Source organism: Gemmatimonadales bacterium (assembly GCA_036279355.1).
In the GTDB taxonomy this organism is placed as follows: domain Bacteria; phylum Gemmatimonadota; class Gemmatimonadetes; order Gemmatimonadales; family GWC2-71-9; genus DASQPE01.
Genome location: DASUJH010000051.1, coordinates 1 through 57,671, shown reverse-complemented (window position 1 = coordinate 57,671; position 57,671 = coordinate 1). Strand labels below are relative to the sequence as shown.

General features: G+C 70.1%; 53 protein-coding genes, 1 tRNA gene and 1 riboswitch (1 of these 55 running past the window's edge). Of the genes, 3 read left to right on the top strand and 51 right to left on the bottom strand.

The window, feature by feature from the left end; all coding sequences use genetic code 11:
- The 3 genes from VFW66_12795 to VFW66_12785 all read right to left on the bottom strand — a co-directional run.
- On the bottom strand, positions 1 to 507 hold the 5' end (the start) of the coding sequence (locus tag VFW66_12795) for an FAD-dependent oxidoreductase (protein ID HEX5387577.1). Its footprint begins 702 nt before the window's first position; 507 of the gene's 1,209 nt are visible here — the first part of the coding sequence; it begins with the start codon at positions 505 to 507; its stop codon lies off the left edge, out of view.
- 68 nt (positions 508 to 575) lie between these two features.
- Positions 576 to 1,571, bottom strand: coding sequence for a cysteine synthase A (gene cysK, locus VFW66_12790; GenBank protein ID HEX5387576.1), 996 nt, complete (start codon positions 1,569 to 1,571; stop codon positions 576 to 578).
- Positions 1,572 to 1,645: 74 nt separating this feature from the next.
- A complete protein-coding gene (locus VFW66_12785) occupies positions 1,646 to 2,113 on the bottom strand; it encodes a hypothetical protein (protein HEX5387575.1) in 468 nt (155 codons plus the stop codon).
- A 128-nt stretch (positions 2,114 to 2,241) separates the two neighbouring features.
- On the opposite strand from VFW66_12785, the gene VFW66_12780 reads away from it, so the two are divergent.
- Positions 2,242 to 2,703, top strand: coding sequence for a hypothetical protein (locus tag VFW66_12780; GenBank protein ID HEX5387574.1), 462 nt, complete (start codon positions 2,242 to 2,244; stop codon positions 2,701 to 2,703).
- A gap of 96 nt (positions 2,704 to 2,799) precedes the next feature.
- Here the strand turns inward: VFW66_12780 and VFW66_12775 are convergent, their stop codons facing one another.
- The 9 genes from VFW66_12775 to recO all read right to left on the bottom strand — a co-directional run bounded on the left by VFW66_12775 (position 2,800) and on the right by recO (position 16,663).
- Positions 2,800 to 4,107, bottom strand: coding sequence for a SusD/RagB family nutrient-binding outer membrane lipoprotein (locus VFW66_12775; protein HEX5387573.1), 1,308 nt, complete (start codon positions 4,105 to 4,107; stop codon positions 2,800 to 2,802).
- A 102-nt stretch (positions 4,108 to 4,209) separates the two neighbouring features.
- Positions 4,210 to 7,512, bottom strand: coding sequence for a SusC/RagA family TonB-linked outer membrane protein (locus tag VFW66_12770; GenBank protein ID HEX5387572.1), 3,303 nt, complete (start codon positions 7,510 to 7,512; stop codon positions 4,210 to 4,212).
- 602 nt (positions 7,513 to 8,114) lie between these two features.
- Positions 8,115 to 8,201: transfer RNA gene (locus VFW66_12765), tRNA-Ser, on the bottom strand.
- A gap of 52 nt (positions 8,202 to 8,253) precedes the next feature.
- Positions 8,254 to 10,215: a sulfatase-like hydrolase/transferase gene (locus tag VFW66_12760; protein ID HEX5387571.1), complete on the bottom strand. Its 1,962-nt coding sequence runs from the start codon at positions 10,213 to 10,215 to the stop codon at positions 8,254 to 8,256.
- Complete coding sequence (gene tadA, locus VFW66_12755) at positions 10,202 to 10,669, bottom strand: tRNA adenosine(34) deaminase TadA (GenBank protein ID HEX5387570.1); 468 nt, start codon at positions 10,667 to 10,669, stop codon at positions 10,202 to 10,204. Before tadA ends, VFW66_12760 begins: the two co-directional genes overlap by 14 nt.
- Entirely contained in the window at positions 10,662 to 13,286 is a 2,625-nt protein-coding gene (gene clpB, locus VFW66_12750; GenBank protein ID HEX5387569.1) for an ATP-dependent chaperone ClpB, read from the bottom strand. Before clpB ends, tadA begins: the two co-directional genes overlap by 8 nt.
- Before the next feature lie 144 nt (positions 13,287 to 13,430).
- Positions 13,431 to 13,892: a hypothetical protein gene (locus tag VFW66_12745; protein HEX5387568.1), complete on the bottom strand. Its 462-nt coding sequence runs from the start codon at positions 13,890 to 13,892 to the stop codon at positions 13,431 to 13,433.
- A gap of 120 nt (positions 13,893 to 14,012) precedes the next feature.
- Positions 14,013 to 15,878: a selenocysteine-specific translation elongation factor gene (gene selB / locus VFW66_12740; protein HEX5387567.1), complete on the bottom strand. Its 1,866-nt coding sequence runs from the start codon at positions 15,876 to 15,878 to the stop codon at positions 14,013 to 14,015.
- Between the two features lie 23 nt (positions 15,879 to 15,901).
- Positions 15,902 to 16,663, bottom strand: a complete 762-nt coding sequence (gene recO / locus VFW66_12735; GenBank protein ID HEX5387566.1) for a DNA repair protein RecO — start codon at positions 16,661 to 16,663, stop codon at positions 15,902 to 15,904.
- 138 nt (positions 16,664 to 16,801) lie between these two features.
- Positions 16,802 to 16,932: riboswitch (cobalamin riboswitch) on the top strand.
- A gap of 41 nt (positions 16,933 to 16,973) precedes the next feature.
- Here recO and VFW66_12730 point away from each other — a divergent pair.
- Positions 16,974 to 19,001, top strand: a complete 2,028-nt coding sequence (locus tag VFW66_12730; protein ID HEX5387565.1) for a TonB-dependent receptor — start codon at positions 16,974 to 16,976, stop codon at positions 18,999 to 19,001.
- Positions 19,002 to 19,029: 28 nt separating this feature from the next.
- On the opposite strand, the gene VFW66_12725 is transcribed toward VFW66_12730, so the two are convergent.
- The 35 genes from VFW66_12725 to alr form a co-directional block, all read right to left on the bottom strand.
- Entirely contained in the window at positions 19,030 to 19,842 is an 813-nt protein-coding gene (locus VFW66_12725) for an ABC transporter ATP-binding protein (protein HEX5387564.1), read from the bottom strand.
- The gene (locus VFW66_12720) at positions 19,839 to 20,810 is read right to left on the bottom strand and encodes an iron ABC transporter permease (GenBank protein ID HEX5387563.1); all 972 of its coding nucleotides are present in this window, start codon (positions 20,808 to 20,810) and stop codon (positions 19,839 to 19,841) included. The genes VFW66_12725 and VFW66_12720 overlap by 4 nt, the downstream gene beginning before the upstream one ends.
- On the bottom strand, positions 20,807 to 21,634 hold the full coding sequence (locus tag VFW66_12715; protein ID HEX5387562.1) for a helical backbone metal receptor: 828 nt from the start codon (positions 21,632 to 21,634) through the stop codon (positions 20,807 to 20,809). The genes VFW66_12720 and VFW66_12715 overlap by 4 nt, the downstream gene beginning before the upstream one ends.
- A 169-nt stretch (positions 21,635 to 21,803) precedes the next feature.
- Positions 21,804 to 22,829: a hypothetical protein gene (locus VFW66_12710; GenBank protein HEX5387561.1), complete on the bottom strand. Its 1,026-nt coding sequence runs from the start codon at positions 22,827 to 22,829 to the stop codon at positions 21,804 to 21,806.
- A 202-nt stretch (positions 22,830 to 23,031) separates the two neighbouring features.
- A complete protein-coding gene (locus VFW66_12705) occupies positions 23,032 to 23,523 on the bottom strand; it encodes a bifunctional nuclease family protein (protein HEX5387560.1) in 492 nt (163 codons plus the stop codon).
- A gap of 42 nt (positions 23,524 to 23,565) precedes the next feature.
- Positions 23,566 to 24,789, bottom strand: coding sequence for a methionine adenosyltransferase (gene metK / locus VFW66_12700; GenBank protein ID HEX5387559.1), 1,224 nt, complete (start codon positions 24,787 to 24,789; stop codon positions 23,566 to 23,568).
- A gap of 43 nt (positions 24,790 to 24,832) precedes the next feature.
- Entirely contained in the window at positions 24,833 to 26,656 is a 1,824-nt protein-coding gene (gene ptsP / locus VFW66_12695; GenBank protein ID HEX5387558.1) for a phosphoenolpyruvate--protein phosphotransferase, read from the bottom strand.
- Positions 26,653 to 26,931 (bottom strand): HPr family phosphocarrier protein, encoded by a 279-nt coding sequence (locus VFW66_12690; GenBank protein ID HEX5387557.1) that lies wholly within the window; start codon positions 26,929 to 26,931, stop codon positions 26,653 to 26,655. The genes ptsP and VFW66_12690 overlap by 4 nt, the downstream gene beginning before the upstream one ends.
- The gene (locus VFW66_12685) at positions 26,928 to 27,662 is read right to left on the bottom strand and encodes a PTS system mannose/fructose/sorbose family transporter subunit IID (protein HEX5387556.1); all 735 of its coding nucleotides are present in this window, start codon (positions 27,660 to 27,662) and stop codon (positions 26,928 to 26,930) included. The genes VFW66_12690 and VFW66_12685 overlap by 4 nt, the downstream gene beginning before the upstream one ends.
- Positions 27,659 to 28,339 carry a PTS sugar transporter subunit IIC gene (locus tag VFW66_12680; GenBank protein HEX5387555.1) on the bottom strand — a complete coding sequence of 227 codons (681 nt, stop codon included), beginning with the start codon at positions 28,337 to 28,339 and terminating at the stop codon, positions 27,659 to 27,661. Before VFW66_12680 ends, VFW66_12685 begins: the two co-directional genes overlap by 4 nt.
- 24 nt (positions 28,340 to 28,363) lie before the next feature.
- Positions 28,364 to 28,840, bottom strand: a complete 477-nt coding sequence (locus tag VFW66_12675) for a PTS sugar transporter subunit IIB (protein ID HEX5387554.1) — start codon at positions 28,838 to 28,840, stop codon at positions 28,364 to 28,366.
- Entirely contained in the window at positions 28,840 to 29,232 is a 393-nt protein-coding gene (locus VFW66_12670) for a hypothetical protein (GenBank protein HEX5387553.1), read from the bottom strand. Before VFW66_12670 ends, VFW66_12675 begins: the two co-directional genes overlap by 1 nt.
- Before the next feature lie 13 nt (positions 29,233 to 29,245).
- Positions 29,246 to 30,208 (bottom strand): HPr(Ser) kinase/phosphatase, encoded by a 963-nt coding sequence (gene hprK, locus VFW66_12665; protein HEX5387552.1) that lies wholly within the window; start codon positions 30,206 to 30,208, stop codon positions 29,246 to 29,248.
- A complete protein-coding gene (locus tag VFW66_12660; protein ID HEX5387551.1) occupies positions 30,208 to 30,522 on the bottom strand; it encodes an HPF/RaiA family ribosome-associated protein in 315 nt (104 codons plus the stop codon). Before VFW66_12660 ends, hprK begins: the two co-directional genes overlap by 1 nt.
- Before the next feature lie 2 nt (positions 30,523 to 30,524).
- On the bottom strand, positions 30,525 to 31,655 hold the full coding sequence (locus tag VFW66_12655) for a glycosyltransferase family 4 protein (GenBank protein ID HEX5387550.1): 1,131 nt from the start codon (positions 31,653 to 31,655) through the stop codon (positions 30,525 to 30,527).
- A complete protein-coding gene (gene nusB, locus VFW66_12650; protein HEX5387549.1) occupies positions 31,652 to 32,065 on the bottom strand; it encodes a transcription antitermination factor NusB in 414 nt (137 codons plus the stop codon). Before nusB ends, VFW66_12655 begins: the two co-directional genes overlap by 4 nt.
- Positions 32,052 to 32,531, bottom strand: a complete 480-nt coding sequence (ribH, locus tag VFW66_12645) for a 6,7-dimethyl-8-ribityllumazine synthase (GenBank protein ID HEX5387548.1) — start codon at positions 32,529 to 32,531, stop codon at positions 32,052 to 32,054. The genes nusB and ribH overlap by 14 nt, the downstream gene beginning before the upstream one ends.
- Before the next feature lie 7 nt (positions 32,532 to 32,538).
- Positions 32,539 to 33,744: a bifunctional 3,4-dihydroxy-2-butanone-4-phosphate synthase/GTP cyclohydrolase II gene (locus VFW66_12640; GenBank protein HEX5387547.1), complete on the bottom strand. Its 1,206-nt coding sequence runs from the start codon at positions 33,742 to 33,744 to the stop codon at positions 32,539 to 32,541.
- Positions 33,745 to 33,749: 5 nt separating this feature from the next.
- On the bottom strand, positions 33,750 to 34,340 hold the full coding sequence (locus VFW66_12635) for a riboflavin synthase (GenBank protein HEX5387546.1): 591 nt from the start codon (positions 34,338 to 34,340) through the stop codon (positions 33,750 to 33,752).
- Positions 34,325 to 35,473, bottom strand: a complete 1,149-nt coding sequence (ribD, locus tag VFW66_12630; protein HEX5387545.1) for a bifunctional diaminohydroxyphosphoribosylaminopyrimidine deaminase/5-amino-6-(5-phosphoribosylamino)uracil reductase RibD — start codon at positions 35,471 to 35,473, stop codon at positions 34,325 to 34,327. The genes VFW66_12635 and ribD overlap by 16 nt, the downstream gene beginning before the upstream one ends.
- 3 nt (positions 35,474 to 35,476) lie before the next feature.
- On the bottom strand, positions 35,477 to 36,439 hold the full coding sequence (locus tag VFW66_12625; GenBank protein HEX5387544.1) for a hypothetical protein: 963 nt from the start codon (positions 36,437 to 36,439) through the stop codon (positions 35,477 to 35,479).
- A 14-nt stretch (positions 36,440 to 36,453) separates the two neighbouring features.
- Positions 36,454 to 37,506, bottom strand: coding sequence for a phosphoribosylformylglycinamidine cyclo-ligase (gene purM, locus VFW66_12620; GenBank protein ID HEX5387543.1), 1,053 nt, complete (start codon positions 37,504 to 37,506; stop codon positions 36,454 to 36,456).
- Positions 37,503 to 38,420 (bottom strand): PfkB family carbohydrate kinase, encoded by a 918-nt coding sequence (locus VFW66_12615; protein ID HEX5387542.1) that lies wholly within the window; start codon positions 38,418 to 38,420, stop codon positions 37,503 to 37,505. Before VFW66_12615 ends, purM begins: the two co-directional genes overlap by 4 nt.
- 4 nt (positions 38,421 to 38,424) lie before the next feature.
- Positions 38,425 to 40,068 carry an arginine--tRNA ligase gene (argS, locus tag VFW66_12610; protein HEX5387541.1) on the bottom strand — a complete coding sequence of 548 codons (1,644 nt, stop codon included), beginning with the start codon at positions 40,066 to 40,068 and terminating at the stop codon, positions 38,425 to 38,427.
- Positions 40,065 to 40,418, bottom strand: coding sequence for an FmdB family zinc ribbon protein (locus VFW66_12605; GenBank protein ID HEX5387540.1), 354 nt, complete (start codon positions 40,416 to 40,418; stop codon positions 40,065 to 40,067). Before VFW66_12605 ends, argS begins: the two co-directional genes overlap by 4 nt.
- An 81-nt stretch (positions 40,419 to 40,499) precedes the next feature.
- Positions 40,500 to 42,506 carry an APC family permease gene (locus tag VFW66_12600; GenBank protein HEX5387539.1) on the bottom strand — a complete coding sequence of 669 codons (2,007 nt, stop codon included), beginning with the start codon at positions 42,504 to 42,506 and terminating at the stop codon, positions 40,500 to 40,502.
- Between the two features lie 49 nt (positions 42,507 to 42,555).
- Positions 42,556 to 44,106 (bottom strand): methylmalonyl-CoA mutase family protein, encoded by a 1,551-nt coding sequence (locus VFW66_12595; protein ID HEX5387538.1) that lies wholly within the window; start codon positions 44,104 to 44,106, stop codon positions 42,556 to 42,558.
- A gap of 24 nt (positions 44,107 to 44,130) precedes the next feature.
- Entirely contained in the window at positions 44,131 to 45,210 is a 1,080-nt protein-coding gene (gene fbp, locus VFW66_12590) for a class 1 fructose-bisphosphatase (protein ID HEX5387537.1), read from the bottom strand.
- Between the two features lie 4 nt (positions 45,211 to 45,214).
- Positions 45,215 to 47,371 (bottom strand): DNA internalization-related competence protein ComEC/Rec2, encoded by a 2,157-nt coding sequence (locus VFW66_12585; GenBank protein HEX5387536.1) that lies wholly within the window; start codon positions 47,369 to 47,371, stop codon positions 45,215 to 45,217.
- A gap of 196 nt (positions 47,372 to 47,567) precedes the next feature.
- Positions 47,568 to 47,861, bottom strand: a complete 294-nt coding sequence (locus VFW66_12580; protein ID HEX5387535.1) for a late competence development ComFB family protein — start codon at positions 47,859 to 47,861, stop codon at positions 47,568 to 47,570.
- Positions 47,858 to 49,171 (bottom strand): tRNA (N6-isopentenyl adenosine(37)-C2)-methylthiotransferase MiaB, encoded by a 1,314-nt coding sequence (gene miaB, locus VFW66_12575; GenBank protein HEX5387534.1) that lies wholly within the window; start codon positions 49,169 to 49,171, stop codon positions 47,858 to 47,860. The genes VFW66_12580 and miaB overlap by 4 nt, the downstream gene beginning before the upstream one ends.
- A gap of 51 nt (positions 49,172 to 49,222) precedes the next feature.
- Positions 49,223 to 50,377 carry a hypothetical protein gene (locus VFW66_12570; GenBank protein HEX5387533.1) on the bottom strand — a complete coding sequence of 385 codons (1,155 nt, stop codon included), beginning with the start codon at positions 50,375 to 50,377 and terminating at the stop codon, positions 49,223 to 49,225.
- Positions 50,378 to 51,580: a hypothetical protein gene (locus VFW66_12565; GenBank protein ID HEX5387532.1), complete on the bottom strand. Its 1,203-nt coding sequence runs from the start codon at positions 51,578 to 51,580 to the stop codon at positions 50,378 to 50,380.
- The gene (locus tag VFW66_12560; protein HEX5387531.1) at positions 51,581 to 52,750 is read right to left on the bottom strand and encodes a phosphopentomutase; all 1,170 of its coding nucleotides are present in this window, start codon (positions 52,748 to 52,750) and stop codon (positions 51,581 to 51,583) included.
- Entirely contained in the window at positions 52,747 to 53,835 is a 1,089-nt protein-coding gene (alr, locus tag VFW66_12555) for an alanine racemase (protein ID HEX5387530.1), read from the bottom strand. Before alr ends, VFW66_12560 begins: the two co-directional genes overlap by 4 nt.
- Before the next feature lie 32 nt (positions 53,836 to 53,867).
- On the opposite strand from alr, the gene mazG reads away from it, so the two are divergent.
- Entirely contained in the window at positions 53,868 to 54,653 is a 786-nt protein-coding gene (gene mazG / locus VFW66_12550; protein ID HEX5387529.1) for a nucleoside triphosphate pyrophosphohydrolase, read from the top strand.
- A 27-nt stretch (positions 54,654 to 54,680) separates the two neighbouring features.
- On the opposite strand, the gene VFW66_12545 is transcribed toward mazG, so the two are convergent.
- The 4 genes from VFW66_12545 to VFW66_12530 all read right to left on the bottom strand — a co-directional run.
- Complete coding sequence (locus tag VFW66_12545; protein ID HEX5387528.1) at positions 54,681 to 55,808, bottom strand: HD domain-containing phosphohydrolase; 1,128 nt, start codon at positions 55,806 to 55,808, stop codon at positions 54,681 to 54,683.
- Positions 55,808 to 56,014 carry a hypothetical protein gene (locus VFW66_12540; protein ID HEX5387527.1) on the bottom strand — a complete coding sequence of 69 codons (207 nt, stop codon included), beginning with the start codon at positions 56,012 to 56,014 and terminating at the stop codon, positions 55,808 to 55,810. Before VFW66_12540 ends, VFW66_12545 begins: the two co-directional genes overlap by 1 nt.
- A 347-nt stretch (positions 56,015 to 56,361) precedes the next feature.
- A complete protein-coding gene (locus VFW66_12535) occupies positions 56,362 to 57,159 on the bottom strand; it encodes a helix-turn-helix domain-containing protein (protein ID HEX5387526.1) in 798 nt (265 codons plus the stop codon).
- A 274-nt stretch (positions 57,160 to 57,433) separates the two neighbouring features.
- Positions 57,434 to 57,671 (bottom strand): hypothetical protein (locus tag VFW66_12530; GenBank protein ID HEX5387525.1); only part of this gene is annotated, 238 nt, incomplete at its 5' end.

Below are 57,671 nucleotides of genomic sequence, written 5' to 3'. Positions count from 1 at the left end.
GCGCCGGTACTCGCCGCCCTCGGCCACAAATCCCTCGCAGACGGCGGCGCACGCATCGCGCGCCAGCAGATATCCCGCTTCGTGCTCGAAGAACGCGCTCCGAAGCCCGTGGGTGGATATGGCGGGATAGGACGCCCGAAGCTGCTCGAGCGGGATCTTGGCGATGCGAAAATCGGGATCGTCGATGAGCGGGAGAGCATTACGGGCGTAGGCGTCTCCGTCGGGGCAATTCTCCCCGAACAGCCAGAGCGCACCGGTGCGCTGGTAGAGCCGGTGCCGCCAGCGCTCCTCGTGCTGCCACCAGAGCTCGAAAGCCCGAATGGTGAGCTCGACGTAACGGCGCTGGCCGCCGTAGATGAGCCGGATGACGCGGGTTTCACCGCCCGAGCTTGCCCGCGAGTTGCCCGGGCCCCACGCGTCGAGCAACGTCACCCGCGCGCCATTTCGACGCAGGTGCAGCGCCGTCCATCCGCCGAACGCGCCGGCGCCGATTACGACGACGTGCACGGGGTCAGGCGCTTTGCGTCACGCGCATCGCGTCATGCGCGGTGCGTCCGGGGCATGCGTGCCTGGCCTCAGGCCATCGCCGGCTGCATGCCGAGCGCTGCGTCAATTTCGGCGTCGCCCCGGTCGGGCAGATCGGCATAGACGGGATTCGAGAGATAGCGCTCGCCGAAATCGCAGCCGATTGAGACGATCAGCTTGCCCGCGTTGGCCGCCTGCCGTGCCAGCTCGAGCGCCGCCCAAGTGATCGAGCCCGTCGAGATGCCGGCAAAGATCGCCTCTTCGCGGGCCAGGCGGCGCGTGGTGGCGATGGCATCTCCGTTCGTCACCTGAATTACGTCGTCGTAAATCCCGGTGTCGAGAATGTTGGGAATGAATCCGGCGCCGAGCCCCTGCTGCTTGTGCGGCCCCGCCGCACCGCCGGAGAGGACCGGGCTCTCGGCCGGCTCGACCGCCACGATACGGATGCTCGGCTTTTTCTCGCGCAGGTAGCGACCGGCACCAGTAATCGTACCTCCGGTGCCGACGCCCGACACGAAAATGTCGACCGCGCCAGCAGTGTCGGCCCAGATCTCGGGGCCGGTGGTGCGGTAGTGGATGGCGGGATTGGCGGGGTTATCGAACTGGCGCGGCATCCAGCCCTTGTCGCCCAGGCGTGCGAGGATCTCCTCGGCCCGTGCGATGGCGCCCTTCATCCCCTTGGCGCCCTCGGTGAGCACGACCTTCGCGCCCAGAGCGCGGAGCATGTTGCGCCGCTCGGCAGTCATCGTGTCCGGCATGGTGAAGATGGAGCTATAGCCGAGTGCAGCGGCCACGTAGGCGAGCCCGATTCCGGTGTTGCCGCTTGTGGGCTCGACAATGATCATCCCCGGTCGGAGGCGTCCCGCGTCGATGGCGTCCTGGATCATCGCCATGCCGATGCGGTCCTTGACCGAGTTGAACGGATTGAAGCCCTCGTGCTTTACGGCGACGCGGGCCGGGAGGCCGGCGGCCAATCGGTTGAGATAGATCAGCGGCGTGTTGCCGACGGTCTCGGTAACGTTCCTATAGATGGTGCCGTGGGGCATGGGGGCCTCGCAGGTGGGATGTCCGTCGGTGACATCCCACCTTACGAGCGCCCGGAAGGCGAGTCAAGCGCCGGTCACTTTCCCGAAACGGGCCCCGGTGGCCGTTGGCTGAACCCGCCGGCATCGCTCGAGCCAAGGATCGCGACCGCGCCAACTGCTCCGCCCGCCAGGAGTCCGCCGACCAGAGCGGATTGGCCAAGCGCAAAGCTGCGCTTGGAGACGGATGTTACCGCCGCGCGGGGCAGCGCCACGGTGTCACTCGGCACTTCGATGGTGAACCCGTCCTGCGTGCGCGCGGCGGTGACGGCCAGGAGCAAGGTATCCGACCGGATGTCGAGCACCTTGCCGTCGACTTGGGCGACGTTGGGTCCGAAATGGGTTCTAACCTGGCTGGTGCCTGCAGACGAGAGGTCGGCGCGGATGTCCTGTCCAGCAACCGGGGCCGGCCCCGTGACCGCCTCGTAGCGATAGCAGCCGGCCGCAGCCGTGATACCGGCGGCGATGGCAATGGCGCGAGCCGCGCCACGACAGATTAAGACCACGTGCTCCTCCCGCTCGTAAGTAGGTACTGAGGCGTGCAGCCGGCGCGCGCCAAGCTCTGGACGCCGGTGACGTGCCAGCCCATGTTGAATGCACGGCTGAACGATACGACCCATTCGAGGGGTCCTCAATGCTCCTGTCCACCCAGCCCGGCCGGCGCGGCGACGAGCGCCGCCCGCGGCGGCTCCGGGCCGCCGCTCTGCGCGCCGCACTGATCCGCACCGCCCTGCCGCTGGCGCTGGTCATGGGGTTGGCAGCGTGCGGCGGCCACAACTCGCCGGAAACCGTTCCCAACGTTGACCCGGACACGCCGATCGCGCTCATCGTGCAGAACAGCCACTGGCTCGACGTGGTGGTGTACGTGGTGCACGACGGGGAATCTACCCGTGTGGGCGACGTGACGGCGGCCTCCACCGGCAACTTCGTCCTTCCGCGCTGGATGATTGGCCAGGGCCGGGCCATCCGCCTCGTGGCCGATCCCGTCGGCTCCGGCGCCGGTACGGTGACCGACGTGCTGACGGTCCTCCCCGGCGAGTCGGTCGAATGGCATCTGGAGAGCCAGTTGTCGCGATCCTCCGTCAGCGTTTACTGACCGCCAAACCTCCGCAAGCGAGAACGGCCCGCCCGAAGGCGGACCGTCTCGCTTCTGCTACCTGCGTTTACCGGTTCCCGCATCCCACCCCGAGGATCAGGGCGGGCACGTCTGCGGACCCGGGTCGTTCGCGTTGCGGAACCCGTTGGCGAGCTGCGTGCCAACGTCCGGGATGTTGGGGTTGCTGCTCTCCTCGGTCAGTCCGTAGAAGAGCCGGCGCGGGATGAGGCCGCCGAACTTGGGCTCATTGAACGTCGGCGTCAGGTCGGGGCACCCCGTGCGCTTATAGTCGTTCCAGATCTCGTAGTTCTGGAACAGCGAAACCCACTTCTCTTCGATGATATTGCGCAGCGTGACCGCCCCAAGCACCGGCTCGCCATGCGCCGTCCTGATGTTGTTGACGAGCGTGGCCGCGAGCGCGGGATTGCCGCCCGGCCGAAGCAGCTCGGCTTCCGCCAGGATCAACGCGTTTTCCTCTCCGGTGACCCACGGCTGCGCAAAATTCGGAGCGGTCCGCGGGCTGCCATCGATCTGCGCGGCCAGCGGGGTCGGCGTCGGCGCGGCGAAGTACTGCGTCCGCCGAGTGTCGTTGTTCGCGTTCATGAAGTTGATCAGCGTGTTACTCGCGATCAGATCCGAGCCGAACCCGCTGACGCTGAAGAACTGGTTCCAGCCGTTGGACGTGGTCGGATCCGCCCCACCCACGACGGCGTTGAAGTCCTGCGAGCCATCCACGGCCACACCCTTCGCCGCTTCGACAGCGATCTGGGTATAGAACGCGTTGCCTGCCTTGGCCCCGCCATTCACCGCAACCTGGTGAAGGAGAATGCGGGCCTTGAGCGTATGGGCCAGGGCAACCCAGGCGGCAGCCTGCGCCTGGGCCGAGGGGAGACCACCGTAGGAAAAGTCGACCACACTCGGTCCGCCAGCCCCGTCAGCCGGAATCTCGGCAATCGCAGCATCGAGCAATGTCTCGAGCGCCGCATAGACGTCCAGCTGCTTGTCCAGCTTGGGGGTCTTGGCGGCTGACACTGCCTCGGAGTAGGGAATATCTCCCCACTTGTCGGCGGCCTCGCTGATGATCAGCGCCTCCCAGATCTTGGCGACTCCGTTATAGAACGGATCCACCTTGTCGGTTTTGGCCTGGATCGTTCGGAGATCGATCAAGCCACCTCCCTGGTACACCGCAAAGAACGCGGCATCGAACGTTCCGTCGTCCATCTGGTAGTCGGTGCCCTGCTGCTCCAGGAAGCGCCCGTTGATGCCGAGGCACTGTTGCATCCAGATGCAGACGGTGTAGGCCATCGTCCCTTCGAACGTCGAGTACTGCGACGCCTGGAATGCCGCGAATAGCTGATTGGCCGTCGCCTGATCCTGCGACGGGTTGTTCGGGTCCGTCGACACCGACGGCCCGCTCAGAAAGTCGCTGCACCCGGTGACCGCAATCCCACAGAGGGCGGCGGTCAGGAGATGCTTCGAAAGTCGGAACATCTGATTCCTCCGCCCTTAGCGAGAAAGCGTGACGGTGAAGTTGAACGACCGGCTCTGGGGCGTGTTGAAGTAGTCGAGCCCGCGGCGCACCTGCTGCGCCTGCCCCAGGTTGGTCTCCGGATCGAGGCCCCGGTACTTGGTGCTGGTCAGCAGGTTCCGGCCCGCGACCCGGAGGTCGATGCTGCTCAGGCCGAGGCTCCTGCGCACCCAGGGCTGATTGAGCGACAACTGCAAGGCCACTTCGCGGAGGCGGATGAAGCCGCCATCCTCGATGAAGTCGCCATCGTCGCCGGCGAACGTGGTGCCCGTGTTGCGGTACCAACCCTCGCCGATGGAGACCGGGGTTCCGGCACCGGGCCCGACCGTCGGGCCGATGAACCAGAAGTCCTGGCCGAACGTGTGCACGTTGCCGGTGCAGGTGGTGGGATCGTTCCGGTCGGTGCACGAAGCCCGCTGCTCGGTGTCCTTGTGCGTGCCGTAGCTGTACAAGGCGCCGCGGGTGCCGTCCCAGACGTCGCCGCCGTTGCGGACGTCGACCAGGGCGGACAGGGTGAGATTCTTCACCCGGAACGAGGTCCGGCCGGAGCCGGTCCAGTCGGCGTTCGGGTTGCCGATGATCGTCGGGCTCGGATCCAGGATCGGGAAGCCGTCGGCGCCGATGTAGAGCGCGCCCTTGGGCTGGCCCTGGCACGCCGCATCAAAGTCGGGCAGCACGCCGGACGAAGAGACACCGCAACGGATGAGGCCCGAGCCACGGAGTGAGCCGTATGGCAGACCCACACTAAGGCCCTGGCTCACGAGGAACGCGCCGGGCAGCTCCAGGAAGTCGGGCGGATTCTCGCCCAGACCCAGCACGTCGTTCCGGTTGCGGGCGAACTGGAAGCCCAGGTCCCAGGCAAAGTCGCGCTTGGTGACCGGCCGGATGTTGAGGTTCACCTCGATGCCGCGGTTGCGGATGCGGCCGGCATTGGCGTTCTGGAACTGGAAGCCGGTCGAAGGCGGCAACGGGAAGGGCAGAATGACATTGGCGGTCTTGGCCTGATAGAACGTGAAGCTCAGGTCGGACTTGTCGCCGAAGAGCCCCACGTCGAACCCGGTCTCGAACTCCTTGCTGCGCTCGGGCACCAACTGGTCGGCGCCCTTGGTGCTCTGGGTGTACACGCCGCCGATGCCGTTCTCGGTCGGATTCAAGCCCACACCCTGTACGCCGCCGTTGAAGAAGAACCCGGCCTGCGGCGACACCAGCGTCTGCAGCTCGTACGGGAGCGGGTTGACGCCGGCCTCACCGTACGAGGCGCGGATCTTGGCGTAGCTCACCGTCGACGTCGGGCGGTCCTTGATGAAGTTCCACGCCATCGACGCCTTGGGGAACCAGGCGTAGCGGTTATCGGGGCTGTACGTGTTCGAGCCGTCGTACCGCAGCGCACCGGTGAGGTAAAGCTGGTTGGCGATGTCGAACGTCGCCTGGCCGAAGTAGCCGACCGTGCGGGTCTTGAACTGCTGATCGATGATCGGATCACGCGTAACCGTGTTCTGCAGGTTGAAGGGGGTCGTAGTGATGAACCCACGTCCCGTGGTGCCCCGCAGGGTCTGGCGGTTGGCGTTCACGTTCTGGCCGATGGTGAACGTGCCGCCGAGGTTGGCGCTCTTCTTCCACGTGGCGGTGGCGGTCAGCACCTGGTCGATCGTGAAGTTGGTGATGTTGCCGCTCTTGATGTCGCCGGCCGGGAACGAGGAAGCGTTGATCGGCAGCGCATTGGCGCGGTCGTCGTTGTAGTAATCGGTGCCGATCGTCTCGTTCAGCTTGAGCCAACTGGCGAGGCTTGCCTCGATGTTCGCGTTACCGAATACCCGCTGGTTCGAGGACTGGTCGAGGATGTTGTTGATGTCGAACACCGGGTTGTCGAACACCCGCGAGCTGCCGAAGTCCAGCACCGGGTCCGGCTTCTGGATGATGAACGACGACGGATTGGTGGCACCCACCTTCGTGGTCGCGGTATCGGCGAAGTTGTTGTACTCCGGCGGCGTGCGGTACGATCCGAGCAGGATGCCGCTCGTATTGTTGCCGCGGTCGATGAATCGGCCGTCGGTCTTGGAGTAGTTGAGGTTCGCGCCGATCTTGATCGCGTTCGACGCCTGGTGGCTGCCGCTCAGCTTGACCGCGGTCCGCCGCAGCACGTCGTTGCTGCCGATCACGCTGCCGTTCTGATACAGGTTGTTGCCGGAAATGAAGAACGTGGTCCGGTCGTTGCCGCCCGAGATGGTGAGCGTCTGGTCGGAGCTGAACCCGGTCGTGAACAGGTCACGCGCGTGATCAAACGTCGGCGTGCCCGCCGCGAGCTGCGGACCCCAGCTCCGGAAGCAGATGGCCGCGCCGCTGCGGTCGCAGTCGCCCGGGGCCGGCGCGATACTGTTGGTGCCCTGCCCGAAGCTCCGCTGCAGCGTCATGTAGTTGTTGGCGTTGTCGGTGCCGAACGAGCTGCGGAGGGAGTACCGGGTCGGGCCGGCGTGGCCGTGCTTGGTGGTGATCAGGATGACGCCGTTGCCAGCGGACGCGCCGTAAATCGAGCTGGCCGACGGCCCTTTCAGGATCTCGACCGACTCGATATCCGCCGGGTTGATGTCGGTGAGACGGCTCTGGGTATTACCGCCGGTGATCGGCCCCTCGCCGTCCAGCGCGTCGAAGTTGAACGTCGCGTACGTGGTGTTGTCGACCGGCATCCCGTCCACGACGAAGAGCGGCTGGGTGCTGCCGCTATAGGTGCGGGGACCGCGGATCTGGATGAACGCCGAGGAACCGGGGTCGCCGGACGACGAGGTGACGACCACGTTCGGCGCCTTGGCCGAGAGCGCGTTGATGACGCTCGGCTCCTGGCTGTGGGTGATTTCCTGCCCGGAGACGCTGCTGCGCACGTTGCCGAGCTTGGACACCTCGCTCGTGGTGCCCTCGCCGGTCACGACCAGCTCACCGAGCTGGAGGGGATTGGCGGCGAGCGAGAAGTCCTGGGTGATCTGACCTTCGGCGAGAGTGACGGTGGTGGTCTGCGGCTTGTAGTTGATCGCGCGTGCCGTGACCGTCACCTGCTGACCGCTGACCCGGTTGGCGGGGACGAGGATCGTGTAATGCCCGTCCTCCCGGGTCGAGCCACCCAGCCCGAGCTGGGTAAGGCTCACTGTGGCGTTCGCGAGCGGGCGCCCGTTATCGCTCGTCACCGTCCCGGTAATGACGGCCGCCTGCTGCTGGGCCATCAATCCCGCGGCGGGGAGCAACAGCAGAGCTCCGAGGCTCGCGAAGAACCGACGAAGTGCTGGTGCCATGCCTCCTCCATGTGGTCTTGGGAACGAAACTGCCAAACGAACCACACCTGCGGACTACAGCTCCGGGGCGATGCTCCGCCCGCGGAACACCCTGCCGGACCTCAGGTCCGGACGTGAATTCGCGACTGGGACCGACGCACACCGGGTACGTTGCCTCCGGCTGCAACCATCGGCCGCTCATCGGCATCTAGTGGAAGGCGGCGAAACTCCATACTGCGCTGCTGAAAGAGTCCCTGAGACGGCATGACCACCGCGCCGTCGGGGAATTCGGTGGGCCGACGAACCGGGAAAATCCCGGGGCGCTGGCCACATATGCTCAACCCGTCGGCGCGCTCACTTCAAGCGGCCGACCGGCACAATGCCCCGATCTGATGCGGGTGCCTTTCATCATTGGTTTTCTTGGGGAGACTTACCCCTAAGAGCGACGCGTTGGGCGCGAACTGCTCATTGGAGACGGCTCAATGTACGGTCCGGACCACAGGTGCGCAACACCAGCGGGGTGTGCAGGTTGGCACGGGGCCAAGTGTCGTGTTTCTAGGCGAAACAGTTGGCTGGCCGGTGTATGAAATGCCGACGGGGCGGATAAATAGACGGCGGGTTAGCGGACAGGGTGGGATTCGAACCCACGATACCCTCGCGGGTATACCGGTTTTCGAGACCGGCTCCTTCAGCCACTCGGACACCTGTCCTTGGAGGGGGAAGGGTATAACGGTCGACTGCCGGCTGAAAGGTGGGCCGCCTTTACCGCCTTAGAAAATACGCCGCCGTGGCCGTGAAGGCATCGCCTGCCTGCTGGAGGAGTGCCGCGGAAAACGCGCCCGCGAGGCGCCGGTCCACCGTTGCGGGAGCCGCGACGCCAAGCGCCGGTGGTTCGACGGTGACCTGGCCGGACAGATGATCCACCGTGACGAACCGGCCGTACCAGTCGAACGCGTCGACCGGGCTCAGCTGTGCGTTGAGCATGAACGTGACCCGGTCCTGAAGCCGGCGGTCCAGCATCGACTCGCCGTGGAGCAGCAGCGAGTCGGTGGCAATCCCGGTGAGCTGGAATAGCGTGGGCGCGATATCGATGTGGGACGTGATGTATGGCAGGCGAACCTGGGTCCGGAAGATCCCGGGCGCGTAGAGCAGGAAGGGTACGTTGAACGCCAGGTCGCCGGGGCGCATCGGCTCACCCACCGCCTGGAATTCCGCGAGATAGCGCAGCCCATGATCGCCGACGGCCACCACGATGACACTGTCGCGGAGGCCGGCCCGGTCGAACGCGTCGAGCAATCCGGCGATCTCCCCGTCGAGCACATGGGCAATCCCACCAATCCGCTCGGCCGCCGGGCGGCCTCTCCGGTCGGGCGGCGCCGGCCAACCGAAATGTCCGAGGGCCGTCGCGAGCAGGACCAGCGCCTTGCGACCATGCGCCTGGGCGCCGAGGACGCAGCCCGCGGCACGCTCGAAGGCCTGGTGCTCGCGGTCGGCGAGGAGACCGAAGTACGACTCACCCCGCGCCCGGCGGACGGAGGCCTCCAGCAGACGCGTGAAGCCGAGATCAATCAGCTCGCGACGATTCTGCACGCCCACATCCCATTCGATGCGATACGAATCGATGAACGTGGTCTCATAGCCGCGGTGCCCGAACGTGGCCGCGATGCCGTCGGTCGAAAAGTCGCCGTAATCCACGATGAATCGGCCCGGCTTGGGATACGTGCCGCTCGCGATCCCGTAAATGGCCCGGGTAGTGAACGGGCCGTTGGTGTAGTGGTGTTCCGAAACGATGCCGTGCCTTCCCATCCTCAGGAATCCGGGAAATGCGGGGTTATCGATGATCGGGTAGTACTTGCGCGGGGCAGTCTCGAGGGCGATCACGACGATGTGGCGGGGAACCAGGTCGGCCGCCGCGAGCCGGACCAGCGGCTCGGCCGTCGGCGCGCGACCACCCGGGTAGGCGACGGCCCGATACCTTGCGAGCAACTGGCCGCGACTTTCGGGCTGCACCTTTTGCGCGTCGTGGCGATCGATGTTCCAGAGCGCAAGCGCCGTCTGAACCCAGTAGCCCCGCCCTGCCGTGGATTCGCTCCCGAAAGGCGCAAGCACCGGCCCCGGCGCGAGCAGCGCCGCCCCGACGAGCGTCGCGCTCAGGGCCACAGCCCCGCGATCGAGAGCCGGGGGCCACCGCGGCCGATCGCGGCGGCGCAGGAGAAGCAGCAACCCGACGGGCCAGAGGCCCAGCACAAGAAAAAGCGCGAGCTTCCGCGGCGTGACCACGCGGCCGAGCACATCCGGATGCCCCGTCGCCCAGCTCACGCTCTCGCCCAGGAGCTCGGTCGTGATGAGGCTGCGGACTTCCACCGTCGCGAGATAGTTGGCGGCCAGGAGCAGAAGTGCGATGCAGGTGCCCCCGCCGATCACCCAGGCGCGCGGCAGCCGCAACAGCACGTGCCCGACCAGGTAGGCGGCCGGGACGAGGATCGCCAGCTCCACGGCATCGGCGCGGAAAAACCGCAGCAGGCCGGCGGCCGATCGCGGCCATCCCGCGCCCCCGCGCCGCGCGACCGCGTCGAGCAGGCCGCCGAAGGTGTTGTCTCGGACGCCCACGCGCAGGAAATGGGCGTGGAACGCGACCGTGGGGATGAGGAGAAAGAGGTACCACCAGCCGATCGCGCCGATGGCGGCGGGCAGCGTGCCCGAGCCGCCTTTACCGGCGCGCATGGAAGAACCGTAACAGGAGCTCGCCGCACTCCTGACCCATCAAGCCCCCCAGCACTTCCACGCCGTGGTTCAGCTTTGGATGCCGAAGGAGATCGTAAACCGAGCCGGCCATGCCGGTGCGGGGGTCGAAGGCGCCGAAGACCACGCGCGAGAGCTTGGTGAGCACGATGGCGCCCGCGCACTGCGCGCAAGGCTCGAGAGTGACGTAGAGCGTCGCGTCGAGCAGCCGGTCCTCGCCCACGCGCTCGAGCGCGCGACGGATCGCGAGCATCTCGGCATGGGCCGTGGGGTCGCGGCGCTGCACGGTTTCGTTGTGCGCCTCGGCCAGGTACTCGCCCTCGCGGATGATGACGGCCCCCACCGGGACTTCCGCACGCACCGTGGCGGCGCGGGCCAGCCGGAGCGCCGCCTCCATGCCCGCGAGGTCGGCGGGGGACGGGGTGCCCCTACGCACCCGCGGCCCCGGCCTCCGACGTGGCGCGGTCGAAGCGGAGTCGGCCGTCTTCGCGGGCCACCACGATCGTGTCGCCGTCGTGGAACCGGCCTTCCAGGAGCTCCAGCGCGATCGGGTTCTGCAGCTCGCGCTGCAGCACCCGCTTGAGCGGACGGGCACCGTACACCGGGTCATAGCCCTGATTCGCCAGGAGCTCGCGTGCCTCGGGTGTCACCCGGAGGTGCAGGTGCCGCTGCGCCAGCATCCGCTCGATCCGCGCGAGCTGGAGCGCCACGATGTGGTTCAGGTCCTCCCGGGTGAGCTGGCGGAAGACGATGATGTCGTCCACCCGATTCAGGAACTCGGGCCGGAAGGTTCTGCGCAGCTCGTCCCGCACCCGCTCCTCGATGGCCGCCCACTGCTCTTCGGTGACGCCGGCGCCCGCCTCGACGATGTACTGGCTGCCGAGGTTCGACGTCATGATGATCACGGCATTGCGGAAGTCCACCACCCTCCCCTGGCTGTCCGTGAGCCGCCCGTCGTCGAGGATCTGGAGCAGCAGGTTGAAGACGTCGGGGTGGGCCTTTTCGATCTCGTCGAAGAGGATCACGCTGTAGGGGCGCCGGCGCACCGCCTCGGTGAGCTGCCCGCCCTCCTCGTAGCCCACGTATCCGGGCGGGGCACCGATCATCCGCGCCACCGCATGCTTCTCCATGTACTCCGACATATCGAGCCGGACGAGCGCGCGCTCGTCGTCGAAGAGAAACTCGGCGAGCGCGCGGGCCGTCTCCGTCTTGCCGACACCGGTGGGGCCGAGAAAGATGAACGAGCCCAGCGGCCGATTGGGGTCTTGCAAGCCGGCGCGGCTCCGGCGCACCGCGTTGGCTACGGCGGTCACGGCCTCGCGCTGGCCCACGACGCGCCGCGCCAGCTCGTCCTCCAGCCGGGTGAGCCGCTCCCGCTCCGACTCGAGCATCTTGCTCACCGGAATGCCGGTCCAGCGGGACACGATCTCCGCGATGTCCTCGTCGTCCACCTCTTCCTTCAGGTACTGGGCGCGCCCCTGCACCTCGTGGAGCCGCGCCTCCTGCTCCGCGAGCTGGCGCTCGAGCTCGGGGATGCGGCCGAAACGCAGCTCCGCGGCGCGCTGGAGGTCGCCGCGGCGGCTCGCCTGATCGACCTCGCCGCGGAGCGCCTCGACCTCGGCGCGCTTGGACTGGAGCTCGCCGATCGTCTGCTTCTCCGATTGCCACTGGGCCTTCATGGCGGCGCTCTGCTCGCGCAACCCGGCGATCTCGCGCTCCAGCCCCTCGCGGCGCTCCACCGCCGCCTTGTCCTTCTCCTTGACCAACGCCTGGCGCTCGATCTCGAGTTGCAGGAGCCGGCGCTCGACCTCGTCGATTTCCTGGGGCAGGCTGTCGATTTCGATGCGGAGCCGGCTCGCCGCCTCGTCCACCAGGTCGATCGCCTTGTCGGGGAGGAAGCGGTCGCCGATGTAGCGGTCGCTCAGGCTGGCGGCGGCGAGGATCGCGTTGTCGGTGATCCGGACGCCGTGGTGTACCTCGTACTTCTCCTTGAGCCCGCGCAGAATCGCGATCGTGTCGGCCACGCTCGGCTCTCGCACCAGCACCGGCTGGAAGCGGCGCTCCAGCGCCGCATCCTTCTCGATATGCTTGCGGTACTCGTCGAGCGTGGTAGCGCCGATCACGTGCAGCTCGCCGCGGGCAAGCGGCGGCTTGAGCATGTTGCTCGCGTCCACCGCACCCTCGGCCGCGCCCGCGCCTACGATCGTGTGCAACTCGTCGATGAAGGTGATGAACCGGCCCTCGTTGGCGGTAAGCTCCTTCACCACGGCCTTCAACCGCTCCTCGAACTCGCCGCGGTACTTGGCACCGGCCAGGAGCTGGCCGATATCGAGTGCCACCACCTCGCGGTGCCGGAGCGCCTCGGGCACGTCGCCGTGGACGATGCGCTGTGCCAGGCCCTCGACGATGGCGGTCTTGCCGACGCCCGGCTCACCGATCAGGACGGGATTGTTCTTGGTGCGACGTGAGAGCACCTGCATGACCCGGCGAATCTCTTCGTCGCGCCCGATCACCGGGTCGAGCTTTCCGGTGCGGGCCAGGTCGGTGAGGTTCCGCGTATAGCGCTCGAGCGCCTGGTACTTCTCCTCCGGCGTCTGGTCGGTGACCCGATGCGAGCCGCGCACGCCCTCGAGCGCGGCGCGGAGATCCTCGGGCGAGATGCCCTGGCCGGTGATGAGCGCGCGCGCGGTGGTGTTCCGCTCGTCCACCAGTGCGAGCAGCAGGTGCTCGGTGGAGACGTAGGCGTCGCCCAACGACCTGGCCTCCTGCTCGGCCCGGTCGAAGACCCGATTGAGCTCGCGGCTCAGCGTGGGCTCGGCACCGCCGGACTGGGTCGGAAACCGCGCGATCTCGCGCTCGGTGGCGTCGCGCAACGCCGCGACGTTGAGGCCAGCCTTCTGGAGGAGCGGCTGGACCGCGCCCTCGTCCTGGTCGAGGAGCGCCAGGAAGAGGTGCGCGTCATTGATGACGGGGTTGCCCCGCCGGCGGGCATCCTCGCCCGCATCACGAAAGGCTTCCTGCGCCTTGATGGTCAATCGGTCCGGACGAATCATCTTCTCCCTCGAGTGCCTGCCCGAGAGCCCCCGCCCCCGGATGTTGTACCATTGGACCAGCGGGCGACGTTGGCAAGGGGGAGGCTGCGGAGCAAACGCAAAGAGGCGGCCCCCTCGGGGGCCGCCTCTTTACGTGGGCTGTGCTCAGTGTTGGGAGCCGATCCGGCGGGCGACGATCATCTTGCGAGTATATCGCTCGCCGTCGACCGTCAACTGGTAGTAGTACACACCCGTTCCCGCTTCCCGTCGTCCGTCCAGGTATTTGCCATCCCAGTAGGCCCGGTGCTCACCGCAGGTAAGCCGGAGGAGCACGAGCGCCGGACCGCTGTCTTCCTTGCCGCTGGTGCTGCTGTCGGCGAGAACCGGAATCGCGACTACCTGCACCAGCGAGTTGAAAACTCTGAGACTGACCACCGGCTGATGACCCCGGACACACAGCTCCGGGCTGATTTCGAACGGAATCGTGGTCGCCGCACCCAACGGATTGGGGTAGTAGTCCTTCAGCTCGACCTTCGGCTGTGGCAGCAGCACCTGCGCGGCCGCCGGCGAGCTAGCACCCACCAACATGATACCGAGCCACCACCCCGCCCACTTGAAGCGGACCATGGGGACTCCTGTCGAACGAAGGGTTGAACGGTGGATGCACCTCCGGGCTGAAAGGGCTCGAACGCGGAGTTCGGATCTGTAACGAGGGTCGCGCAATATGGGCGGCGGTCGCACGCGATGTCAAGGAAAACCACGTCCGGCATCGGCACGCGGCGCGAGACGGCGCGCGTCGCCGGTGCGCACGGTGATTCCCCGCGCGTCGGCCCACTCGAGGAGCGGGATAAGGAACTTGCGGCTGATGCCGAGCCGCTCGCGAAGTGCGGCGGGGTGGATGTCGCCGGCGGCGCCCACCTCGCGCAGGACCTCGGCGAATCGGCGGAGCGCGCCGGTGCCGTAGTAGCGGTCGCGCTCGACCGGCTCGACGCGGCCGCGGGCGGTGGCAAGGCGGAGGATCGTGGCCACGTCCCGCCGGCCGGTCTCACGTTCGAGCTCGGGCACACTCGGCGGCGCCACGCCGGCCCGATCGATGATCTCGACCAGCCGATCGACCTCCGCGTCGCCGCCTTCGACCCGCGGCTCGAAGCCGCTCATGCTTGCGAGGCCGTGGACGGCACGGATCCGCCGGTCGGCGGCGAGCGAGTCGAGCGCGGCTTCGGCCAGCCAGCCGGGAGCGCGGAGGGCGCGCCGGAGCGTCTCGAGCGGCATGCCGCGCTCGGCGGGTTGCCGCCGGTGAAAATTGCGCAGCGCTTCGAGCGCTCGGGATTCGGCATCGCGGAACGCTCGAGCAAGTACCCAGTGCTCGCCCACCCGGCGGAGCCGCTGGTCGCGCCGCCCCACTTCGTCAGCCCATCGGGCCGGCAAGCCGAGGAGCACCGGTGCCGCCGCCGCATCGAAGCCCTGCGGCCTTCGCTCCACCAGCGCATGGAAGCGCTCGGATGGCGCGTCGCTCGCAAGCCCCGCGGGCCAGGCCGCGCGCCGGGCCGGCGGTGTCGGATCCAGGACCCGGCCGCCGCCGATGGTGGTAACCGGGCTGAAATTCCGGAGCACGAAGCGGTCGCCGCCGCGGGCCACGACCGGCGATTCGAGGCGAAGCCGCGCGAGCCCCCGGCCGCCCGGCGCCACCGCGCCGCGCGGCAGCACGCGCGCCATGACCTCGGCCGTGCCGAGGAGAAGTCGGACGCGGCTGCGGGCGGCAAGGGGGCGAGGGGTGCTCGGGAGCAATGTCACCTCGACGTCGAGCACGTCGGTCGGGGCCCACGGCAAGTCGGCGGTGACGAGCACGTCGCCCCGGCGCGCTTCGACTCGGTCGAGGCCGGCAATGCCAACGGCGAGGCGGGCGCCGGGATCGCTCCGCTCGAGCGCGCGCCCGTGGGTCTCGAGCGAACGGACCCGGCCCTCGACGCCGGAGGGCAGCAGCTGCACCGCGTCGTCCAGCGCGAGTGAGCCCGACCAGGCAGTACCGGTGACGACGGTGCCGACCCCTGCGATGGAGAACGCGCGGTCCACGGGGAGGCGAAAGGCATCATCCGCAGCGCGCGGGGCGACGCGGCCCGCGTGGCTCCGGATCCGCGCGCGCAGCTCTTCCAGACCGGCGCCCGTCGCTGCGGAGGTCGCCACAGGGTCGTCGAATGCCACCGCCGAGTGCCCGAGGCGCTCGGCCAGGTCGGCGGAGACGAGATCGAGCCACTCCGGCTCGACCAGGTCCGACTTGCTGATAACGGGAATTGCCGCGGGCACGCCGAGCTGCTCCAAAATGGCGAGGTGCTCGAGGGTCTGCGGCATGATGCCTTCGTCGGCCGCGACGACGAGCAGCGCCAGGTCGAAGCCGGATGCGCCGGCGACCATCGTCCGGACGAAGTCTTCGTGCCCCGGTACATCGACCACACCGGCCGCACCGCCGTCGCCCAGCTCAAGTGGCGCGAAGTTGAGCTCGATCGTGATGCCGCGCCGACGCTCCTCCGCCAGCCGGTCCATCGTGCGGCCGGTGAGCGCCGCGATGAGCGCGGACTTGCCGTGGTCGATGTGTCCGGCGGTGCCGATGATCATCGATGTGGCGGGTGGTCGCGCGCCTATGCCGCGGCCCAAGGCCGGCGAGCCCAGAACTCGAGCGCGGGTAACTCGGCGCCTTCGCCCAAGTGGTGGCGGACGTAACGGACGAGCAGGCGGCGGTGCGCGGCGGCATGGCGCAGGTCGAGCACCGGGAGCGGCAGATCCGGGGCGAGGAGCGCCGCAAGGTCGGCCCGAGACTCGGGGGGCAGCCTGGTCACGTCCTGGGCCCCGGCGCAGCGGGAGCAGAGCGCGCCGCCCTCGCGTGCACTGAATGCGAGCTCACCCTCCTCGGACACGGGCGCGCCGTCAAGCACGCAGGTCTCGAGCGCCGGGGCAAAGCCGAGCACACTCACCAGGTGCCAGAGGCGGCGGAGGCCGATCGCGGTGACGCTCGCGGCCGGGGTGGCTTCGAGCTCGCGGAGCGCCGCGGCGGCCAGGTCGTAGCTCGCGGGGTGTGGATCGGGCGGGGCGAACCGGAGCAGTAACTCGGCGAGCGCGGAGGCGGCAGCGTAGCGGTCGAGGTCTGCGGCGAGCGGCACCGGCACGCGGATAAGATCAAAAGCGGCCAGCGTATGCAGCTCGCGATGCTCCTTCATGTACAGCTGCGCGTGGCCATCGCTCAGGAACTGCAGGGCGGCGCCGAAGCGGCTCTTCGGCCGGAGCGCGCCCTTGGCGATGGCGCTCTGCACCCCGAAATCGCGGGTGGCGAGCCGCACGATCTTGGAGGATTCGCTGTAGCGCAGGGCCGAGAGCACGATGGCCGGCGTGGACACGAGCATCATGGTGCAAGATAACGCCGACCGAACCACGCAAGCCGGTGCGCGGTGCTTGCGCGGGCGCTTGCGCGGGCGCTTGCGCGGGCGCCCGGCGCATTCTATCATCGTCTCGCTTCTTCACGATTTACGCGAGCGCAGACGCTCGGAAGCCGGTGCAACTCCGGCGCGGCCCCGCCACTGTAACGGGCGCAGCACAGTCGCTGACACCTCGCTCACCATGCCACTGGCAGGCTCGGCCTGCTGGGAAGGCGAGCGGGGGCCCGAAGCCAGGAGACCTCTGCGAGCGCGCCACACGACACCCTCGGGGGAGGGCACCGTGGCGACTCCATCCATCCGCCGCGCAGTCCGCAATTTCGTTCTCGCTTCAGCAGCATCGCTCGTTTCGGGTCTGATCGTTCCAGTTTCGATTCTCCGCGCCCAGGTGCCCGGCGACACCGCCGCGCTGCCGGAGATCGTGGTCACGGCCACGCGCTATCCCGTGCCACCCGAGTCGCTTTCGGCGACGCTCACCGTGCTCAAGGGCGACGACCTCCGGGCGCAGGGCATTTCGTTCGTGGCCGACGCCCTCCGCGAGGTGCCCGGCCTGCATCTCGTGCAGGGCGGCTCGTTCGGAGCCGCGACGTCGCTCTTCACCCGCGGTGGCGAGAGCGACTACACCAAGGTGCTGGTGGACGGCGTGCCCGTGAACCAGCCCGGGGGCGCCTACGATTTCGCCTCGCTCACGACCGACAACGTGGAGCGAATCGAGGTGCTCCGCGGTCCGGCGAGCGTGCTCTACGGCTCGGACGCGGTGAGCGGCGTGGTCCAGATCATCACGCGCGACGGCGCCGGCCCGACCAGGGTGGACGCGGACGCAGAGGCGGGCACATTCGGCACCGTGCGGTGGAGCGCCGCGGCGCACGGGGGGACCGGTGGCAGCGCGGACGCCGGTGGCGCCGCGCTCGGTTGGTCGGGCTCGCTCTCACGGCTCACCACCGACGGTGCATACGCGTTCAACAACGCGTACCGAAACACGGCGGCGAGCGTGCGGCTTCGCGCCCGGCCGGACGCGGAAACCGACGCGGCGCTCACGTTCCGGTTCACCGACGGGCGGTTCGCCTTCCCCACCGATTTCACCGGGGCACTCACCGATCGGAACCAATTCAACACCGATCGCACGACGACAGTGTCGCTCGAAGTGTCCCGGCGGCTTGCGCGGGGACTCGAGGGTCAGCTCCTCGTCGGCCGGAATGCAGAGCGAAGCGGGTTCGACAACACGCCCGACCCGCCGCCGGGGCCGGCGGACGTCGAGACGAGCCGGGCGCGCGTGCGCCGCGAGACGGCCGAAGCGCGCGCGCTCTACACCGGCCTGCCGCGCACGACGCTCATGGCCGGCGTCGCGCTCGACCACCAGCACGAGCACAGCACCGACGAGTCCGATTTCGGGTTCGGCGCGACGGCCGATACGTTCGCGGCCGCGCGGCACGATTGGGGCTTTTACGCGCAGGCGTCGGCGGAGCCGGGGCGCCGCGTGCGCCTCTCGGCCGGCGGACGGCTCGACCGGAACAGCCGATTCGGCGACTTCTGGACCTGGCGCACGAGCGCGCTCGTGCTCCTGACCCCCGCGACGCGGCTCCGCGCCTCGGCGGGCAATGCGTTCAAGGAGCCGAGCTTCTTCGAGAATTTCGCGACGGGGCCGTTCGCCACGGGCAACCCGAACCTGGCGCCGGAACGCACCCAGAGCTTCGAGGGCGGGATCGAGCAGGACGCGCTGCACGGTCACGTGACGCTGTCGATCACCGGATTCGCGCAGCGCTTCCGCGATCTCATCCAGTTCACGGGGGCGCCGCCAGCACCGGGCGCACCGAACTACTTCAACATCGCGGCGGCAAACGCATCAGGCATCGAAGCGTCGGTGGACCTGAAGCGGCTCGGGCCGGTGGGTCTCACGGCGGGCTATACGTGGCTGCACACGCGGGTCACTGACGCCGGATTCGACACGGGGCCGGACGCGAATTTTGTCACCGGCGAACGGCTGCTCAGGCGGCCCGGCCACGCGCTCACGCTGCGGGCGTATTCCGACCCGCGGGCCCGGGCGCAGCTTGGCGCCGAGCTCGAGGTGGTCGGCGCGCGCGACGATCTGCGGTTCGCACAATTCCCGACACCCACCACGCGCATCGAGCTTCCCGCCTACGCGACGCTCGACCTGAGCGGCCACGTGCGCCTGCTCGGCGCGGGGCGCGCACCCGGACTTGGGGTGACGCTCAGGGTGGAAAACGTATTCGACAAGGACTACGAGCAGGTAGCGGGATTCCCGGCGCGAGGGCGGACACTGCTGGTGGGGCTCGCATCGAGCTATCGATGAGCGAAGGGCGGTACCGACGGTGCCGCCCTTACCGCCCTTCGCTTACCGCCTCTACCGTCCTTGCCACCTTTCGTTCCGGTACGACCTGGGGCGAGCCGTCGGGGAGGGTGGCGACCGACACCGGCCACTGAAATATCCGCTCGAGCGTGTCGCTGCGAAACACCTCGGCGGGGCTCCCCTCGGCCGCCACCCGCCCTTCGTCAAGCAGCACGATGCGATCCGCGAAGCGAGCGGCGAGGTTGAGCTCGTGGGTAATGACGAGACCCGCGAGCCCGTCGCGCACCAGCCCGCGCACCAGCTCGAACAGCTCCATCTCGTGGCGCACGTCGAGCGAGGCGGTCGGCTCGTCGAGCACGAGGATGCGCGGCTGCTGCGCCAGCGCGCGCGCCAGCCGCACCAGCTGCCACTCGCCGCCGGAAAGGGTGTCGACCCGCCGCTTGGCCAGCCGCTCGACGTCGCAACGCCGGAGCGCCTTGAGCACGGCCTCGCGGTCCTGCGGTCCTTCCGGTGCGAGCGGCCCCAGGTGCGGATACCGACCGAGCAGGACCATCTGGGCGACGGTGAGAGGAAAAACGATGTCTTCGCGCTGCGCCACGACGCCCACGACCTTGGCAAGCGAGCCGCCGCGCCATTCGGCGACCGGCCGCTCGTCGAGCAGCGCGGCGCCACCGTTGAGGGGCACGAGGCCGAGGAGTGCCCGTACCAGGGTGGTCTTGCCGCTGCCGTTAGGGCCGCAGACGGCGAGCAGCTCGCGAGGGGTGACGCGGAGCGATACGCCGTCGAGCGCCGGCACCGAGGCGCCGTCGTACCGCACGGTAAGCTCGCGGCCTTCGAGGATCACGTAAGCGTCCGGCGTAAGAGAACAGCAAAGAGCGGTACGCCCACGAGCGCGGTGACCGCCCCAACCGGCAGCTCGAGCGGACGCACCACCGTGCGCGCGAGCGCATCGGCCAGCACCATGAACATGCCGCCGCCCAGGAACGCGACCGGGAGCAGCTCGCGGTGGAGCGGCGTCCAGATGCGCCGCGCCGCGTGCGGCACCACGAGCCCCACGAACCCGATCACGCCCGACACCGCGACGCTCGCCGCGGTGAGGAGCGCGGTGGCGACGTACACGATCCGCTTGTCGCGCTCCACTTCGGCCCAGAGGTGCTTGGCGCTCTCCTCGCCGAGTGAGAGCAGGTCGAGCGCGCGCGCGCTCAGGAAGAGGGCGGCGAGCGGCAGCACCGCATAGGCCGCGAACACGGTGAGCGAGCGCCACGACGCCGCGCCGAAGCCGCCCAGGAGCCAGAGATACGCGCGGCGGAGCTGGCTCGCACTCGAGAGCGACACGACGGCGGTCATGAGCGCGCCGGCAAAGGCGCCGACCACGACACCGGCGAGCAACAGCACACGGGGGTCGAGCCGGCGCCCGGCCACGGCACTCAGCCGGTACACCAGCCCGACCGCCGCCGCCGCACCCGCGAACGCCGCGGCGGGCACGGCCCAGGGCCACGATGGGTTCACCGCGATGGCGATGACAGCGCCGAGTCCGGCGCCGCCCGAGAGGCCGAGGAGATAGGGGTCGGCCAGCGGGTTGCGCACCAGCGCCTGTAACGCGGCACCGGTGATGCTGAGGCTCCCGCCCACGAGAAACGCGAGCAGCACGCGCGGTACGCGCAGCTCGCGAATGATGGGTGCCGTGTCGGCGCTGGCGTAGCGCAGGCCGTCCCACAGCTCGCGCGGGCCCAGGGGCACCGGTCCGGCCCAGATGCCGACCAGCAGGCATAGTGGCAGCAGCAGGATGAGGAGCAGCGTTGGCCACTTCATTCGCCGACCTCCGCGGAGAGCGTCGCCGCATGGGCGGCGCGCGCATTGCCCAGAGCGCTGCGCAGCTCACGAATCGCATCGGGCGAGCGGGGGCCCGGCCAGGAGAACTCCGTGCCTTCGATGTGTACGAGGCGGCCCTCGCGCACCGCCCCGACGGCCGACCATTCCGGCCGGCCTTCGAGCGAGGGGGCATCCGCACCCAGGGTCAGTATCAGGTCGGGGTTGCGCGCGGCGACCGCCTCGATGCTCACCACGGCCGATGACGGCGCGACGTCGTCGAAGACGTTCCGTGCGCCGGCGCGCGCGAGCAGCTCGGTAAGAAAACTCCCCCGCCCCACCGTCATTGCCGGCTGCGTCCAGGCAAGGAAGAACACCGACAGCGGATGCACACCCGGCGGCGCCGAAGTCTCGGCGAGCGCCGCCTCGAAGGCGCGCGCGACCGAGTCGCCCTGGAGCTCGTGTCCGGTCACGCGGCCCAGGAGGCGCGCCAGCCGGGGCACGTCGGCCAGATGATCGGTGGTGAGGCGGAGCGATGGTACGCCCAGATCGGCCAGGCGCTCGTGGGCGGCGACATTCTGGCCGGAGCTGTAGAGCAGAACGAGATCCGGGCGGCGGGCGACCACGGCCTCGAGGTTGGGATCGATGCCGTCGCCCACGCTCGGCACCTTGAGAGCGGCGGCAGGGTAGTCGCACCATGTCGTGCGGCCGACCACGGCGTCGCCGGCGCCGATCGCGAACAGCATCTCGGTGATGGCGGGGACCAGCGAGACGATGCGGCGCGCCGGGACACCCACCCGCACCGTATCGCCGCCGTCGTCCGCCATGGGCGTGCCGCGGGCGACGCGCGCCGGCGCTGTATGGCACGCGCCGAGCGACCCGAGCATTGACGCGCCGAGCAGGGCGAGAAGCGGCGCGCCGAGGCGGGACGCGCCGCGGAAGAGCCGGGGAATCGGGGATCGAAGGATCGCGCCGTCCGGTTCAGGGTGTCGAACCCTAGGAGCCCTGCGGGATGGTTGCAAGAGCAGCCTCGAGCGCCGCCTTGAGCCGCGCTCGCTCCGCCGTGTAGCGCGCCCACTCGACGGGGGCCACCTCGGCTTCGCGGCCGCCGTAGGCGGCATCGAGCCGCGCGAGTGATGCGAGCAGCACGTCGGGCTGGCGCGCGCCCGCCGCGCCCGGGCGCGGCAGCAGGCGCACCGCGGCCACCACGAATGCAAGTCCGACGGCTGCCACCAACGCGGGCAAGAGCCACGAGGGCACGGCACCGCTCCCGGGGAGCCCCACCCGGAGCGTATCGCCCGCCGTGAGCGAGCCGGTCCACCGATAGTACGTGCGCGATTGAATCAGCTCGCTGTCCGCCACCGCGAGACTCGGCGTCGTCACCTGCGCCTTCCGTTCCTCGAGCAGCACGTTCACCAGCTCCGCCGGCTGGCGCATCGGGAGCACGAGCTTTCGGAGTCCCGCGGGCAGCACGTAATCCACCACGATCTGCTTCTCGCCGGGCGGGATCGGGGCGTAGAAGAGCAGCCGGTCGCCGGTGCGGCGCACGGCGTCGGGAGAATAGTCGCCCTCGCCCGCCTCGAGCCCGAGCGAGCCGCGGGGGAGTGCCGCGCTCCACGTGGGCGTGAGCGAATCGCCCGCGATGCGGGTGCGGTCGCCGCGGTTGTTGAGCACGATGAGATCGAGCACCGCGCGGCTGCCGTCGGACCGGGGCCGGGCCACAACGAGGTGGCGCGCCTCGAGCGCCACGCGCTGGGTGCTCGACGTGTCGGAGACGACCACCCTGAGCGCGGTGTCGGGGCGGGCGGGGTTCAGGTGGACCGGGGGAGAGAAGTACTCGATGCCCGCGTAGCGGGAACTGATAAGGTAGATAGACGTGGTATCGGCGGTGAATCGGAAGCGAAAGCGGCCAGCCGGGTCGGAGCTGGTGGAGTCGACCGGTCCCTCGGCGGCGCGGCCGACACGGTGCAGGACAACGCGTGCGCCGGGCACCGGCACCGTGTCGCCGCGCTGCACGGTCACGATCTGGCCTGCGGCTAAGGTTTGAGCGGCGACACGGGCGGTGGGGATGGTAAGGAAGGCGGTAAGCGCGGTAGTGACGGAAAAGATGGTAGGGCTTGGGGAACGGGCCGTCAGGCGGAATAGGACACGGCCGGCGCAGTCCCCTACCGCCTTTACCGCCGTTACCGCCACTACCGCGTCCCTTGCTCCCTTGCCGCCCACTTTAGGGCTGAAATCTTCCGAAATCCTGCGGATCCATCTTCTCCAGGTAGTGTTTCAGCTTATCCGCCTCGAGCGACGGGTCGGGGGCAGGCTCATCGGTCTCGACGCCACTCTGATCCAGCAATTGATCGCTGGTAAAGATCGGAGCACGGAGTCTCAGCGCGAGCGCAATGCTATCCGACGGCCGCGCGTCGACCTGGTACACATGGTCGTCGCGCCGGATGAGCAGCTCGGCGAAGTAGGTGTTTTCCTTGACCGCACTGATGATGACGCGGCGGAGATCGCCGCCCAGGCTCACGATCACCTGCTTGAGCAGATCGTGGGTGAGCGGGCGCTGCGCCTTCATTCCCTGCAGCTCCATCGCGATCGCGCTGGCCTCGGCGGGGCCGATCCAGATCGGCAGTACGCGCGAGCCGTCCTTTTCGCGCAGGATCACGACCGGCGTGTTGGTGGTCCGGTCGAGTCCCAGGTGCGCTACGGTAACTTCAATCATTCGTCCGTGGTCCAGTCGTCCGCCGGCCGCGAGGCCGACGCGTCAGCGGGCGGCCGACTGCAGCGCTTTCACGCGATCGGTCCGCTCCCAGGTGAACAGCTCCACCTTGCGGTCGCCGTACCGCACCACCTTGGGTTTGCGGCCGAAGTGTCCGTAGGTCGCCGTCTGACTGAAAATAGGCCGCTTGAGCTTGAGCGTGTCAATGATTCCGCGGGGGGTAAGATCGAAGACCTCTCGCACGATCTGCTCGAGCCGGCGGTCCGGCAGGACGCCGGTGCCGAAGGTGTCCACCATGACCGACACCGGCTCGGCCACCCCGATGGCGTACGCGGCCTGCACCTCGACGCGGCGCGCGAGCTTGGCCTCCACGATGTTCTTGGCCACCCAGCGCAGCGCGTAGGCGGCCGAGCGGTCCACCTTGGAGGGATCCTTGCCGCTGAACGCGCCGCCGCCGTGGCGGGCCATGCCGCCGTAGGTGTCGACGATGATCTTGCGTCCGGTGAGGCCGGCGTCACCGTGCGGGCCGCCGACCACGAAGCGCCCGGTGGGATTGACGAGATAGTTCACCCGGCGCCCCTCGAACCCGTGCTTCTCAAGGACCGGCCGGATCACCTCGCGCACCACGAGATCGCGGATCGTGTTCTGGCTCAGCTCGCGCCCGTTCACCCGCTCGGCGTGCTGGGTGGAGATCACCACGGTGCGCACCGCGACGGGACGATCACCTTCGTACTCCACGGAGACCTGGCTCTTGCCGTCGGGCCGGAGCCAGTCGACCGGCCCGACACCGTTGAGCCCCTTGCGGACCGCGGCGAGGCGCTCGGTCATGCGGTGGGCGAGCACGATGGGGAGCGGCATGCGCTCGCGGGATTCGGCGGTTGCGTAGCCGAACATCATGCCTTGGTCGCCGGCGCCCTGGTCGTGCCCACGGCTCGCGTTCACACCCATCGCGATATCGGGCGACTGGCGATCGATCGAGGCGAGCACCGCGCAGGTGCGGCAGTCGAAGCCGTACGAGGCGTCGGTATAGCCGATACGCTCGACGGTCCGGCGCACGACGTCGGGAATGTGCACGTACGTCGATGTGGTGATCTCCCCGGCGACGACGGCCATGCCGGTGGTCACGAGCGTCTCGCACGCCACCCGCCCGTTCGGGTCTCTGAAGAGGATCGCATCCAGCACCGCATCGGAGATCTGGTCGGCCACCTTGTCGGGGTGGCCCTCGGTCACCGATTCGGAGGTGAACACATGTCGCTCGGAGCGCGCCATAGCGTGAATTCTCGGAGGTGAAAGTCGTCGACGGGCAGTCCGGTCAGCCCGGGGCGTGGCCGGGGGGCAAGGTAGCGACGCCTGCGCGGCGCGGCAACGCCGCCGCGGGATCGAGCAGACGGAGATCAACGTGCTCGTGCACGGCATCGCGGATCGCGTTCAGCACCGCGTCGCCGGTGGGCGCGGCCAGTGCGGCGTCGGCGGCGCGGCGCGCGGCGGCTTCGGGCACCGTGCGGATGACCCACTTGACCAGCGGTATCGACGGCGGCGCCACACTCAGGCGATCGTATCCGAGCCCGACGAGCAGCACCACGGCGAGCGGATCGGAGGCCATTTCGCCGCAGATGCTCACCGGAAGCCCCGCCGCGCGCCCGCACTCGAGCACCGCGTGCAACTGCCGCACGACCGCCGGATGAAACGGGGTGAAGCGGTGCGCGAGGCGCGCGTTGCCGCGGTCCACCGCAAGGGTGTACTGCGTGAGGTCGTTGCTGCCGATGCTGAAGAAGGCGCTCACCTCGGCGAGCCGGTCGGCAACCACCACGGCCGCCGGCGTTTCGATCATGACGCCCACCGGAACCGCGGCCGCCGCCCGCACGCCCGCGGCGCGGAGCGCGGCCGCCTCCTCGGCGAGCAGCTCGCGGGTCTCGACGATCTCCTCGTAGCGGGTGACGAGCGGGAGCATGAGCTGCACGTCGCCGTCCGCGGCGGCGCGGAGCACGGCGCGGAGCTGGGGGCGAAAGATCTCGGGCTGGTCGAGGCAGACGCGGATCGAGCGCCAGCCGAGAAACGGATTGGCCTCCTGGGGCGCCTGGAACGATGCCGGGAACTTGTCGCCGCCGAGATCGAACGAGCGCAGGATGACCGGCCGCCCGCGGAACGCGAGCGCCACGCGCCGGTAGTACTCGGTCTGCTCGGCTTCGGTGGGCAGGCTGGTGCGGCCGGTGAGCAGGAACTCGGTGCGGAGAAGTCCGACCCCTTCGGCCCCGAAGCGCACAGCCGCCTCGATTTCCTCGGGCAGATCGATGTTGCCCATGAGCATGACGCGGCGCCCCTCGGGCGTCACGGCGGCCTTGTCGGCCACGCTCTCGAGCTCGAGCTCGAGCCGGTGCCGCCGGCTCACCTGGGTGCGGACGTCCTCCAGCTCGCCGACGGTGGGATCGACGGTGATGGTGCCGGCCTGCCCGTCGAGCAGCACGACGGCGCCGTTCGGAATCCGGGCCAGCGCGCCGACCGCACCCATCACCGCGGGGATGCCGAGCGAGTGCGCGAGGATGGCGGCGTGAGAGGTGCGCGTGCCCTCTTCGCTCACGAGACCCACGACGTGGTCGCGGTCGAGCTGGACCGTAAGCCCCGGGGCAAGCTCGCGCGCCACGATGATGACCTGCTCGTCGGAGGCGACGTCCCCCATCTCGGTGTCGGCGGCGCCGGTGAGGCGGAGCAGCATCCGGCGCTGGATGCCGTTCACGTCGGCGAGTCGGTCGCGCAGGCGCGCGCTGGTGGCGTTGGACCAGGCGTCGCGCACCTCGAGCGCCTTGAACTCGTACGCGCTCTCGGCGCTCAGCCGGTTGTTGCGGATGAGTTGTTCGACCGACGCGAGAAACTCCGGGTCCTTCGCCATCTCGATCTGCGCGTCGAAGATCCGGGCCTCCTCGGGGCCGGCGCGCTGCAGGACCCGCTGGCCCAACTCCTCCAGGCCGGCTACGACCGCGGCGACGGCCTGGCGCAATCGCCTGATCTCGGTGTCCACCTGCTCGGGCGGGACAGTGCGGTCCGGGATGGAGGGAAGGTCGAGGCGCACGATGAGCGCGGGCGCGCACGCCACGCCCGGCGAAACGCCGACGCCCCGGACGACCCGCGCCGCGCTCACATCTCCCCGAATCCGGCCGCCACCAGCTCGGCCAGCGCCTGCACCGCCCGGTCCGCGTCCGGGCCGTTCGCGCGGATGACGATCGCGCTGCCGCATTCGGCGGCGAGCATCATCACGCCCATGATACTCTTGGCGTTCACCTCGAGCCCGTCCTTGCAGATGAGGATGTCGGCGTCGAACGTGCTGGCGAGCCGCACCAACTGCGCCGCGGGCCGCGCGTGCAGCCCGAGCGGGTTCACGATCGTTGCCTGCCGCTCCGTGATCGGCGTCGTCACGGGAACACGAGCCGGAACAGCAGCGTGAGAGCGACCGTCACGAGCGCAATCCGGATGGCCGTGACGCGCGGCCCGAGCCAGCGCGCGCCGGCCACCGCGCCCGCCGTGAGCCCGAGCGCCGCAAGTGCGGCGGTGGGCCGGTAGTGCTCGAGAAACCACGCGGCGACCAGCGGCAGCGCGAGCCCCACGGCGAAGCCGGCCGCGGGCCCGACCCGGGCCACGACCCGGGGAATCCACGAGCGGCCGATTGCCGCGCCGACGTTCATGCCGGCCGAGAGGCCGGTCTGGAGCGCCCATACCGCGGTGCGCCACCGCACCGCGTTGTACACAAGAAAGAAGGCCACGACGGCCCACCAGCCGGCGCCGAGTGCGAGCGCGCCCAGCGCAGCGGCGATGAGCGCCGGCAGCAGCCCCGCCCAGAATAGCTGATCGCCGAGCGCGCCGAGCGGGCCGCAGAGCGCGGTGCGAAGGCGGCTGATCTGGGCCGGCGGCGCCGCGTCGTACTCGGCGCGGACCAGCGCGCCGAGCGCGAGCCCCGCCAGGTTCGGGTTGCAGTTGAAGAACTCCGCCGAGCGGCTCACGGCGCCCGGGTAGCGCGCCGGGTCGGTGGCTTTGAGATCCTCGAGCAGCGGCTCCGCCGCGTAGCCCAGGCCTACCCCGAGCATCCGCTCGTAGTTCCAGCTCCCCTGCACCGCGAAGAGTCGGAGCAGCGCGTGCCGGGCGCCGGTCATATGAGCACCGCGAGTGCCAAGCCAACCACGATTCCGGCGGCGAGCCAGCGGAGCCGGTTGCCATGCCCCGCGTTCCGGAGCGCGCCGCCGAGCGCGGCGGCGAGGCCGACCCCGACGAGTGTCAGACTCAGTGCCACCGCCGTGCGGCGGTCGAGCCGGCCGAACGTGGCGGCGACCCAGGCGGCGGCGAGCCCGAGCGCCGTGAGCAGCGCGCTTCTCGCGGCGTCCCGCGCCACGCCGCCGTACTGCACCCGGAGAATGGCGCGCTCCTCCCCGGCCGCGAGCGCCGCCGCATGTCGCTGCACCGCGGCGGCGTTCATCCCGCGGAGCGCTTGGAGGCTCCAGCCACCGATCACGGCGATGATGAGTCCCACCGTCCCGGCGAGGCCCAGGCTCAGCTCCCACGGCGCGCCCGCGGCGACCGCGACGCCCGCGATGGTCGCGGGCCCATAGTCCGGATAACGCGCCGCGCCCACCGGCAACACGTCGAGCGCGAAGAGCTCGAGCAGCACCCCCACGCGGAGTCCGGCCCCGATGTCGCCCAGAATCACGCCGGTCACGGTGCCGGCCACGAGCGGCCGCGCGATCATAGTCTGGCCGACGCTCACGAGGTCGAGGCCCACGAGCGTGCCCCACACGAGCAATGCGATGAGCGCGAGAGGATCGGCGCCGATCATGCTAGCGCACTCGTGCCAGTCCGCTCATGCGAGCGCCTTGAGCGGCACCTTGACCGCCGTGGGCACGTCCTGCGCCGTGACCTTGGCCCCGGCCGCTTCCATCCGCCGGAGTGCGGCGAACTCGTCATCGGTGAGATAGACGTACGGCAGCCGCTGCCGCCGGCCGGGCCGGTGGTGAATGCCCCCCACATTGATCGCGTCAATCCCGCCCGGCGCGGCCTCGCGCAGCGCCGACATGGTCGCGATGTCGCCGGTGAGCACGAGCGTACGGCGCGAGTCGGCTTGCCACGTGGCGAGCGCCGGCGCGGCCTCCGCCACGGTCGCAAAGCGAAGCTCGAGGTCCGGCGGCGCCGCCATCCGATAGAGATCCTGCTCCCACGGGCTCCCCGCGACGGCGTCGTCCACCAGGACCACGACGTCGATGGCGAGCCGACCGCCCCAGCCCACGACCACCTGCCCGTGGATCAGCCGGTCGTCGATGCGGTAGAGCAGGATCGGCATCACGGCACCCGGATGGCCTTACCGCCCGCGGCGGCCGCCCGGCAGGCCGCCTCGCCGGGCGACTGGCCCAGGTGAAAGACGAAATCGACCAGCATGGCGAGATTCACCCCGGTGACGACCTTCACGTCGAGCTCGCTCCGGAGCCGGGCAAGTGTCGCCACGAGGCACGACCCGCTCGCCATGTCAACGAACACGACCGTTGGCCGGCCGCCGACGGCCGCCACGATGCGCTGCTCCAGCGTGCCGCGGTCGCACCCCGTGTTGGTGACCGGCACCAGCACGCCGGACACGCCGCTGATCGACTCGGCCGCCTCGACGAGCGCCCCCGCCAGCGCGCCGTGGCAGACCACGACGCCCTGCAGCTCGCCGCTCGACGCCCCGGGCGCCGGCATGGCCCCGCTCGCCTCACTCATAGTCACTCTGCAGGTATTCCCGCACCCCGCGCTGCTCCTTCATCCGCTTGATGAGGCGCTCGTTGAAGGCGGCGGCCACGTCGACGCCGGAGTAGCGCAGCAAGTGCATCATCGCCACCACCTCGGAAATCACGGTGATGTTTTTCCCGGGATTGAGCGGCACCACGACCTTGGGCAGCGGCACCTCGAGGATCACTGCCTCCTCCCGGGCGAGCCCGGTGCGGTCGGTGTCCTTGGCCGTGTCCCAGTCCTCGAGCTGTACCACGACCTCGATCCGCTTCTGCTGGCGCACCGCCCGCACGCCGAAGAGCGCGGGGATGTCGATGAGGCCGATGCCGCGGATCTCCATGTGGTGCGCCGCCAGCTCGTGGCCCCGTCCAATCAGCACGTCATTCTCGCGGCGAGTGATCTGCACCACATCGTCGGCCACGAGCCGATGCCCCCGCTCGACCAGATCGAGCACGCACTCGCTCTTGCCGATACCGGAACGCCCGACGAAGAGCAGGCCCACCCCATAGACGTCCGCGAGCGAGCCATGCGCCGTGGTCCGCGGGGCGAAGGCGTCTTCTACGATCGGCTTGATGCGGCGGTAGAACTCGTTGGTCTTGAGTCGGCTCCGGAGCACCGGCACGCTCCGCTCCTTCGCCAGCTCGAGCAGCTCCTGCGGCACCTCCTGGCCCTTGGTGATGAAGAGGCACGGGAGGTCATAGGTAAAGAACTGCTGCAAGCGCTGGCGCCGCTCATCCGGCGGGAGCGACCGCAGATACGTAATCTCCGTCTCGCCGAGTACGTGGAGCCGGTGGGGCGCAAACCGGCCGGTATAGCCAGCCAGCGCCAGGCCGGGGCTCGCTACCTCGGCCGCGGGAAGTTGGCGATCGAGGCCCAGCTCACCGGTGAGCGCCTCGAGCTGAAGCGGGTCGCCGCGGCGGGTGAGGAAGTCGCGTAGACGGAGCATCAGCCAGGCGGCGCGGGTCGCGGGTGAATCCGGCGCGGGCGGCCGGTGGCTCGCTCCACTTGCCGGCGGAGCTTGGCCTCCGCACGGTCGAGTGCGGTCCGGTGGTCGCCGGCCTCGCCGTGGGCCACGAGGAAGTCTCCCCGCGCATCGTGCAATCGCAATTCTACCAGTCGGACGGCGCCGTCGGCGGCAAAGACGACGGCAGCTTCGAGCGGGCGCCGGGCGCGCGCCGCCAAACGTTCAGCCACGGCGGTCGCGCGGGCGCGGAGCGCCTCGGGCACCTCGCAGTGCCGGGCCGTGATGGTCGTCTGCATGCTCAGCTCCTTCCATTCGAGATCTCCTCCAACTGCCGTTCGGTCGCATCCGCCGCCGCGCCCCAGGTATGCGCCTCGGCGTATCTCCGGGCAGCCGCGCCCAGCCGCCCGACCAGCTCGGCGTCGCCGGCGAGCGCCAGCATGCGGCCGGCGAGCGCACTGATGTCGCCGTGGGGCACCAGCAGCCCTGTCTCGCCGGCGCGCACGGAGTCACGAAGTCCCGGACTGTCGGATGCGAGCGTCGGCGTGCCGCAGGCGCCGGCCTCGAGCACCGTGATTCCCCACCCTTCCTTGGGCGAGACGAACACGTTGGCCCACGCGCGTCGGAGCAGCGAGATCTTCTCCGCCTCGCTCACGTAACCGCGAAACCGCACCGCGGACCCGAGCCCGAGCCCGGCGGCGAGCCGCTCGAGCGCCGCGCGATAGTCACCCGCGCCGGCCACGTCGAGCGAAAGATCGGGTCGGGTGCGCCGGGCCAGCGCCAGCGCGCGCAGGGCCACGTCGACTCCCTTGTACCGCTTCAGCCTTCCAACATATACGAACGAAGGGGCCGCCGTGCGCCCGCCGACGGCGCGTCCGGCGTCCGACTCCGGCGTGAAGCGGACGCTGTCGACTCCGGGCCGCACGACCCGAATCCGCTCGGCGGCGACGCCGCGCGCCACGAGGTCGTCGCGGGTGCTCTCGCTCACTGCCTGGAACCACGCGCGCCGGTAGCGGCGTGCGAGCGGCCGCTCCGCGAGCCAGACGATCGCGGCCGCGGGCCACGACGCCTCGGAGAACGCGGTCTCGCCGAAGAGATGCGGCACCATGGCCAGCACCGGTATGTCGGTGAGCGTGGGCGTAAAGAGCGGCAGCTTGTTTACGTCTTCGACCAGCACGTCCGGCCGCGCCGCCCGGAGCGCGCGCCGTACGGCGCCGCGCCCCGCGAGCGCGAAAGTCTGACGGCCAGCGATCCGCTCGATCTCGATGCCCTGGATCAGGGCGCGCGGCGCCGCCCCCGGCCAGCCCGAGCAGACGAGTCGTACCTGATGGCCACGCGCCGCGAGCCGGCCGAAGGTCTCGAACAGATGTTGCTCGGCGCCGCCCGCGTGCGGGTTCTCCGGATCCTGCCAGTTGACGAGCAGGATCTTCACAGGCGTCCGAGCGTATGGGCCACGCGGTCGAGCACCCCGTTCACGAAGGCCGGCGCGCGCGCCCCCCCGAACCAGCGGGCAAGCCGCACGGCTTCGTCGATCGCCACCTTGGGTGGAATCTCGCCCAGCTCCAGCTCGTGAATGCCCAGGCGCAGAATGTTCCGCTCGACGGCGGCGATGCGGTTGAGCCGCCAGTGCTCCGCCGCGTCCGAGGCGAGCCGGTCCAGCGTGCCCACGTGCGAGACGACGCCTTCGGCGAGGGCTTCCGCCCGATCCAGCACCCGCGGCTCGGGTCCCGTGAGCCGCGCGAGCCCGCTCGCGATGTCCGGCATGGGCGGCGCACCCTGCAATTCCCAGGCGTAGAGCAGCTGGAGTGCGCGGGCGCGGCTCCGGGTCTCAGTCCGGAGCACGGATGCTCCTGAGCTGCGCGACCACGTCAGCCGCCTCGAGCGCGGCGGCGGCGGCCTCATGCCCCTTGTTGCCGGCGCGGCCGCCGGCGCGATCGATCGCCTGCTCGAGCGTATCCACGGTCAGCACGCCAAATCCGACCGGCAGCCCGTGGCGCACGGCGATCTCGCCGAGGCCATGCGCGGCCGCGCCGGCGACGTACTCGAAGTGCGGCGTGTCGCCACGGATCACGGCGCCGAGTGCCACGAGCGCGGCGTAGCGTCCGGATTCGGCCGCGACCGCGGCCGCCACCGGCAACTCGAACGCGCCGGGCACCCACACCACGTCGACCTGGCCCTCCGAAATTCCCGCCTCCGCGCAGCAGGCGAGCGCCCCGTCGAGCAGGCGGGTCGTCACGGCTTCGTTGTAGCGGCTCACGAGGATCGCCACCCTGCCCACGGGGCGGAGGCGGCCGGAAAGGCGGGACACGGCGGCGTCAGTGGGTAAGGAGATGGCCCAACTTGTCGCGCTTCACGTCGAGATAGCTCTGGTTGGCCTGCGTCGGGCTCGCGATGAGCGGGACGCGCTCCACGATCTCGAGCCCGTATCCCTCGAGGCCGACCAGCTTGCGCGGGTTGTTGGTCATCACCCGAATCGATGAGAGGCCGAGATCGCGGAGGATCTGCGCGCCGATGCCGTAGTTGCGCAGATCGGGCGGGAAGCCGAGCCGCTGGTTGGCCTGCACGGTGTCGGCGCCGGAGTCCTGCAGCGCGTACGCGCGGATCTTGTTCAGGAGACCGATGCCCCGGCCCTCCTGGTCGAGATACACGATGACGCCGCGCCCCTCGCGTCCGACGAGCTGCATGGCCGTGTGGAGCTGGGTGCCGCAGTCGCAGCGGTGCGAGCCGAAGACGTCGCCGGTGAGACACTTCGAGTGCATCCGCACCAGGATATTGGGCTGCTCCGCCACGTCGCCCATGACAAGGGCCACGTGCTCGGCGTGATCGACGTCGTTCCGGTACGCGATGATGGTGAACTCGCCGAGCTCGGTCGGGAGCCGCGCTTCAGCCACGCGGTGCACCAGCCGCTCGGTGCGGAGGCGATAGGCGACGAGCTGCGCCACCGTGATGAACGTGAGCCCGTGCTCGCGGGCAACGCGCTCGAGCTCGGGCCGGCGCGCCATCGAGCCATCGGCGCTGAGGATTTCGCAGATGACGCCGGCGGGCACGAGCCCCGCGAGCTGCGCCAGGTCCACGCTCGCTTCGGTCTGGCCCACGCGCTGAAGCACACCGCCTGGACGGGCGCGGAGCGGAAAGATGTGGCCGGGCCGGCGGAGGTCGGACGGGACGGTGGCCGGATTGATGGCGACGTGGATCGTGGTGGCGCGGTCCGCGGCCGAGATGCCGGTGGTGACGCCGAATCGGCGCTCGGCGTCGATGCTTACGGTGAACGCGGTGCCCTGCTCCTCGGTGTTGCGCTGGGCCATCTGCGGCAGGCCGAGCTGCTCGCAGCGCTCCGGCGTGAGAGCGAGACAGATCAGGCCGCGGCCGTGCTGCGCCATGAAGTTGATCATCTCGGGCGTGACCAGCTCGGCCGCGCAGACGAGATCGCCCTCGTTCTCGCGGTCCTCGTCGTCGGCCACGATGACGAGCTTGCCGTTCTTGAGGTCCTCGACCGCCTGTTCGATGGTGCCGAAGATCATGCGGCCTACCCGCGCTCCTTGAGGAGTGCCTGCACGTACTTCCCGATGGTATCGCCCTCGAGATGGACCGCGTCGCCCGGCTTGCGCTCGCCGAGCGTCGTGTGCTGTAAGGTAAACGGGATCAGCGAGACCTGGACCATGCCGGGCGCCGGGCGGGCATTCACCGTGAGGCTTACGCCGTCCACGGTGATGGAGCCCAGCGGCACCGAGACCGCGGCCACCTCGGGCGGCACCCGGATGTCGAGCAGGCGAGCATCGTCACGCTGGGCGATGCGTTCGATGGTGCCGACTCCGTCCACGTGCCCCTGCACCAGGTGGCCGCCGAGCCGGTCGCCCAGCCGGAGCGCGCGCTCGAGGTTGACCGCCTGCCCCGCGGCCGCGCTCGCGAAGCGAGTGCGCTCGAGCGACGTACGCACGACGTGGGCGCGGAACCAATCCGCGCCGAACTCCGCCACCGTGAGGCAAGCGCCGTCCACCGCCACGCTCTCGCCCGGCACGAGGTCGGGGAACGGCGCTTCGATCGTGAGATCGACGCCGCCTTCCGCCGGCTCCGCGCGGCGCAGGCGGCCTACCGCCGTGACTATGCCGGTGAACATGGCTTCCGATCGAGCACGAGCAGGGTGTCGTCGCCCAGGGCGCGGCGCTCGACGGAGCGCCAACGCTCGGCGTGGCTAATCGACGCATCGGGGAGGCCGTGGACGGCCGCGACGCCGTGCGCGCCGAGCCAGATGGGCGACTGGATCCAGACAAACCGGTCCACCAGATCGGCGGCGAGCAATGCGCCCGCCAGGTGTCCGCCGCCCTCCACGAGCAGCGAGGCGATGCCGTCGGCGCGGAGGGCGCGGAGCGCGGCCGCCGCGTTGGCCGCGCGGAGCACCCGCACCCCGAGTGCGTCGAGCGCGCGCTCCCGCGCAACCGGCGCGCCGGGCTCGGCGACGATCGTGGTTGGCGTGTCGCGCGCGGTGCGGACCAGGTTGCGATCAAGGGGCAGCTCGAGCGCGCGATCGAAGACGATGCGGCGCGGCGGCACTCGGGGCAGTATGCCGCGTCGAACGCCGGCGTCGGGCGAGCCGCTGCTCGCCACGCCCGGCGCCGCGCCCGGCGCCGCGCGCACGGTGAGCCGCGGATCGTCCGCGCGCGCGGTCCCGAGGCCGACGGCGATGGCGTCGAACCCCGCACGGAGCCAGTGGACGTACTCGCGCGCGTCCGGCCCCGACACCCAGCGTGATTGCCCTGCCGCGTCGGCGATCCGGAAATCGATGCTGGTCGCGAGCTTGAGCGCGACGAACGGCCGCGCCGGTTCGGCCAGTGCATGCAGAAAGGCGGCATTCTGCGCGGCTGCGCGATCGCCGAGCACACCGATCTCCACGTCGACACCCGCCGCGCGGAGCCGCGCCGCGCCGCCCGCCGCGACGGGATTCGGATCGGACGCCGCGATCACGACCCGCCGCACGCCCGCACGCAGGATCGCCTCGACGCAGGGCGGCTGCTTGCCGGCGTGCGCGCAGGGCTCGAGCGTCACCACGAGCGTGCCGCCGGCCGCGCGTCCGGCCGCCGCGTCGAGCGCCGCGGCCTCCGCGTGCGGGCCGCCGAACTCCGCGTGCCAGCCCTCGCCCACCGGTTCATGGCCCTGCAAGACCACCGCACCCACCATGGGATTCGGATGTACCCGTCCCCATCCGCGCCACGCGAGCTCGAGCGCGCGCTGCATGGCGGCCGGCTCGTTCACGGCTCAGAACGCGACCGCGAGCCCGGCGGAGGCGAAGAAACGGCCTGCCGACGGATCGAAGTCGGTGAACGTCGTGCCCAGGTGCTCGTCCTTGCCGAGCTGATACCCGGCCTCGCCCACGAGCTTGATGTGCGCCACGTCGAGTCCCGCGTCCGCAAAGCCCATCGTGCGGGCGCTGGAGAGCGTGAAACCGATCGGCGCCGGGGCCGCGGGCAACAGCGGGTCGCGGAACTCGATCAGCGCGCTGCCACTGTACCAGTCCTGACCCAGGCCGGCGGCAAGGGTGAGCGCGGACACCTGGGTGCCGACCGTCGCGCGCACGTTCCAGGCATGCATGTCCGCCGCGTAGGAGAACATGTCCCCTGCGGACACGTTGCCGTACTGCACCGTGGGGATCATCCGGCGCATGAGGCTCACCGACACCCCGGGCCGGCCGCCGCGACCGTCGAGAACGCTTATCCGCGCGCCGACACCGAAGCCGAGCGCGATGCTGCCGATGCGCGGCGCGCCCGGATCCACGAAGAAGTTGTCGACCACGTTGCTCGGCACCAACTGGGCCGAGCCGAGCAGATCAAGGCCGAGGAATCCGCCGGGGCCGCCGCCATAGAGGCCCACTGCGGCCTCCACGATCGGTGAGGGGAAGAAGAGCGCGTCGCCCCGGCCGACCGTGCGGGTCGTCCCATCATAGTTGGGGTCCGGCAACACGACGTGGGTCGCGTTCACCCGGGCCGTGAGCTGGACGTGCCCGAGCCCGCCGAGGGCGCCTGATGTCCCGAGCACCGGATTGCCGCCGCTCGTCAAGAGCCCGACGATCGGGTGATAGGCATGGGTGGCATCGAGGGCGGCGTTGCAGAGATTGCGCGCGCGCCCCGAGTAGGGATTGCAGCGGGCGTTCTGGGCGCGGAGCGCGGGCGCGGCGGCGGCAAGAACGAGCGCGACGAGCATCCCCGATCGGGCCGAGTGCATGCTACCATCCGTGATCAGCGGGCGAATCGCACGGCGCGTGGGCCACGGCTGATCTCGCCCAACGGCCAGGTGTCGACCCCATCGGCGCGCGCCGCCGCCTGCGCGGCGCTCACCGCGTCCGCGGGCAGCACGGCAATGAGCCCGACACCGAGGTTGAAGACGTCGCGCATCTCCTCGGTGCTGATCCCGCCCGCCTCGCTCAAGTATCGAAAGAGCGGCGGCCACTCCCAGCTCTCGGGGTCCACCGTCGCCGCGCATGCGGCGGGCAGGACCCGCACCAGATTGCCCGCGATGCCGCCGCCCGTGATATGCGCCAGTCCGTGCACGCGGTCGAGCACCGGTCTCACACTGCGGTCGTAGCTGCGGTGGACCGCGAGCAGCGCGTCGGCCGCCGTCATGCCGGTCTCGCCCAGCACGTCGTCGAGCGCGAGCCCCGCCTGCTCGAAGATCACTCGGCGCGCGAGCGAGTAGCCGTTGGTATGGAGCCCGGTCGAGGCGTAGCCCAGCAGCACATCGCCCGGCACGATCCGATCGCCGTGCAACGCCGCGTCCTCCTCCACCACGCCCACGATGGTCCCGGCCAGGTCGAACGTGCCCGGCGCGTAAAGTCCCGGCATCTGCGCCGTCTCGCCGCCGGCCAGCGCCATGCCGTGCACCCGGCAGCCGCGCGCGATGCCCTCGACGATCTCGGCCGTCTGCTCCACCGTGAGCCCCGCGCCCGCGATGTAGTCCATGAACGCGATGGGTGCGGCACCGTGCACCAGGATGTCGTTGACGCTGTGGTTGACGAGATCCTCGCCCACGCCACCGAGCCGCCGGGCCGCGAGCGCCACCAGCACCTTGGTGCCGACCCCGTCGGTGCTGAGCACGAGCGTGGGCTTCCGCATGCCGGCGGGCACCCGCACCATCCCGCCGAACGCCCCGACCTCGCCCACGCTGAGCGCTGTGCGCGTCCCCGCGACGAGCCGCGCGATCGTCTCCTTGGCGCTTTCCGCCGCAGCCAAGTCGACCCCCGCCGCCGCGTAGCGTCCGCCTGTCCGCCTGTCCGCCTGTCCGCCCCCGATCACACCGGCTCCGCCAGGACCACGTGGGTCAGATCGCGGAAGGCGTGGACCCGCCGCTCGACGTCTGACATCGTCACGCCATCGAAGCCGCGGATGCCGAAGCTCGCCACGGCGTAGGAGCCCATGGCGGCGCCGTACACCATGGCGCGCCGCAGCTGGTCGCGGCCGCTGGCGCCGGCGCGCGCAAGGTAGCCCATGAACCCCCCGGCAAAGCTGTCGCCCGCGCCGGTCGGATCGAAGACCTCCTCCAGCGGGAACGCCGGCACGTAGAACGTGCGGCCGGCCTCGATGAGGAGCGCGCCGTGCTCGCCCTGCTTGATCACGACGGACGTCGGCCCGCGCCCGAGGATCCAGCGCCCGGCGCGGTGCACGTTCCAGTCGCCCGACAGCTCGCGCGCCTCGCCGTCGTTCACCATCAGGATGTCGACCCGCTCGAGCAGGCCGAGCAGCGCGTCGCGCTTGCCCTGGATCCAGTAGTTCATCGTGTCGCACACGACGAGGCGGGGCCGCGCCACCTGATCGAGAATGCCGAGCTGCAAGTCGGGATCGATGTTGCCGAGGAAGAGATATTCGGCCGAGCGGAAGCCAGCCGGCAGCTTGGGCGAGAACTGCGCGAAGACGCCGAGCCGCGTCTCCAGCGTTTCACGGCTCTGGAGGTCGTAGGAATACTTGCCCTTCCAGCGGAAGCTCTCGCCGTCGGCGCGCTCGACACCCGACCAGTCGATGCCGCGCGGTGCCAGGCGCTCGAGCTCGGCCCACGGGTAGTCGCGGCCCACCACGCCGACCACCCCCACCGGTGCCAGCAGCGAGGCCGCCACGCTGAAGTACACGGCGGAGCCGCCCAGCGCGTCGGCGGTTTCGCCGAATGGCGTGAAGACGGAATCGAGCGCGATGCTGCCGACGACGAGCAGGCTCATCAGGTCACATCCGGTCGGGCGCGGAGACGCCGAGGACGGCGAGCGCGTTGGCAAGGACGATGCGCGCGGCGCGCGCAAGAAGGAGCCGCGCGTGCTCGGTGGGCGCGCCCTCGGGCGCGCCGACCGCGCGGGTGTGGTGATACCAGCCGTGGACCGAGGTCGCGAGCTCCTGCAGGTAGTTGGTGATGCGGTGCGGCTCGCGCTCGCGCGCGGCGCGCTCCACGATTTCCGGAAACCGCACCATCCGCTTGAGCAGCTCGCTGTCCTCCGGCGCCGGGAGCGCCGCGAGGTCGAGCGGTCCGGCCACCGTCTCCGGCTCGCGCCCCGCCGTGCGGAAGATGCCGGTGAGGCGCGCGTGGGCCATCTGCACGTAGAACACCGGGTTCTCCTCCGTCTGCCGCCGGGCCAGCTCCACGTCGAAGACGAGTTGCGAATCGCCGGGGCGCATGAGGAAGAAGTAGCGCGCGGCGTCGGCGCCGACCTCGTCGAGCAGGTCGCGGAGCGTGACGAACTCGCCCGAGCGCTTCGACATCTTCACCTCTTCGCCGCCGCGCACGACCTTCACGAGCTGGATGAGCGCCACCTCGAAGAATTCGGGCGGCAGGCCGAGCGCCGAGAGCACCGAGCGCATGCGGGGGACGTAGCCGTGGTGGTCGGCGCCCCAGACGTCGATGGCACGATCGAAGCCGCGGGCGCGCTTGTCCACGTGATAGGCGATGTCCGGCACGAGATAAGTGAGCGATGCATCGCTCTTCCGGAGGACGCGATCCTTGTCATCGCCGAACTGGGTGGTGCGGAGCCAGAGCGCGCCGTCCTTCTCGTAGGTGAGTCCCTTCTCCCCGAGCAGCACGAGCGCCTCGTCCACCAGGCCGCCCTCGTAGAGTGCGCGCTCCGAGGTGATGACGTCGAAGCGCACACCGAAGTCGGCGAGGTCCCGGTCCTGCTCCTCGCGCTGCATCGCAAGCGCAAGCGCACGGCACTGGCGAATGCCCTCCTCCGCCGGCAGGTCGATAAAGTCCCGCCCCTCGCGCCGGAGCACCTGCTCCGCCGCCTCGGCCAGATAGAGGCCGTGATAGCCGCCCTCGGGGATCTCGGCGTCGCGGCCGCGCGCCTGCTGCACCCGGGCCCAGAGCGATTGCGCCAGCCGGTCGATCTGCACGCCCGCGTCGTTGACGTAGAACTCGCGGGTAACCGCGTGGCCGGTCCACTGAAGGAGCGATGCGATGGCGTCACCTACCGCGGCGCCGCGGCCGTGGCCCACGTGGAGCGGCCCCGTCGGATTGGCGGAGACGAACTCGAGGTTCACCTTGAGCCCGATGCCGAACTCGCTCCGGCCGTACGCGTCGCCGTGCTCGAGGATCTGCGCCACGCCGTACGCCAGCGCGTCCTCGGCGAGCCAGAAGTTGATGAAGCCGGGCCCCGCGACTTCGGTGCGGGCGACGAGATCGCGCGAGAGGTGCAGCTCTTGGAGCACGCGCGCGGCCACCTGACGCGGATTCGCCTGGTCGCGCCGGGCGAGCACGAGGGCGAGGTTGGTGGCGAGATCGCCGTGGCCGGCATCGCGCGGGCGCTCGAGCACGAAGTCGATGCCACCGGCGCCCAGACGCTCGGCGGCGCGCGCCAGCTCGGCGCGGAGCACGTCGCTCACTCCGCGGCCTTCTTGGGCGCGGGTTTCGACTCGGACTTGGCCGGGGCGTCACCTTTCTTCGACTCGCCCGAGGATTTCTCCGCGGCCGGCTTGTCGCTCGCGCCCTTCTCGCCGCCGCTCTTCTCGCCCGACGCCTTCTCGCCCTCGGGCGCCTTGCGGGGGCCTTTGCCGTCCTTGCCGTAGTCGGTGATGTAGAAGCCGCTGCCCTTGAAGACGAGGCCCGCCCCGCCCGACATCCGGCGCGTGGCCGGGCGGCCGCAGACCGGGCATTTGGCCCGCGGTCGGTCGCTCATCTTCTGGAACTTCTCGAACTCGTGCCCGGCGGGGCAGACGTACTCGTAGGTCGGCATGGGGCTCGGGGCGGTAAATGAAATCAGCGCGGAAACTTAGCGGCGCCGGAAGAGGGGTTCAAGCAGGTGGTATACCAGCGATTACGCCTCGCGCACGCGTACGGGCAGCGTCACCATAGTCTTGCCCGCCCAATGCAGCCGCTTCTGCAATGCGAGTGCGGTCTCGTTGTGCAGCAGGCGCTGGTACCAGCGCTCGCGCTGGAAAATCACCTTGCCGGCGAAGAACGTGATCCGGGGGTATTCCCGCGCGACCTCGAGGCAGAGTTGCTCCGCTTCGGCCACGGCGTCGATGCCCACCGTTGAGCGCGCGGCCGCCGGGATTCCGAGCCCGTGCGCAAAGCGCACGTAGCGTGCGACCATCGCCTCGGTGCGCTCGCGCAACTGGTCTACCGCGTGCTCACCCTTGAATTCGCCCGAATCCACCACGCCGACCGAAATGAAGACGAGACCCCGATAGTGCCCGGGGAAGGCGCGGAAGATATTGAGCACCGTGTGAATGCCGAGGCCGCCGTAGCTCGCGACCAGTACGCCAGCCACGGGGGCCGCAGGGTCGGGTGCGCCGAGGTTGGCCGTACCTTCGCGCGCGGGGAGGTCGCCGAGCTCGCGGTGCAGCTGCGCCATCTTGAGCGCCGCGTAGCGATAATGGCCGCGAATGCGGAGACAGAGCACCACCACGAGGCCGGTCACTGTGAGAGTCACCCACCCGCCCTCGAGAAACTTCTCGAACACGGTGATTCCGAGGATGCCCGCGCAGAGCGCGAATCCGGCGCCGAACAGCGCAATCCGGCGCCGGCGCCGCGCCTCCGCTGCGCCAGGCACGCGCCACCAGTGGCGCAGCATGCCGAACATCGAGAGCGAGAACGTGAGGAACACGTTGATGCTGTACATGACGATAAGGTGGCTCACGTCGCCGCGGGTATAGAGCAGGGCGGCGAGCGACGCGGCGCCCATGAGCACAATGCCGTTCTGGGTGGTGAGCCTGTCGGAGAGGGCGGCAAAGCGGTGCGGGACCCAGGAATCGATGGCCATGTTTGCCAGCACCCGCGGCCCGTCGATGAAGCCGGCTTGCGCGGCAACCACCAGCAGCGCGCCCTCGGCGAAGAGCGTGAGCCCCACGAAGAGGCCACCGAGCGGCACGTCGCGCACCAGCCGCTCGATCAGCACCGCGTTGAGCGTCTTGCCCTCGACCGGGGTCACCTGCCAGAGCAGGTAGCAGAGGAGCAGGCCGGAGGCCGTGAAGGCGAGCGATGCGCCCATGTACACCATGGTGCGTTTGGCCGTACGCACCCTCGGCTCGCGCATAATCGGCAGGCCGTTCGAGACTGCCTCGATGCCGGTGTAGGTGCCGCCGCCCAGGGAGTAGGCGCGGAGAAAGATTAGGATGAGGCCGCCCACCCCGAGCGCACGCATGGCGTGGGTGTAGCCCGCCCCTACGTGCGCGGCGGTGCTGTGGATGGCCGGCAGGTGCGCCACGACCGCCCCGCCGATCAGCAGCACGTGGGTGACAAGGAACAGGAGAAAAACGGGCAGCAGCACGATCACCGATTCGCGCACGCCCCGGATGTTGAGCGTCGTGAGCGCCACGAGCAGCGCGATCTCGACCGGCAGCTTTAGCGGCTGCCACGCCGCCGGGCCCAGACTGAACAGCGCGTCGCCCGCGGCGGCCATCGAGGTGGTGATGGTGAGGACGTAGTCCACCAGCAGCGCGGCGCCGGAAATGAGGCCCGCTTTGGGCCCGAGCAGCTTGGTGGCGACGACATAGCCGCCGCCTCCGCTCGGGAACTGCTCGATGATGCGGCTGTACGCGGCCGAGATGAGCAGCACGGTCGTGGCCATGAGGACAACGAGGCCCAGCGCGAGGAAGGTGTGCTCTCCGAGCGCCCGGTACGCCTCTTCGGGACCGTAAGCGGAAGAAGAAAGCCCGTCCGCGCCGAGACCTACCCAGGCGAGGAACGGGATCAGGGAGAGCCGATGGATCAGCGTGGTATCCGCGAGATCGCGCGGCTTGCCGAAGACGAGCTGCCTCAGGCGCCGCGGCTCGCGCGGGGGACTCGGAGGCTCGGAGTCCGCTGCCGGACTGGTTTCCATGCTCGCGCAAGCTAGCCGAGTGTGGTGCTCGCGCAAGCGATCGGGCCGGTCACGCCGCCGGCCGGTACACGCCCCACGCAAGCCGCAGCGCGTCGCTCACCTCGCCGAGCGTTGCGCGCGCGCGCACCGCGGAGAGGATGGGTGGCATGAGCGGGCCGGCACCGCGCGCGACCGTGGAGAGCGCGGCGAGCGCCGCCGCGACCGCACCGGCGTCGCGCGCGGACTTGGTGCGCGCGAGCCGCTCGCGCTGGCGGGCCTCGAGCTCGGGAAAATTCGGCGTCTCGATGCCGGGCGGCGCCGAGTCGTCGGTGAAGCGGTTCACGCCGACGACGGTGCGCGCACCGGACTCCTGCGCGCGCTGGATCTCGTAGGCGCTCCGCGCAATGGCTTCCTGATAGAACCCCCGCTCGATCGCGGCCGCGGCGCCGCCCAGCCGGTCCACCTCCTCGATCAACGCGCGCGCGTCGCGCTCGATCCGGTCGGTCATCGCTTCGACGTAGTAGCTCCCCGCGAGCGGATCGACCACATCGGCCACGCCGCTCTCGTAGCCCAGCACCTGCTGCGTGCGCAGGGCCAGCGTCGCCGACTCGGCGGTGGGGAGCGCCAGCGCCTCGTCGTAGCCGTTGGTGTGGAGCGACTGCGTGCCGCCCAGCACCGCGGCGAGCGCCTGGTACGCCACGCGCACCACGTTGTTCATCGGCTGCTGCGCCTGGAGCGTGACGCCGCCGGTCTGCGTATGGAAGCGGAGCCGCGCCGTGGCATCGTTCGCGCCGAAACGCTCGCGCGCGAGTTGGGCCCAGAGCCGCCGCGCCGCGCGGAACTTGGCCGCTTCCTCGAACAGATGGTTGTGGCTCGCGAAGAAAAACGAGAGCCGCGGGCCGAAGGTGTCGATGGCGAGCCCCGCCGCGAGCGCCACCCGCACGTACTCCAGCGCGTTGGCCAGCGTGAACCCCACCTCCTGCACCGCCGTCGCCCCCGCCTCGCGCATGTGGTAGCCGCTGATCGAGATCGGATTGAAGCGCATCCCCTCGTGAGCCACGAAGCGGAAGAGGTCAGCGGCAAGGCGGAGCGAGGGCCCGGGCGGATAGATGTAGGTGCCGCGCGCCACGTACTCCTTGAGCACGTCGTTCTGCACCGTGCCGGTGAGCCGCGCCCTCGGCACGCCGCGCTCCTCGCCGACCACCACATACATGGCGAGCAGGATGGCGGCGGTGGCGTTGATCGTCATCGAGGTCGACACGCGGTCGAGCGGAATCTCGTCAAGGAGGAGCGCGAGATCGTCCACCGTGTCGATCGCCACACCCACCCGCCCCACTTCGCCGCGCGCGAGCGGATGGTCGGAGTCGTACCCCATCTGGGTCGGGAGGTCGAATGCCACCGAGAGGCCCATCTGTCCCGCGGCGAGGAGCTGCCGGAAACGCGCGTTGGTTTCCTCCGCCGTGCCGAAGCCGGCGTACTGGCGCATGGTCCAGAGCCGCTCGGTGTACATCGCGGGGTAGACGCCGCGGGTGAATGGAAAGGCGCCCGGCGCGCCCAGCTCGCGCGCGGGGTCGGCGGTCCAGTCGCCCGGGCCGTAGAGGATCTTGCGTTCGCCGCTCACCTGGCGCCGCTCATCGGCCGCGGCTCACAACGCGGGCGTCGGCACCGGCCCGCTCTGGCGCAGCGCCACTTCGCGCAGCGTGTCGGCCACGAAGCCCACATCCTCCCGCGAGCCGATCACGAGCGGCGTGCGCTGGTGCAGACGGTCCGGCATGATGTCGAGGATGCGCGTCGTGCCGTCGGTGGCCGAGCCTTCCGCCTGCTCGGCGATGTACGCCATGGGGCTCGCCTCGTAGAGCAGGCGCAGCTTGCCGTGCGGATTCCGGGAATCAGCCGGATAGAGAAAGATGCCGCCGGCGATGAGATTGCGGTGAAAGTCGGCCACGAGCGAGCCGGCGTAGCGGCTGTTCTTGGGCTTGATCCGGTCGGGCGCATCGCCCTTGAGCGCACGCACCGCCGCCTGCATCCCCTTGCTCCAGCGCCCGAAGTTGCTCTCGTTCACGCTGTAGTACTTCCCCACCCGCGGGGTCACGATCTTGGGATGGCAGAGCAGGAACTCGCCGATCGTGGGATCGAGCGTGAAGCCGTGCACGCCCTGCCCGGTCGTGTACACCAGCATCGTGCTCGAGCCGTACATCACGTACCCCGCCGCCACCTGCTTGCACCCCGGCTGCAGCACGTCGGCCACGGTGCCGCGGCCCTCGAGGCTCACCCGACGGTAGATGCTGAAGATGGTGCCGACCGCCGCGTTCACATCGATGTTGGAGGAACCGTCCAGCGGATCGTAGAGCACGGTGTACTTGCCGGCGGGATACTCGGGCGGGATCGGGATGATATCCTCGTCCTCCTCGGACGCCATGGCGCAGACGCGACCCGTATGCTTGAGGCACTGCTTGATCGTCTCGTTGGCAAAGACGTCGAGCTTCTGCTGCTCTTCGCCCTGCACATTGGACGAGCCCATGGTGCCGAGGATGTTGACGAGACCGGCGCGGCGGATGGCGGCGGCGATGATCTTGGCGGCGAGCGCGATGTCGTAAAGAAGGTTCGAGAGCTCGCCCGTCGCCTCGGGGTATTTGCTCTCCTGATCCAGGATGAAGCGCTCGATCGTGGTGACGGATGGCGTGGGCAGCACAGTCGGCTCCGCGGGTGAGGGTGTGTCCGGCATGCGTTCACCTTCCATCCAACGAATCCTGTACTGAGAAAACCTGCCGCCGCGTGCGGCTCTGCACCGTCATCGTGGCGCCATCGGTGACGACATCCACTTGGCCGTCCTGGTCGGTGCGCCAGACCGCCACCCCATGCGCACGCAACCTCGCGAGCGCCTCGGCCGAGGGATGGCCGTAGGTGTTGTGCGTGCCGACCGAGACCACGGCTGCCTTGGGGTGCAGCTCGTCGAGCCACGCATCGCCCGTGGCACCCCGGCTCCCGTGGTGGCCCACCTTGAGAAAGTCCACTCGGCCCGCGCGCCCGGCCAGCCAGTGCTCCGCCACGAGACCCGCATCGCCCGGAAGGAGCGCGCGGAAGCCGCCGTATTGCACCAGCAGCACCACCGAATCCTCGTTCAGATCCTCGCCCCAGTGCGGCCACGCCGGGTTCGGGTGCAGCAGCGTGAAGCTCACGCCGTCGAGGGTGAAGCGATCGCCCGGGCGCCCGGGGCGCCACGGCACGCCATCGGCCGCGACGGCATCGAGGAAATGATAGTACACGGGATCGGCATAGCGCTCACCCGGCTCGATGACCAGGTCGGTATGAAACCGGTCGAGCACCGCGGCGGCGCCGCCCACATGATCGGCATGGGCGTGGGAGACGATCATCGCTGAAATCTCCGCCACGCCCTCGCGGGCGAGAAAAGGCACCAGCACCCGGCGCCCGGCGTCGGCGCGTCCCCCTGCCCCATGCCCTCCGGCCGGACCAGCGTCGACCACGACATAATGGCCGCGAGGTGTCCGCAACACCGCTCCGTCTCCCTGCCCCACGTCGAGGAAATGTAACGTGAGGTCTGAAGGGCCATAAGCCGCCGGCCGGCCAAGTTGCAGCGCCAGCGGGATCCAGAGTGCGAAGGCCCCGACCCAGGCCCAGCGGCGGAGCGCTTCCGCGCGCGTAGTGCGGGCGTGCATGCCCCAGAGGAAGGCGGCGAGCGCCAGGAGCCAGGGGACTGCCGCACCTGGACCCGCCTCCGTCACGACGTGGCCGCCCGGCACCGCGGCGCCCACGGCGGCCAGCAGCTCGATAAGATGGAGGCCGAGCCCCGCCCCGGCCGCAAGCGACGCCGCGGCATCCGGCGCGAAGGGCAGAAGCAGCAGGCTCGCGAACACGCCGGGCACCGCGACTGCGGCGAGCGGGATCGCCGCGAAGTTGAGCGCGATCCCGATCGGCGCGACGGTGCCGAGCGCCGCCGCCGTGAGCGGCGCCGTGGCCAGCGTGGCCCCGATCGATGAGGAGAGCGCGCGCCACCCCCACGACGTGCCGAGCGCGCGGTCGCTCCAGCGCGTGGCGGTCGCAGCGCCCCAGAGAGCGCCGGCCGAGAGCCAGGCACCGAGGTCCAGCACGGCCCACGGGTCGATCAGCATCACCGCTAGGCAGGTGGCCGAGAGCAGCGGATTCGCCCGCACGTTCCGCTGGCGCTGGCGGCACCAGGCGGCGAGCACCGCGAGGAGGGCGGCGCGCGTGGCGGGCGCGGGCCAGCCGAGGAAGGACACGTAAAGCACGGCGGTGCCGGCCGCCGCGAGGAGCGCGCGCTCGCGACGCATGCCGGCGGCACGGCAGGCGAGCGCCACCCACGCGGCCACGAGCCCCACATGAAAGCCGGAGATCGAGAGCAGGTGGATGAGGCCGGACTGCGCGAAGTCGTCCCGGAGGGCGGGCTCGAGGCCGACTCTACGGCCCAGCACGAGCGCTTCGACCAGCTCCGCGCGCGGGCCATACAGCCTCCGCGCGGCGGTTGTGGCCCAGGAGCGGAGCCGCTCGGCAGCGCCGGAAGCGAGCACCGAGGCGCCGCTCGCGTGCACGCCCGACACAACGAGCGTCCCATCGCCCCGCCCCGACCACTGCGGCCGCGCGATCCACCGTGCGGTGACTCGCGCCTCGGCACCGGCGTCCGCGGCATGCGCCGCCGGCCAGCGCGCCGTCACGTCTCCTTCGCAGCCGGCGGAGACGGGGCGCACGCGCACCTGGCCGCCCGCGGAGTCGATCGGCTCCAGCAAGCGGACGCGGAGCGAAAGCGTGCCGGCAGGGAGCCGCACCGCACACGCCTGTGCTTCACGCGCGAGAGCAACGGCCGCTTCGACGCCGCCGAGTGTGGCCGCTGCCGCCAGGAGGCCTGCCACCGCGCGGATGGAAGCCGCGGGGGGCGCCGGGGTCGGTCCTGCCGAACCGCCGCCGCTCACCGCCATCCATCCGAGCAGTACCACCGCAACGCAGACTGGCGCCCAAAAATGCAAAAGGCCGGTCGCGAGACCGGCCCCGAATGCCACGGTGAAGAGGATCGGCGGGCGGGCCTTCACCAGCGCGCCCGCCCCGGCGTCAGGTGCGCCGCACCCCCGGCGCGCCGCGCCGCCCGCACCGCGGCGCACGCGCGATGCGGCGCAAGCCGTCCATCACCACCACATCGATGGCAGCACGACTCTGCTCCCGCTCCAGGTTCACCTCGGTCACGACCGATCCCTCGAGCGTCGCGACGTAGCTCCCCGGCACCCGGTTGAGCGCGTACACCATCACGTCCGCGCGGCAGAGATCGCAGCCGCAGAAGTCTGGGAAATGGTGCCGCAGCGCGTCGTAGGCGGCGGCCACGTGGTCTTCGGCGAGGTTGTGGATCACAGGAGGGCGAGCTCCGGTGTGAGGACGCGACCGGTGAACGTGGACCCGGTGGTGCCGGTGAGCCGAACCGGTCGATATTCCCCCACCGCGTGCTCCGGCAGCTCGAGCAGCACGAGATGGTTGCGCCGGGTGCGGCCGAGCATGAGACCGCCCCGCCGTGCCGGGCGCTCGACAAGCACCTCGTGGGTTTCGCCCACGCGCGCCACGTTCTTCCGCCGCGCCTGCCGGCGCACCACGTCGATGAGGCGGGTGAGCCGCTCCGACGCGACCTCGCCTGGCACGGCCTCCCGGAGCCGCACGGCGGGCGTCCCCTCGCGAGGCGAGTAGCGGAAGGTGTACGCATCGTCCAGATCGGCCTCCGCGACGAGCGACAGCGTCTCCTCGAACTGGGCGTCGGTCTCGCCCGGAAAACCGACGATGATATCGGTCGAGAAGGTGATGCCCGGCATGGCGGCGCGCAGCTCGGCCACCACTTCGAGGTAGCGCTCGCGGGTGTAACGCCGGAGCATCCGGCGGAGCACGGCGTTCGATCCGCTCTGCACCGGCAGGTGCACGTGCTCGCACACCGCGGCGGTCTGGGCCATCGCCTCGATCACTCGGGCGGTGAAGTCGGTGGGGTACGGGCTGGTGAACCGCACCCGGCGGATGCCGTCCACCCCGCCCACCGCACGCAGCAGGTCCGCGAAATCATGGGTGCCGTCGTAATAGCTGTTGACGGTCTGCCCGAGCAGCGTGACCTCGGTGACGCCCTCCGCCGCGAGCCGCTCCACTTCGCCCACCACGCCGCCCAAAGTACGGCTGCGCTCCGGTCCGCGCGTGTACGGAACGATGCAGAACGTGCACTTATAATCGCAGCCGCGCTGTACGGTGACGAACGCGGCAGGGCCCGGCTCGCGCACGGCTGGCACGTCTTCGTAGTGCTCCCACCCGCGAAACGACGTGTCGCTCACCCGCTCGCCGCTCCGGGCGAGGCCCAGAAGCAGCGGCAGCCGTCGATACGAATCGGGTCCGGCCACGAGATCCACCCGCCCGCCCTGCTCGAGCAAGCGCGGCCCGAGCCGCTGCGCCATGCACCCCACGACGCCAAGCACGCCGCCCGGACGGCGGTGGCGCTGCAGCTCGCCCACCCGGCCGATGACGCGCTGCTCCGCGTTGTCCCGCACCGCGCAGGTGTTCACCAGGACCACATCCGCCTCCCCCGGCTCGTCGGTGCGCTCATAGCCCTCGCGGCCGAAGATCCCGAAGATGATCTCGGTGTCGGCCACGTTCATCTGGCAACCGTAGGTCTCGATGTAGAGCCGGGGAGGCATGCGGAGAAGATACTCCGGGGGTCGTGACGGCGGGAAGGATCGGGCCGCATTTCAGGGCCGGATGGTCACCCCGGTCGTGATCAGCCATGCGTGCTCGGAATAGCCGGGGTCGCCCGAACGCCAGGCGCGCTCGATGGCGAGCGCGAGCGCCCCGCGGTCGGCGGCGAAGCTGAAGCCGCTCCCGATCGCGACGCCGTATTCCTTCGGCTTGGCTCCGGCCACGAGCGGAAATGGCAGCTTGGCGTAGCGCACGCCCAGGCGGAGCGGGAGGCGCCCGGGCCTGCGGGGGTTCGGGGTGTACTCGAAGCCGGCGGATGCTTCGAGCGTGTTGTTGGCGCCCACACCACCCAGGCCGACGAGGTCGGCGCTCGAGGTGGACCAGTTGCTCGCCCGCACCTGGCTCGCGACGCTGAGCTTGGCCGTGGGGCGCCACAGGAGCCCACCGCCCACCGTAAGAGGCAGATCGATGGGCGCCACGTCGGTCGAGTCCCGCTCGAGCGTGACGTGCCCGTCGGTGCGCGCCATCGCCGTGATGGCGAGCGTGCGGGCGAGCTGACCCAGCACGCCGATCGAGATGCCCACGCCCCGGAACGACAGCTCCGAGCGTTGCGCCACGGTGGCGTAGAGCGTATCGGAAAAGTCGCGGGTGAACTGGAGCCGGTTGGTGCCGGTGATTGCGTGCCCGGCGAGGCCGATCACCCAGCGCGCCCCGGGCCGGTATGCTACGGCGACGCGGATGTCGTTCAGGCCGCCGCGGCTCTCGAGCGTGTCGACGACGTTCACGGGTAAGCCGCGCAGCGTGATCGTGGAAGGCTGGACGAGGCTGAAGTCGCGCGTCGTGTAGTTCGAGTAGCTGAGCGCAGCCCAGAGCGGCGTGTTCTTGATGGGGCCGCCCACCAGAAATTGGGGAAACCGGGTGTTGCGGATCGAGGCCGCGCCCGCCGGCGAGTCGGACGAACGATAGTCGGCCATGACGGTGAAGGCCGCTGTGAGGTTCGTGAGATAGCCGAGCGAGGCGGGATCGAGGCTCGACTCACCGTCAAAGAGCGCGAACGCGCCCGCCGAGCCGAGCGCTCGCGCGGACTGCTCGCGGCCGGGAAAGCCGAGCCCGCGTACGCCGAACTCGGACGACTGCGCTTGCGCCGACGGCGGCAGCGCCGCGGCAGAAAGCCCGGCGATGAGAGAGAACAACAGAAGCCGGCGCACCTATGGCCTCTCGAACGGGAAGGAGCGGAGATAGGAAAGGCGAAGCTTCGGCGGGACGCCTGAGCGGGTCGAACCGAACGTCGCCTGCGTAAACGTCGCCGCTTCGGGGTCCGCCGCGATGAAGAGCGCGGGAGGGCGCCGAATGGTGCCTTGCCAGAAACGCACCAGCTGTCCGACTTCGAGCGTGACCGTGCCGGACCCGGGCGGCAGCCGGGCGATCACCGTGTCTCCCGGGAGCGGCTGCAACGGCGACTTGGCACCGAGATCGGTCACCAGGGCGAACGCCTGGATGTTGCCCGGGAACGGCTTGAGCCCGACCACCGGCGTCGCGGGCGTGAGCTCGAGGGTCGCCCGCACGATCGCGACCGAATCGCGCAGCCGGAGCGGCCACGGAAAGCGGATGAGCGAGCGCGAGGACGGCGCATTGCCAATCGAGAGCAGGTCCGGCGGCGGCGGGCCGCTGAGCTTGCTCACCCAGGAATTAAACTCGATCGTCGGCAGGACGGCGCGGCTTGTCGTCGGGGGCGTCGCCACCATCGGCTTGACGTAGGTGACGAACGTCGGCGCGAAATTGCTCTCCGCCACGCCGATCGTGATGCCGGTCGGCGAAGGCACCTGCAGCACCACGGCGAGTGCAAGTCGGTTGCCGTCGGCCGGCCCGAACGTGAGCGGCGCGAGCGCCGCGCCCTTGAGCACCGCCGTCACGTTGCCCTGAACGAGCGTGTCGGGAAGCGGGATCGTCGCGACAAGACTCGATGGGGTGAGCAGCGCGTGCACGCCCGCGTACGTGAGGCTCGTGGTGTCAATGGTCGACGGCAGCCGGTAGAGGAGCACGCTGGCCGGCCGCACCGTCGTATCACGCTGAACGATGCCGACGCCCAGCGCGATCGAATCGATGGTATAGGGGACGCGCGCCGTGCCGACGGTGACCGAGTCGGCGCGCGGATCGAAGCGGACGACGGCGATGTCGGTGTCGGGAGCGGTGGGGAGGCCTGCCGAGACGAGGAGCACGGCCCCGCTCCCGCGGAGCGCGTATCCGGTGAAGGTCGAATCGCCACCCGGCGTGGCGGTGAGCACCTCCTCGATTACATCCGCCGTGCCCCCCGGGCACAGCTCGGGGCAGCTCGCCGGCTGCGTGAGCTGCTCCTGGCAGGCGGTCGACGCCACGATGGCCACCACCACGAGCGCGGCGTGCCTCAGCACTTATTCACTCCACACCTCTTGCAGAAACGAGACGCCCGCCGCGAGCGGCGCCACACCGAGAAAGTCCGCGACCGTCTGGCCCACGTCGGCGTACGTGCTCCGGCGGCCGAGGGCCACGGGCCGGATTTTGGGCCCGTAGACGAGCAGCGGGACGACTTCCCGCGAATGATCGGTGGACGGGGTCGTGGGATCGTTGCCGTGATCGGCGGTAAAGATAACGAGATCATCCGGCCGAACCCCGGCGAGAAGACGCGGCACCGCGCGGTCCAGCTCGGCGAGCCCGCGGCGAAAACCCGCCACGTCGTTCCGATGGCCCCAGGTCTGGTCGAACTCGATCACGTTGGCAAGCAGGAGCCCGCGATGCATCGAGAGCAGCGCGCCCTCGATGAGCGCGTACGCCTCAGCGTTGGTGGGCGCGTGGATGCTGGAGATGTGGCGGCCGGCAAAGAGATCGTCCACCTTGCCCACGCCGATCCGCGGCTGATGCGCCCGCGCCAGATGATCGAGCAGCGTCGGGCCCGGCGGCGGGAGACTCAGGTCCTTGCGGCCGCCGGTGCGGCGCCAGGCACCCGGCGTCCCCACGAACGGCCGAGCGATGACGCGCGATACCGCGTGCGGCGGCTGAAGCAGCGCCCGCGCAGTCTCACAGGCGGCGTAGAGCTCGGCAAGCGGCACCGTGTCCTCGTGCGCCGCCACCTGGAAGACGCTGTCGGCCGAGGTGTAGACGATCCACTTGCCGGTGCGCCGATGCTCCGCGCCCAGCTCGTCGAGGATCGCCGTGCCGCTCGCCGGCCTGTTCCCGAGCACCCCGCGTCCCGTGCGGCGGGCGAACTCGTCAATGACCTCCGCCGGAAATCCGTGCGGGTAGGTCGGAAACGGCTGCTCGAGCAGCACGCCGCACAGCTCCCAGTGACCCGTGGTGCTGTCCTTGCCCGCACTCGCCGGCTCGGCGATGCCGAACGCCGCCGTGGGGCTCGGGATCGCGCGCACACCGCGGAGGTCTCCGCAGCGGCCGAGACCGAGGCGCTCGAGATTCGGGAGCGAAAGGCCGCCGGCCGCGCGCGCCACGTTGCCCAGCGTGTCGCTGCCCAGGTCGCCGTAGCTCGCCGCGTCGTGCGCGGAGCCGATGCCGAGGCCGTCGATGACGATGATCGCGGCGCGTCGCGTCACCGCGGCGGCTCCGGCGCGTAGCGGCGCGGCACGCGGGGGCCGAGCGCGGTGAGCAGCTCGTAGGAAATGGTGCCCGTCGCGCGGGCCTGCTCGTCAAGCGACACGAGACCGCCCCAGATGGTCGCGATATCGCCCAGCGACACGGCATGGTCGTCGGCGAGCGCGACCATGATCATGTCCATCGCCACGCGCCCCACTACCGGCACGCGCCGGCCGTTGAGCTCGATGTGGCGCGGGCGCCCCTCCGCGCGCACCACGCCGTCGGCGTAGCCCGCGGCCACCGTCGCGATCGTGGTGGGGCGCTCGGCGCGCCAATCGCCGCCATAGCTCACCGTGGCGCCGGCAGCCACGCGGCGGAGCGCCACCACGCGCGCGCGGAAGGCGGCCACCGGGCGCGGCGAAGGCGTCGTCTCTCCTCCACCGTAGAGAAAGATTCCGGGACGCACGAGGTCGGCCGTGTACCGGCGCCCGCGCACCGCGGCGGCGCTGTTGGCGGCATGTACCAAGGCCGGCCGGCGCGGCAACGTGGTGAGCGCGGCGCAGAGGCGCGCCCATTGCAACTCGGTGGCGGATTCGCAGCCGGGCGAATGGAAGTGGGTGAAGGCGCCCTCCCAGCCGGGCGCCGCGTCGAGCAGGGCGCCCGCCGCATCCCTGAGCGCGGGATCGTCGTACCGGAAGCCGGCGCGCGACATGCCGGTGTCGATCTCCAGGTGAAACGGCCGCTCGCTGCGTGCGGTCCAGGCGCGGAGCGCCTCGAGGTCGCCGATGGCCGGCCTGACGTCGAGCGCGAGGCAGCGGTCGATCCACGCCGGGAGCAGCGGCGTGAAAAGCACGATCGGCCGCGCGATGCCGCCGGCGCGCAGCTCCGCCGCTTCCACCGTGCTCGCGACCCCATAGCCCCACGGCTCGAGCGGCTCCAGTGCCTGCACCACGGGAATGGCGCCGAGGCCGTAGCCGTTAGCTTTGACCATGGGAAGCAGGCGGCCGCCGGCGATCGCGGCGACCGTCTTTGCGTTGGCGGCCAGAGCGCCAAGGTCGACGTCGACCCAGGCGCGGGCCGTCTCGCATGAAATGGTGGTGGTCACGCGGGCGAATCTTAATCCACGCCGAGGGATGGATGCAACACGATTCCGCGCGCAAGCGGCCGCTTGCGCGGGCGATGGCGCTGGTGCGCGACCTCCGGACGCGCTGCCCCTGGGACCGGGCGCAGACGCGCGCCACGCTTCGCCCGTATCTGGTCGAGGAGGTGCTCGAGCTGGATCAGGCGCTGGCCTGCGACGACACCGCGCGCATCCGCGACGAGATGGGCGACTTCCTGCTCCATCTCGCGTGGCAGCTCGTGCTGGGCGAGGAGCGTGGCGAGTTCACCGCGGACGACGTGGCGGACACGATGGAGCGCAAGATGCACCGGCGCCACCCGCACCTGTTCGATCTGGGCCCGCCCGAGCCGTGGGAGCAGCTCAAGCGGCGTGAAAGGCTCGGCGCCGGTGGCGTGCTGGATGGCCTCCCGGCATCGCTGCCTGACCTTCTGCGCGCCCATCGTCTCCAGGAGCGAGCGGCGTCGGTGGGGTTCGATTGGCCCGACGCGCGGGGCCCGATCGGAAAGGTGCGCGAGGAGCTGGCGGAGGTGGAGGAGGCGCTCGCGGCGCACGGGCCGGGGAGCAACGGCGTGGCACACGACCGGGTGGTTGACGAGGTGGGCGACCTCCTCTTTGCGGTGGTGAACCTCGCGCGGAAGGCGGGCGTGGCACCGGGGCCGGCGCTCGATCGCGCCAACCGGAAATTCCGCGACCGCTTCACCGCCGTCGAGCGTCTCGCCGCCGAGCGCGGGATCGCGCTCGACTCGGCGGGGCTCGAGGTGCTGGACAGGATGTGGGAAGAGGTGAAGCGGGAGGGGCCGTGATTCGCCGACGTGAGCCGCCGGACGCGGTCACATCGCGGGAGGTCCCCCGAGCACGTCCTTTCCCTCGATGGATGCAAGCAACGCCTCGTCGCGGCCGCCGTCGATGAACACGAGCGCGCGCCGGCGCTCCACGGTGTTGGCCAGCGCGTCGAACGCTTCCGGGCTCAGGGCACGGCCCACGAGCCCGCGCATCTGCTCAACCGCGCCGGCCGCGGTCGTCGCCTCGCGATATGGCCGGCTGGTGGTGAGCGCGTCGTAGATCTCGGCGGCGCCGATGAGGCGCGCCGCCCAGGGAATCGCCTCACCGCTCAAGCCGTCCGGATACCCGGTCCCGTCCCATTTCTCGTGGTGGCCGCGGATTGCGGCGCTCACGATCCCGAGGCCGGGCAGACGCCCCACCAGTTCAGCGCCGATCACGACGTGCTGTCTTACCTGCGCGAACTCCTCCTCGGTGAGCGGCCCCTTCTTCGCGAGGATGCCGTCGCCGATGCACAGCATGCCGACATCGTGCAGGCGGCCCGCCTCGCGCACCTGCTCGATCTCCTCATCCGTGTGGCCGAGCTCCGCGGCAAGGCTCGCTGCAATCTGGCCCACCCGCACCGAATGGCCCGCGAGAAAGGCATCCCGCCTTTCCATCAACTGGACCAGCGACTCGAGGACGGAAACCGAAACGCGCGCGGCGGCCGTGCGTTCAGCGCGGAGCTCGAGCGTGAGCGCGGCGACCTCGGCATGCAGGCGCTGCCGGCGGTCGGCATCGGCAAGCAGGGCCTGACGGCGCTCGAGGGCGGCTCGAACGGCAGCGTCGAGCGCTGCGGGCGAGACCGGGTGCACCAGATAGTTCGCGGCGCCCTGGTGCAGGAGCCGCACGGCCAGTTCCGCGCTGTCCCGGGTGCCGAGCACGATGACGCCGGCCCCGGGCTCCAAGCGTCCGATGGAGCCGGCAAGGTCGGCGCCGGACATGTCGGGCAGCATCAGGGCGACGAGGGCGCACGCGATCTTCGCGTGGCGGAGCGCGGCCATCGCCTGCGCGCCGGTGTCCGCGACCTCGACGGCGTGACTCAACCCGCGCAGGGCCGATTCGACGGCATCGCGCTCCCGGCCGGGTGCGTCGACCAACAGCAAGTACCCGCCGGCGGCAATTGACGTGCTGGCCATCAAGGCTGGGGAATACGGGTGAGCGTAGCGCTCAAGCCGTCCTTGGTGAGCCGCACCTCGGAGATGGGAGCGTCCGCGGACCCCGCGCCCTCGGCGATCTCGCGCACGCGAAGCACGTACGCCGCCGCGGTGTCGCGGTAGCCCTCCACTCGGCAATCCCGCGCTCGAGCGCCATCGCGCAGATCGCGGAGGATCTCACAGGCCACCGCAACCGCTGTCGCGCTGTCACGGGCGCCTCGGCGCCATTGCGCGCCGGCCGACTCCGAATCCAGAGCGGACCGCGTTGGCGCCACCGCGGCCGGCACCGAAGCCGACGCCGGGGCGCAAGCGGCCACCAGGGTCAACACGAGCGTGAGGCGCATGGAATTCCCTGTCGGAAGTCGGGGCGGGGCGTACCGGCAAAGGTTAGCCCGGCGCGGGCGCGGAGATCACCTCCCCGAATGCGACAGGCAGGGCCCCATTTGCGACACCTTGTGTCACTCTGAAACTGTCAGCGACCGGCGCCGATGTGGCTCCGCCCGCGACGAGCCGGTGGAGGCGAGCGCCGGAGGGGTCAGGAGGCGGCGCGGGTCGGCTTGGGAAAGAAGCGATCGGTGACGGCGGCGGCCGCCTGCTCGATGGTGAGAGCCGCGCGCGCCTCGCCGGCGGTCATGCCGAAGACCCAGCGCAAGTGCGCCTGCAATGTCCGGGTCTTGCCGTAGCCGAGTTTCGCGGCGACATCGTCAACCGTATTGCCGGGGTCGAGCAGCAGCCGGTGGGCGTAGAGCAGCCGTGCGAGCAGAATGACCGTCTTCGGGGGCGGCAGACCGCGCCGGGTAAAGCAGCGCTCACAGGTGCGCCGGATGACGCGCGCGCGGCGGCTCAACTCGGCCACGGTTGGAGCGGCGCCGGGTTGATTGAGCATGCCGTGCAGCGCGAGCCGGATGTTCGCGGGCAGGTTGTTGATGACGCCGCCGAGCGCGTCGATCACCTGGCGCGAGGCGCTCCGATGCAGCTCGAGCCCGATTTCCGCCTGGAGCGTTCCCAGCCCGTCGTCGATCCCGCTGAACAGCGCGCGAGTGACACCCGCGCGGCCGAGCTGCAACAAGGCGCTCGCCATCGGCGGCGTCAGGTCGGTGTAGATGAGCAGCGGCAGCGAGGGGAACATGGCGCGCAGGCGCGCGATCTCCTGCGCACCCGACCGCCCTCCAAGGAGGGGATCTACCACCGCCATTTCGACCGGGTGGCGGCGGATGCTCGCGACGGCCTCGGCCCAGCTCGATGCGACGATCCACTCGCAGTACGCGCTCCCCAGCTCGCCGAGGCGCGTGAGCCGCCGCGGCGCCACGGCGGCGAGGAGCAGGTGTCGCATTTGGGGCCGTACATGTCGCGAACGAGGCCTGAACACGGGCGCCGGGGATTCCGAGATTGACCGTGCCACCGAACCCATGGTCATCCTTGGAGGACCCCCATGCCGCGCAAAGCGTCGATCGCACTCGTTCTCTTCACCGTCTCACTCCTGGCGGGCGCATGCACTCGCAATGATGCAACCGGACCCTCAGACTCGTCCCACCCGTCGCTGAGCGAGACCCAGGGCGCGCGGAACTAGGCGGCCAAGCTCCGGGGGCAATCGTGCACCGGCACACCTACCCGGCTGCGTGCGCAACTTGCCCTCGGAGATTGAGCTCCAGAACCTCCACCACCCTCGCGCAGTCGTCAGACTGCGGATGCACGAACAGAGACTCCCGACATATGCCATCGGCGGCATCGGAGAGGATGCGCTCAATGCGGAAATACCAAGCATGAAGCCGATGCCGGTGAGCGAGGCGGAGTGCCGCCTTGAGCGCGCGTCGGCCTTTCTCAAAATCGCCAAACTGCATCAAG

What these genes read in the sequence shown, in the direction of transcription:
- cysK (HEX5387576.1), bottom strand. Translation starts at nt 1,571, where the DNA reads ATGCCCCACGGCACCATCTATAGGAACGTTACCGAGACCGTCGGCAAC.
- VFW66_12780 (HEX5387574.1), top strand. Translation starts at nt 2,242, where the DNA reads ATGCTCCTGTCCACCCAGCCCGGCCGGCGCGGCGACGAGCGCCGCCCG.
- VFW66_12770 (HEX5387572.1), bottom strand. Translation starts at nt 7,512, where the DNA reads ATGGCACCAGCACTTCGTCGGTTCTTCGCGAGCCTCGGAGCTCTGCTG.
- VFW66_12760 (HEX5387571.1), bottom strand. Translation starts at nt 10,215, where the DNA reads ATGCGCGCCGGTAAAGGCGGCTCGGGCACGCTGCCCGCCGCCATCGGC.
- clpB (HEX5387569.1), bottom strand. Translation starts at nt 13,286, where the DNA reads ATGATTCGTCCGGACCGATTGACCATCAAGGCGCAGGAAGCCTTTCGT.
- VFW66_12745 (HEX5387568.1), bottom strand. Translation starts at nt 13,892, where the DNA reads ATGGTCCGCTTCAAGTGGGCGGGGTGGTGGCTCGGTATCATGTTGGTG.
- selB (HEX5387567.1), bottom strand. Translation starts at nt 15,878, where the DNA reads ATGATCATCGGCACCGCCGGACACATCGACCACGGCAAGTCCGCGCTC.
- recO (HEX5387566.1), bottom strand. Translation starts at nt 16,663, where the DNA reads ATGATGCTCGTGTCCACGCCGGCCATCGTGCTCTCGGCCCTGCGCTAC.
- VFW66_12720 (HEX5387563.1), bottom strand. Translation starts at nt 20,810, where the DNA reads ATGAAGTGGCCAACGCTGCTCCTCATCCTGCTGCTGCCACTATGCCTG.
- VFW66_12715 (HEX5387562.1), bottom strand. Translation starts at nt 21,634, where the DNA reads ATGGCGGACGACGGCGGCGATACGGTGCGGGTGGGTGTCCCGGCGCGC.
- VFW66_12705 (HEX5387560.1), bottom strand. Translation starts at nt 23,523, where the DNA reads ATGATTGAAGTTACCGTAGCGCACCTGGGACTCGACCGGACCACCAAC.
- metK (HEX5387559.1), bottom strand. Translation starts at nt 24,789, where the DNA reads ATGGCGCGCTCCGAGCGACATGTGTTCACCTCCGAATCGGTGACCGAG.
- VFW66_12685 (HEX5387556.1), bottom strand. Translation starts at nt 27,662, where the DNA reads ATGACCGGCGCCCGGCACGCGCTGCTCCGACTCTTCGCGGTGCAGGGG.
- VFW66_12680 (HEX5387555.1), bottom strand. Translation starts at nt 28,339, where the DNA reads ATGATCGGCGCCGATCCTCTCGCGCTCATCGCATTGCTCGTGTGGGGC.
- VFW66_12675 (HEX5387554.1), bottom strand. Translation starts at nt 28,840, where the DNA reads ATGCCGATCCTGCTCTACCGCATCGACGACCGGCTGATCCACGGGCAG.
- VFW66_12670 (HEX5387553.1), bottom strand. Translation starts at nt 29,232, where the DNA reads ATGCCGGCGCCCGGGGCGTCGAGCGGCGAGCTGCAGGGCGTCGTGGTC.
- hprK (HEX5387552.1), bottom strand. Translation starts at nt 30,208, where the DNA reads ATGCTCCGTCTACGCGACTTCCTCACCCGCCGCGGCGACCCGCTTCAG.
- VFW66_12660 (HEX5387551.1), bottom strand. Translation starts at nt 30,522, where the DNA reads ATGCAGACGACCATCACGGCCCGGCACTGCGAGGTGCCCGAGGCGCTC.
- VFW66_12640 (HEX5387547.1), bottom strand. Translation starts at nt 33,744, where the DNA reads ATGATCTTCGGCACCATCGAACAGGCGGTCGAGGACCTCAAGAACGGC.
- VFW66_12635 (HEX5387546.1), bottom strand. Translation starts at nt 34,340, where the DNA reads ATGTTCACCGGCATAGTCACGGCGGTAGGCCGCCTGCGCCGCGCGGAG.
- VFW66_12625 (HEX5387544.1), bottom strand. Translation starts at nt 36,439, where the DNA reads ATGCACTCGGCCCGATCGGGGATGCTCGTCGCGCTCGTTCTTGCCGCC.
- VFW66_12615 (HEX5387542.1), bottom strand. Translation starts at nt 38,420, where the DNA reads ATGAGCCTGCTCGTCGTCGGCAGCATCGCGCTCGATTCCGTCTTCACG.
- VFW66_12605 (HEX5387540.1), bottom strand. Translation starts at nt 40,418, where the DNA reads ATGCCGACCTACGAGTACGTCTGCCCCGCCGGGCACGAGTTCGAGAAG.
- VFW66_12600 (HEX5387539.1), bottom strand. Translation starts at nt 42,506, where the DNA reads ATGGAAACCAGTCCGGCAGCGGACTCCGAGCCTCCGAGTCCCCCGCGC.
- fbp (HEX5387537.1), bottom strand. Translation starts at nt 45,210, where the DNA reads ATGCCGGACACACCCTCACCCGCGGAGCCGACTGTGCTGCCCACGCCA.
- miaB (HEX5387534.1), bottom strand. Translation starts at nt 49,171, where the DNA reads ATGCCTCCCCGGCTCTACATCGAGACCTACGGTTGCCAGATGAACGTG.
- mazG (HEX5387529.1), top strand. Translation starts at nt 53,868, where the DNA reads ATGCAACACGATTCCGCGCGCAAGCGGCCGCTTGCGCGGGCGATGGCG.
- VFW66_12545 (HEX5387528.1), bottom strand. Translation starts at nt 55,808, where the DNA reads ATGGCCAGCACGTCAATTGCCGCCGGCGGGTACTTGCTGTTGGTCGAC.
- VFW66_12535 (HEX5387526.1), bottom strand. Translation starts at nt 57,159, where the DNA reads ATGCGACACCTGCTCCTCGCCGCCGTGGCGCCGCGGCGGCTCACGCGC.